The sequence below is a fragment of the Pseudomonas arabinosi genome, assembly GCF_047758675.1.
Lineage (GTDB): Bacteria > Pseudomonadota > Gammaproteobacteria > Pseudomonadales > Pseudomonadaceae > Aquipseudomonas > Aquipseudomonas arabinosi.
Window position 1 is genome coordinate 2163592 of the sequence record NZ_CP180480.1, and the last position, 56426, is coordinate 2220017.

Genomic DNA, 56426 nt, shown 5'->3' on the forward strand with positions numbered 1-56426 from the left:
GGACTGATGCAAAGGACCAAGTCTTTGAGTACCAAGGCAGTGAATCTGTCTGCCGGCCGTAGGGCCAGTCTTTGGCAGCGAGGTTTTCATGATCGAGCACTGCCTCGTGAAGAGGACTTGGTAAAGGTTGCCCGGTATGTTGTGGCTAACCCGTTGCGGGCCGGATTGGCAGGGCGGCTTGGCGACTATCAGCTGTGGGATGCGATCTGGGTTTGATCCAAAAACCGAGTCGTCCCCATCGCCAGCAGGCTGGCTCCCACAGTGGATCTTCAGTGATCACTAAATTTGCATTCAACACCAAACCCTGTGGGAGCCAGCCTGCTGGCGATAGGGGCGCCGCGGTCTACCGATCAGGCTCACACCCCTTGAGCACCAACCGGATAATCGTCTGCGCCGCCGCTTCATAGTCGGCCTCATCGAGCTTGGCCTTTCCGGTCACCGCGGAAATCTGCCAGTCGAAGTCTGCATAGGTCTGGGTCGCGGCCCAGATGCTGAACATCAGGTGGTTGGGGTCTATCGGGGCGATCTGGCCGCGGTCGATCCAGGTCTGGATGCAGTCGATGTTGTGCTTGGCCTGGCCGTTAAGCCGTTCAACCAGATCGGCACTCAGGTGCGGCGCCCCGTGCATGATTTCGCTGGCGAACACCTTGGAGGCGAAGGGCAGGTCGCGGGAAATGCGGATTTTCGAGCGGATGTAGCCGCTCAGCACCTCGCTGGGCACGCCGTCGGCGTTGAACGGTGTCGAGGCCTGCAGAATCGGTTCGATGATGCTTTCCAGGACCTCGCGGTAGAGGTTTTCCTTGGATTTGAAATAGTAATAGACGTTGGGTTTGGGCAATCCCGCCTTGGCTGCGATGTCACTGGTTTTGGTCGCAGCGAAGCCCTTGTCGGCAAATTCTTCACTGGCGGCACGCAGGATCAGTTCTTTGTTGCGCTCGCGGATGGTGCTCATAAACCAGGGGGTTCCTTGCCTGTTCTGGCGGTTGCGCATGGTAGCACCGGCCTCGCGCGGCGCTCAAGAATGCCCCGTACGCCACCCGGCCGCGTTATGCTGCGTGGCATTCATTCAAGAAGGAAGCCTGATTCATGGCAGGAAGCAGTTTGCTGTTGCTGATCGACGACATTGCCGCGGTACTCGACGATGTGGCGTTGATGACCAAAATGGCGGCCAAGAAGACCGCCGGCGTGCTCGGCGACGATCTGGCGCTCAATGCCCAACAGGTTTCCGGTGTGCGCGCCGAGCGGGAAATCCCGGTGGTGTGGGCGGTGGCCAAGGGCTCGTTTCTCAACAAACTGATCCTGGTGCCCTCGGCCCTGGCCATCAGCGCGTTCATTCCCTGGCTGGTCACACCGTTGTTGATGATCGGCGGCGCTTACCTGTGTTTCGAAGGTTTCGAAAAACTGGCCCATAAATTCCTGCACAGCAAGGCTGAAGACCAGGCCGAGCATGCAGAGCTGGTCGAAGCCGTGGCCAATCCGGCGGTCGATCTGGTGGCGTTCGAGCAGGACAAGATCAAAGGTGCCATCCGCACCGACTTCATTCTCTCGGCAGAAATCATCGCCATCACTCTCGGCACCGTGGCAGATGCTCCGCTGACCCAGCAAGTCATCGTCCTCTCGGGTATTGCCATCGTCATGACCATCGGCGTGTATGGCCTGGTGGCCGGCATCGTCAAACTCGACGACCTCGGCCTGTGGCTGACTCAGAAGCCTGGGCAGATGGCCAAAAGCATCGGTGGCGGGATCCTGCGTGCGGCTCCGTACATGATGAAAAGCCTGTCGGTGATCGGCACGGCGGCGATGTTCCTGGTGGGTGGCGGAATTCTCACCCACGGCGTGCCGGTGGTTCATCACTGGATTGAAAGCGTCAGCGCAGGGGCGGGCGGTGCCGGGTTTGTCGTGCCGACGTTGCTGAATGCGGTGGCGGGGATTGTGGCGGGGGCGGTGGTGTTGGCGGGTGTGATGATTGCCGGCAAACTCTGGAAAGCAGTGAAAGGCTAAACCTGTGGGAGCGAGCTTGCTCGCGATAGCGGCCTGTCAGTCAGCATAGATGTTGAATGTTATGGCCTCATCGCGAGCAAGCTCGCTCCCACAGTTGATTTGTGACAGACATGAAAAAGGCCATTCGATTCGCATCGAATGGCCTTTTTTGTTGCCGATGTTTTACTCGGCGATCTGCAACTTGCGCGACTCGGTGTACACGTAGCGCACTTTCTCGTACTCGAACGGCGAGTTCAGCTGGCCATAGCGGAAGCTGTTCTGGTAACGCTTGTCGACGCCGCGCAGCAGCCAGACCTCAGGATGGTTGGAGCTGACCTCGGAAACGTTCAGGAAGTTGATCGCCGACTCTGCGGTGAAATCGACCGCCAGGCCGCCGGTGTCGCGGATGTTGGAAGGTCCGAGGATCGGCAGCACGAAGTAAGCGCCGCCCGGTACACCGTAGAAGCCCAGTGTCTGGCCGAAATCTTCGCTCTGGCGCGGCAGCCCCATGGCGGTGGCCGGATCCCACAGGCCGGCGATGCCAATGGTGGTGTTGAGCAGCAGCCGCCCGGTAATTTCCATCGAGCGCTGGCCTTTGAACTGCAGCAGGCTGTTCAACAGGTTCGGCACATCACCGAGGTTGTTGAAGAAGTTGCTGACGCCAGTGCGTAGGAAACTCGGCGTGATGTAGCGATAGCCATCGACCACTGGCAGGAACACCCATTGGTCGAAGCGGTAGTTGAAGTGGTAGACGCGGCGGTTCCACTCTTCCAGCGGGTCGTAGACGTTCAGCGCATTGAGCGTCGAACGTTCGAACTCGCGCTGATCCAGTCCCGGGTTGAATTTGAGTTTGCTCAGCGGCTCCTTGAAGCCGTCACTGTCAATCACAACCGGTGCGTTGGCTTTGCTGTTGTCGGCATTGGCGACGCCTGCACAGAGTAACGCTGCGATAAGCAGGAGGTATTTAGCCACGGAAGAACTCCAGCATGGCGTCGCTGTTGACGCGGTAATTAAGGTTGCCGCAATGGCCGCCCAGTGGATAAACGGTCAAGCGATCGCCAAAGGTCTTGCGCAGGAAACCAAGGTCGCCAGGGCCGAGAATCACGTCGTCGGCGTTGTGCATGACGGCGATTTTCGGGCTGTCGTGCAGGTAATCCTTGAGTGCATACAAACTGACCTGGTCGATCAGTTGCAGCAGGCTGCCGCCGTCGGTGCGGGCGCGCCACATCGGAATGACCTGTTCGGTGATGTAGCAGTCGAAGTCGCACTGCAGCGCGCGTTTGAGGAACGGCGTGAGGGTGGTGCCTTCGGTGATCGGGTATTTCGGTGGAGTGATCAGACCGCGACGGTTGATCAGGTCCGAGGTAAAGGCAATGTCGGCAGCCGAGAAGCGGAACGAAGTACCGATCAGCATGGCCATCTGTTCGTTGCTCAGGTGCTGCTTGGACTGCTGGAAGTCGTAGAGCAGGGCATCGTTGAGGTCGATGTAGCCTTTCTGCTGGAAGTACCGGGTCAGTTTGTTCAGCACCAGTTCATAGAACGTTGTGCTGTTGTTGATGCCCTTGACCTCGGTCTGGACCAGTTTGTCCAGGTTGGTAATCGAGGTGTAGAGGTTGACCGGCGGGTTAAGCAGCAAGACTTTCTTGAAGTTGAAGCTGCGGCGGGTTTCATCCAGGTGCGCGACGAACGCCGCATCCAGGGCGCCCAGGCTGTAGCCGGTCAGGTAGTAATCGGTAACGTCCACATGCGGGTTTTGTGCTCGCACGGCCTGCATCACCCGGTACATGTCTTCGGCGTCTTCCTTGGTGATGCCGGGCGTTGCAAAACGTGAGGCGGCGCTCATGAAGTCGAAGCTGGTAGGCGACGACAATTGCACCACGTGGTAGCCGGCCTTGTAGTAGAGCTTCTTCAGGTATTCGTTATGGCTGCTGTCATAGCGCGCGCCGGTGCCGGCGATCAGGAAAATCAGCGGAGCGGCTTTATCCTGGGTGGCGATGCGGTAGGTGAGTTTCTTCACCGGCCAGAAGTTGTCCGGCAAATCGAACTCACGCTCCGGGCGTAACCTGACGCTGCGGGTTTGCTGATTGATGTCGTCGTCCAGCGGCAACTCCGGACGCAGGTCCGGCGGTGTCGTCGCGATGGTCGCCTCGAACGGGTTGGTCAAGGGGTAGCCATAACTGGCAGCGTCGATATCGACGGCCAGTGCGGACGCACTCAAAATAAGGCCGCCAAACAGGGCGGCGAAGCGCAAGGAACGGAGCATGACTAGATCCCTTAGAGAAAGGTGCCGAATGAAGTTCGCAGGCTATGACCACGGGGTTTGCGCCAAAGTGCCATGGGGCGGCACCAATCAGGCCTAATTTCGAAGTAATAGTAGCTGGACGATACACTTTGCAGCGATTTCGTGACCAATTATCTGTCACACGCGTTTGCTTACCACTGCCGGGGGATTAAGCTGGCCGCCGTTTTCGTTTATTGGAGTGCTTCATGTCCCGTCGTCTGCCTGTGGTTCTGCTGCTCGTTCTCCTGCCGTTATGGCTGGCCGCCAGTTATGGCGCGCGTTATGGCTTTATGGAGGATGCTCAATGGGTCGGCATCTGCGTGGACGAAGCGAGCCGCTGGGAATGCCAGGTTCGTTCGAGCCTGGGCCTGATGATTCACTTCAACGTATTGGGCTTCGCGGCATTGGCGGCAGCTGTTATCGGTTTTGTGCTCCCGGGCCGGGCCGGGTGGTGGTTGGCCGTGCTGGCGCTGGTGTTCGGGTTTCCGGCGTTGGCGTTGTACAACACGACTTTGGCTGTTTTTGCGGTGGTGATTGCTGCTTTGCGTCTAGTGAGAAAGGCCGCCACTCGCTAAATTTTGCTGCGTTACCTGTTATTTCTGACAGTTGACGCTTTCGACAGTACGGGTCCAAATAGCCGCGTTGCTGCTGAAAAGCGTTGATCCTGTCAGGAGAAACTACCAATGCACGCTCGTACTCCCACGTTGACGGTTATTGACCCTCGTGCACTGACGGTGCGAACCGTGGCCTATTACCGAGAGACTGTCCTGATTCCTCTCGAAAGTCGCGTCACTCATCAGGCCTATGATGGCGCTGGGCGTGCAACTAAGCGGTATGACCCTCGTTTGTTCGAACTTCTCGGAACAGAACCCAATATATCGGCAAACCTCAGAACGGTATTCAATCTCTCGGGAGAGGAACTACTTACCGATAGCGTTGACGCCGGTTATCGCTTGCATTTGCCAGGTCCTGCCGGCCAGCACTGTTATAGTTGGGACAGTAAGCTCACACGTACCCATATTGAATACGATGACCTCATTCGTCCGATCAAAGAATCTGTGTGGGTGAGTGGTGAAGAGGAACGGGTCAGTGCTTATTTCTCCTACGGCGGCAACGGCGCACCGTTTGTAGAACGAAATCAATGCGGAGAATTGATCCGTCACGATGATAGTGCCGGGACGATGTTTTTTGGTTCATTTTCGTTGAAGGGCGAACTGCTTGAGAGTACCCGGCATTTTCTCGATAGCATGGAGCAACCGGATTGGCCACCTCAAGAGGCTGATCGTGATGTTCTTCGTGAAGAAGGGAGTGGCGCCACTACTTTTTCTCGTTACAGCGCGACATCCCAGTTGCTCTGCCAAACCGATGCCGAGAGTAATATCCAGATTTTTAATTACACGGTTGACGGACAGGTCGCCGGAATAAAAGTGAAAATAGGGGCAGATGGACCAGTAAAAGACCTGATAACCAACATCCGGTACAGCGCGTTCAACAAAGTTGAGCAGCAAACATTTGCCAATGGACTCATTTGCTCTGCCCTTCGTTCTCCCGTTGATGGAAGATTGGAAGAGTTGAAGTCGCAGCTCTCGGGACATCCACTTCTGCAGCATCTGATTTACCGCTATGACCTCGTCGGTAATATCGTGTCTATTGAGGATAAAGCGCTGCCGGTTCGCTACTTCCGTAACCAGAAGATTGAGCCAGTTAGAAAATTCTGGTACGACACTCTTTATCAATTGATTCGCGCCACTGGCTGGCAAATGGTCGGTGGCAGCGTAGGCCCGTATTTACCTGAGTTCCAATCGCCAGCGGATCCGGGGCAACTGGAAAAATACACTGAGACCTTTAGCTACGATTGTAGTGGGAATCTGATCAAACAGGTCCATTGCGCTGCGCTTGGAAATCGCACTCAGCGTATGAGGGTGTCGAAATACAGTAATCGTGCTCTCGTGCAAAAAAATAATGGAGATTTGCCTACGGAGGCTGAGATTGCTGCGGGGTATGACCCTAATGGTAATAAACGGCTATTGCTGCCCGGACAGGCCCTGTCTTGGGACGAGCGGAATCAGCTACAGCGAGTCGAGCAGGTAGTACGCATTGACTTGCCAAACGATGCCGAAAACTACATTTATGACCATGCTGGACAGAGGCAGCGAAAAATTCGCACGACTCTGGCCAGTCGCTCTGTGCGTAGCCATGAAGTTCGTTATTTGCGAGGACTGGAAATCCGGACTGATAATGAGAAAGTACTGCATGTTATTAATGTGCAAACAGAGCTGTGCGATGTCCGTGTGCTGCACCGGATAGATCAGCGGCGAGGTACCAGCACTGTCAATTACCGTTATGCGTTAACAGACCAAATAGGCTCATGCAACCTGGAGCTTGATGATGTAGGAATGCTTATAAATGAAGAGGTCTTTTATTCTTACGGCTGTACGGCGTGGTGGGCGGGAAGCGATAGAGCTAAGGCGAATGACAAGACTATGCGCTATTCAGGTAAGGAACTGGATGCGACCGGATTATATTATTACGGTTTGAGATATTACGTTCCTTGGTGGAATCGATGGCTGAGTCCGGATCCCGCGGGTGTAGTAGATGGCTTGAATTTGTATTGTATGGTTGGCAATAGCCCTGTCACATTTTTTGATAAGGTAGGGCTTAATAATACGAATATTAATAATGTCAGTCAAAACGATTACGCCAGTCTGGTATCTGCTTTTGAAAGCGGAGATATTTTGTTTGGGTTACGTGAGCCTCGGGACTTCGCACTGCAAGCTTTGGACAAAGTAGGGTTCAAAGAGTTTTCAATGGTGCCATTTTGGAAGGAAGGCATTCCCAGGTTGTTATGGTTGAAGAAACGGAATGTGTTGAAGCAGAATGATCTAACCGATGCAGCATTTGGCCCGACCGTCACGGCAGGAATATACAATACGGGCGAACAAATAGAGGCGGAGTTAGTGGATGCAGCGCGTGGAGTTGCCTACAAGGAATTCGCAATGACTAACAGGTATTTTCAAAAAGATGAAAAAGGAACAGGGAATTTTTTCGAGATAAACGTTCCGATGTGGCGGCGTTCGAGTAAAGCGGGGTTGGAGTTTCAGATTTTTGAGCGTAACAAAAAGGTACTCTTCGCTATTGATAGTTTGATGGGAACGCTGGGTGATATTGTTTCGAAAAAACCTGGTGCTGGTACCAGTGTTACTGCTTCTGAAATCAGGTATGTGTACAGACGAAAAGAAACGCCGGAAGTAAAGAATAATGTGAGGTTTTTTGTGGCGGATCGAGAGGTGCCGCAGTCCGAGTTTTTTAACCTGCCAGCCTGGAAGGCTTACCATCCCAAAAAAACGTACAGTAAGGTCACTGTGCCGCGTCGTTCACAGGTGAGCAAACATTAATTGCGGTCGTTTGCTAGTTGGGGCGGTGTCGAGTTGGTGTAGTACGACATCGCGCGGTTCCTGCTCTCCAGCCCGGAGAGCAGGATTTGTGCATCGTGCTACAGATCAGCCCTTGCGAACCCGCAAACTGCGCCACAACGCTGCAACCATCAACACACTCACCAGCGCCCAACCCCAGGCTTGCTGATTCTGCAACCCTTCACGATAAAGCTGCGGCGCAATGCCAGCACCGATGATGAAGGTCAGCAGGGCAATCTCCCGACGCGGCACGCTCACCGGGCGGCACAGGTAGACCAGCGCCGGCAGGATGAATGCAACACTCGGGAAGCTGCGATAACGCGGATCGAACACCAGCTCCAGCATCGTCACCGCAGCGGCAAACCCGGCTACAGCGAGCAACCAGCCCGCCCGACGTTCCAGCGCATTGAACGCCCGTTCACGCCAGCCAGTGCGAGCGCTCAGGGTCAGTGCCGCATGGGCCAGCACCAACACGTTCAACGCCGTCAGCAAAGCGACCCACAACCATTCACTGGTAAACCGCGTGGTGACGCGGGCCAGGTCGCCCCAGGCGCCAATCGAGCAAGCGGCCAGCGCACCCAGCAGCGGTAGAACCAATGCTGCGCGAGTGCTGCGCACACGGCCGCCGAGGATCAGCGTGCCAAGGAAGATCAAGCCACCGACCGCCAGCCACTGCGACCAGTACGGTACGTTCGACACTGGACCGGCGAGCACGCCCTTGTCCTGGCGATCGGCATCGAACAGCCCCCAGTAACCACCGACCGCACCTTCGCTGGCGCGTTTCCACGGCTGGTCGAAGGCTTCGATCAGGTTGTAATGCCAGCCTTGCTGCTCCGCCATGATGACAAAAGCGCGAATGAACTTGGCTTCATTGACCCTGCTCGGCAGGGCGGTTTCACGCTGACGGCCTTCGCTGGGCCAGCCGGTTTCGCCAATCATCACGTCCTTGGGTGCGAACTTGTTGCCGAACACCTGACGTACTTCGGCCACATGCTGCAGGGCGGCATCGATATTCGACGGGTCATCTTCCCAGTACGGCAACAAATGGATGGTCAGGAAATCCACCGCCGGGGCGATTTCCGGGTGCTTGAGCCAGAACTCCCAGACGTCGGCGTAAGTGACAGGCTGCTTGACCTGGCTTTTGACTTTATCAATGAGCTTGGCCAACTGCGCACCGGTGATTTCCTTGCGCAACAGGGTTTCGTTGCCGACGATCACCGAGGTCACCACGTCCGCGTTGGCGTTGGCCGAGGCGATCAGCAGGTCGACTTCCTTGGCAGTGTCCACCGGGTTGCTGTTGACCCAGGCGCCGATCATCAGCTTCAGCCCGTGCTTGCGCGCCAGGTCGGGCAGAGCCTCGAGGCCGGTCATGGAATAGGTGCGGATACATTCGAAGCTTTTGGCCAGCAGCGCGAGGTCGGCGTCCATGCGCTCGGGGCGCAGCTTGAACGGCTGATCGAACGGCGATTGGTCCTTGTCGAACGGGGTGTAGGAGGCGCATTGCAGCTTGTGCGTCGCGCTGGCCACGTCCGGCAGCAGCACCGGTTTACCAAGGCCGTACCAGAAACCACCAAGGGCAAAAAGCCCCAGCAGGCAGGCGAACAGATAAGCAAAAAAAGGAAAGCGTGATGTCGCGGGCATGGTCAGGCCGTCTGGGAGCAAAGCCGCGCATGTTACCTTCATTTGCCGCGTGCTTGGTGGCCTGCATACTTTTGACATGCAAAGTTTGGGCGGATTGGCCGGCGGTCTTCCTGTGGTCTAGATTAATGGCGTTCTGATGTCGTTTCTCGATGCCTTGAGGTCGCTGGCAGAGAAGGTCGCCATTGTCTTGGGGTTGATTATCGAGGCGTCAGTACTCCGCTGATGTTCGGACGAGTTTGCGGTGGGCGTGATGGGGGCGCTGGGCACCATAACAATACGTTGACGCGACTCGGCATCCGTCGAGCGCAGCACTTTCGGGGAAGTAACGATGAAGATGCGACGACTCTTGGGCGCAGGTGCCGCTTTGGTGCTGGCGATCAGTTCTACTGTAGCCAGCGCCGAAGGCAAGGCAGTGACTATCGGTTATGTCGACGGCTGGTCGGACAGTGTCGCCACGACCAACGTGGCCGCTGAAGTGATCAGGCAGAAACTCGGTTATGACGTGAAACTGCAAGCAGTCGCCACCGGGATCATGTGGCAGGGCGTGGCCACTGGCAAGCTCGATGCCATGATGTCTGCGTGGCTGCCTGTGACTCATGGTGAATACTGGACCAAGAACAAGGATCAAGTCGTCGATTACGGTCCGAACTTCAAGGACGCAAGAATTGGCCTGATCGTGCCGGAGTATGTCAAAGCCAAAAGTATTGCCGATCTGAAAACCGACGACAGCTTCAAAGGTCGTATCGTCGGCATCGACGCCGGTTCGGGCGTAATGATCAAGTCCGAGCAGGCGATCAAGGACTACGATCTGACCGGCTATCAACTCAAGGCCAGTTCCGGCGCCGGCATGATTGCCGAGCTGACCCGTGCCGAGAAGAAAAACGAATCCATTGCTGTCACCGGCTGGGTGCCGCACTGGATGTTCGCCAAGTGGAAACTGCGCTTCCTGGACGACCCGAAAGGCGTTTATGGCGCGGCTGAAACCGTAAACAACATCGGCAGCAAAGAACTGGCAACCAAGGCTCCGGAAGTTGCCAAGTTCCTGAAGAACTTCCAGTGGGCGTCGAAAGACGAAATCGGCGAAGTCATGTTGGCGATTCAGGATGGTGCCAAACCTGAAGCCGCCGCCAAGGATTGGGTGGCCAAACACCCGGAACGTGTTGCAGATTGGACCAAATGATTTGAGCTGACGCCTCTAGTCAGCACCTTACAGGGCCGCTTGGTATCACTGCCAAGCGGCCTTTTGCATTCCCGAATTCTTGTGGATAGAAGATGGGTGCAAAGCAGGCTAATTATTATGTGCTGAAAAAAGGCAAAACCGTCATGTCGTTCTAATACTAAGGTCGTCTGGAACCAGTTCCGTAGCCGCATAGAGTGGATAACGTTCCAACTTCATCTGTGCTGCGAGGATAAAAACAATGAACGACAGCATTTACCTCTCGATTCAAAACAGCCCGCGCTTCAAGGAGCTGGTTAGTAAGCGAGAAAAGTTCGCCTGGATTCTTTCGGCGATCATGCTTGGGCTTTACTCCGGATTCATCCTTTTGATTGCTTACGGGCCGCATATTCTGGGGGCGAAAATCAGCCCAGAGTCTTCGATTACCTGGGGGATACCGATTGGTGTCGGGCTGATTCTCTCGGCCTTTATCCTGACTGCAATCTACGTACGACGCGCTAATGGCGAATTCGACGACCTGAACAATCTGATTCTCAAGGAGGCTCAGCAATGATCCGGCGTCTAATGGCTCTATTGAGCATCGCAGCCTTTGCACCTGGCGCCTGGGCAGGTGAAGCCCTGACCGGCGAAGTGCATAAGCAACCGCTCAACGTTTCCGCGATCCTGATGTTCGTCGCGTTCGTTGGTCTGACCCTGTGCATCACCTACTGGGCCTCCAAGCGCAACAATTCGGCGGCTGACTACTATGCGGCGGGTGGCAAGATCACCGGCTTCCAGAACGGTCTGGCGATTGCCGGTGACTACATGTCGGCGGCGTCCTTCCTGGGTATTTCCGCCCTGGTGTTCACCTCCGGTTACGACGGCCTGATCTACTCGATCGGCTTCCTGGTGGGCTGGCCGATCATTCTGTTCCTGATCGCCGAGCGCCTGCGTAACCTGGGTAAATACACCTTTGCCGACGTGGCGTCCTACCGCCTTGGGCAAACCCAGATCCGCACGCTGTCCGCTTGCGGTTCGCTGGTGGTGGTGGCGTTCTACCTGATCGCGCAAATGGTTGGTGCCGGCAAGCTGATCCAGCTGCTGTTCGGTCTCGACTACTACGTTGCCGTGATCCTGGTCGGTATTCTGATGTGCATGTACGTGTTGTTCGGCGGCATGTTGGCGACTACTTGGGTGCAGATCATCAAGGCAGTGTTGCTGCTGTCCGGTGCTTCGTTCATGGCGCTGATGGTCATGAAGCATGTCAACTTCGACTTCAGCTTGCTGTTTTCCGAGGCGATCAAGGTTCACCCTAAAGGTGAAGCGATCATGAGCCCGGGCGGTTTGGTGAAAGATCCGGTTTCGGCATTCTCGCTTGGCCTGGCACTGATGTTCGGTACCGCTGGCCTGCCGCACATTCTGATGCGCTTCTTCACCGTGAGTGACGCGAAGGAAGCTCGCAAGAGCGTGCTGTATGCAACCGGCTTCATTGGTTACTTCTACATCCTGACGTTCATCATCGGCTTCGGCGCGATCCTGCTGGTCAGCACCAACCCTGCCTTTAAAGATGCTGCTGGCGCGCTGTTGGGCGGCAACAACATGGCGGCGGTGCACCTGGCTAACGCGGTCGGTGGCAGTATCTTCCTGGGCTTCATCTCGGCGGTGGCGTTCGCGACCATTCTGGCAGTTGTTGCCGGTCTGACTCTTGCGGGTGCTACAGCGGTGTCCCACGACCTTTACGCCAGCGTGATCAAGAAGGGCAAGGCCAACGACAAGGATGAGATCCGCGTCTCTAAGATCACCACTGTCTGTTTGGGTGTGTTGGCGATCGGTCTGGGCATTCTGTTCGAAAGCCAGAACATCGCGTTCATGGTAGGCCTGGCGTTCTCCATCGCGGCGAGCTGTAACTTCCCGGTGCTGCTGCTTTCCATGTACTGGAAGAAGCTGACCACACGTGGTGCGATGATCGGTGGCTGGTTGGGTCTGATCAGTGCCGTTGGTTTGATGGTCCTTGGGCCAACCATTTGGGTGCAGATCCTGCATCACGAGAAGGCTATCTTCCCGTATGAGTACCCGGCGCTGTTCTCCATGGCCATTGCGTTTGTCGGGATCTGGTTCTTCTCGATCACTGACAAGTCGACGGCTGGCGCTAACGAGCGGGCGCTGTTCTTCCCTCAGTTTGTTCGTTCGCAGACTGGCTTGGGGGCGAGTGGGGCGGTTTCGCACTAAGGCTTCAGGTTTGTTTATATAAGCTGCGTTAAACAGAAATGCCCCGGTCGAGAGATTGGGGCATTTTTTTGTTGGGCGGTTTGGCGGGCGGTTTGATTGGCGAGCTAACGCTCGGCCTGTTGAGTGGTGAAGGGCGGGTGTACACCCATCCCCTGTAGGAGTTGTCGAGTGAAACGAGGCTGCGATCTTTTGATCTTGCTGTGGCTGTGGCGTTAGATCTTGATTCTGCTTTTGATCTCTCGCCCCTTCGGCAGGCCGAGCGTAGGTGTTCATCAGGGGGTTAGGCGCGTAGCGCCGTGCGGCGAAGCCGCACACATCGAGAGGAGGTCGTCGCGAAGCAGACCGTAGGCGATGCCCCCTGATGGGCACCGTAGCGAGGGAACACTGAGCTTTAGCGAAGTGCCGTACGCCGGGGCGAAGCCTTTTGGTTACTTTTTGGCGTTTGAAAAAGGGACTCGCTGTAAAAGCGAAACCAAATCCGCCGTTACCGCAGCAATGGATATGTACACGACCAAAGACCCAGTCGGCCCCAAGGCCGCTGAGACCGCACAAACAAAAACGGCCTCTATATAAATAGAGGCCGTTCCCGGTGCAACTCAAGACGTTATCGCAAGACAGGTCTTATTTGCGGTCTTCCAGCTTGGTGATATCACGCGACTCGTAGCCAGTGTACAGCTGGCGCGGACGGCCAATCTTGTACGGGCTGGAGAGCATTTCTTTCCAGTGAGAGATCCAGCCGACAGTCCGCGCCAGGGCGAAGATCACGGTGAACATGCTGGTTGGAATGCCGATCGCCTTGAGGATGATCCCCGAGTAGAAGTCGACGTTCGGGTACAACGAGCGTTCGATGAAGTACGGGTCGGTCAGGGCGATCTCTTCCAGGCGCATGGCCAGTTCGAGTTGCGGATCGTTGGTGATGCCCAGTTCCTTCAGCACTTCGTCGCAGGTCTGCTTCATGACTGTTGCGCGTGGGTCGCGGTTTTTGTAAACCCGGTGACCGAAGCCCATCAGTTTGAACGGATCGTTCTTGTCCTTGGCCTTGGCGATGTACTTGTCGATGTTCGAAACATCGCCAATTTCGTCAAGCATGGTCAGAACAGCTTCGTTCGCGCCGCCGTGGGCAGGGCCCCACAGTGCAGCGATGCCGGCGGCGATACAGGCGAACGGGTTGGCACCCGAAGAGCCGGCCAGGCGTACGGTGGAAGTCGATGCGTTCTGCTCGTGGTCGGCATGGAGGATGAAGATCTTGTCCATGGCGTTGGCGAGCACCGGGCTGATCGGTTTGATCTCGCACGGGGTGTTGAACATCATGTGCAGGAAGTTTTCCGCGTACGTCAGGTCGTTGCGCGGGTACATCATGGGTTGGCCCATGGAGTACTTGTAAACCATCGCTGCCAGGGTCGGCATCTTGGCAACCAGACGGATCGCGGAGATTTCGCGATGCTGCGGGTTATTGATGTCCAGGGAGTCGTGGTAGAAGGCCGAGAGGGCGCCGACTACGCCGCACATGACGGCCATCGGGTGGGCGTCGCGACGGAAACCGTTGAAGAACGTCTTCAACTGCTCGTGAACCATGGTGTGGTTCTTTACGGTGCTGACGAACTGGGCCTTCTGTTCTGCGGTCGGCAATTCGCCGTTGAGCAGCAGATAGCAGGTTTCCAGGTAGTCCGACTTTTCAGCCAGCTGTTCGATCGGGTAGCCGCGGTGCAGCAAAATGCCGTTGTCGCCGTCGATATAGGTGATCTTCGACTCGCAGGAAGCTGTCGACATGAAACCAGGGTCAAAGGTGAAACGGCCCGTGGCCGTCAGGCCCCGAACATCGATAACATCGGGACCAACGGTGCCGGTTAAAATGGGCAGCTCGACGGGGGCTGCGCCCTCGATGATCAACTGCGCTTTTTTGTCAGCCATGTGGCCTCCTATTTATGCTTGAAATCATCAGACAGACCCCCCACGCAGGGCCCGCACCACTATAGTGAGATAAATTCGAATGTCAATTTGCCTAAAGTCTTGCTCCAGAAGGCTTTAACCGGACTTTTTCCTCGAAATTGACTGCCATTTACGCCTTTTATACGACTTGCGCAATGAGCTATTAGGGGAAGGCGATTGCGTTGTCATTAGTAGCCTAACTGTCTATACTCGGCCACCGACCGCCAGGGGCTTTTGGGCCTGCTTTATTGGGGGTCGCATCCCTGGGTGGTGGTTACCTGACCAGTGCACTCCCCAACAACTTTGCCCTGATTGTTAGGGGCTCTTCAGTGTGAAAAAAAAGCCGTGAAAAGCCAACGACCTGTAAACCTAGACCTAAGGACCATCAAACTCCCCATCACCGGCGTTACGTCGTTTCTTCACCGTGTTTCCGGCATCATTCTCTTCCTGGGCCTTGGCTTCATGCTTTATGCATTGGGCAAGTCTTTGGGTTCCGAGGAAGGTTTTGCCGAGGTGAAGGCATGCTTGACCAGCCCGCTGGCCAAGTTCGTAGCATGGGGCCTCCTGTCCGCTCTGCTGTATCACCTGGTAGCCGGTGTGCGCCACTTGATCATGGACATGGGCATCGGTGAGACGCTGGAAGGCGGCCGCCTGGGCTCGAAAATTATCATCGCCGTTTCCGTGGTGTTGATCGTTCTGGCAGGAGTTTGGATATGGTAACCAGCGTTACGAACCTTTCGCGTTCCGGTCTTTATGACTGGATGGCGCAACGTGTGTCTGCGGTCGTTCTCGCGGCTTATTTCATCTTCCTGATCGGATACCTTGCAGCGAACCCGGGCATTGGCTATGACCAATGGCATGGCCTGTTCGCCCACAACGGGATGCGTATCTTCAGTCTGCTGGCCCTTGTGGCCCTGGGCGCTCACGCCTGGGTCGGCATGTGGACCATCGCGACCGACTACCTGACGCCAATGGCGCTGGGCAAGTCCGCGACTGCAGTACGTTTCCTTTTCCAGGCAGTATGCGGCGTTGCGATGTTCGCTTACTTCGTCTGGGGTGTGCAGATTCTCTGGGGTATCTGATTCATGGCTAACATTCCAACGATTTCTTTCGACGCCATCATTATTGGTGGTGGCGGTGCCGGCATGCGCGCAGCGCTGCAACTGGCACAGGGCGGTCACAAGACTGCCGTAATCACCAAGGTTTTCCCGACCCGTTCGCACACTGTGTCCGCTCAGGGTGGCATTACCTGCGCGATCGCTTCGGCTGATCCGAACGATGACTGGCGCTGGCACATGTACGATACCGTCAAGGGTTCCGACTACATCGGTGACCAGGACGCTATCGAATACATGTGTCAGGAAGGCCCGGCTGCGGTATTTGAACTGGACCACATGGGTCTGCCGTTCTCCCGTACCGAACAAGGTCGTATCTACCAGCGTCCATTCGGCGGTCAGTCGAAGGATTACGGTAAAGGTGGCCAGGCTGCCCGTACCTGCGCCGCCTCCGACCGTACCGGTCACGCGCTGCTGCACACGCTTTATCAGGGCAACCTGAAAGCCGGCACCACGTTCCTGAACGAGTACTACGCTGTTGATCTGGTGAAAAACCAGGACGGCGCATTCGTCGGCGTGATCGCCATCTGCATCGAAACCGGTGAAACCAGCTACATCCGCGCCAAGGCCACCGTTCTGGCCACTGGCGGTGCCGGTCGTATCTACTCGTCCACCACCAACGCCTTGATCAACACCGGTGACGGCGTCGGCATGGCTCTGCGTGCTGGCGTGCCGGTGCAAGACATCGAAATGTGGCAGTTCCACCCGACCGGCATCGCCGGCGCTGGTGTACTGGTTACTGAAGGCTGCCGTGGTGAAGGTGGTTACCTCATCAACAAGCACGGCGAGCGTTTCATGGAGCGCTACGCTCCGAACGCCAAAGACCTTGCCGGTCGTGACGTTGTTGCCCGCTCGATGGTTAAAGAAATCATCGCCGGTAACGGTTGCGGTCCGAATGGCGACCACGTACTGCTCAAGCTCGACCACCTGGGCGAGGAAGTGCTGCACAGCCGTCTGCCAGGCATCTGCGAACTGTCCAAGACGTTTGCTCACGTTGACCCGGTGGTTGCTCCGGTTCCGGTCGTTCCGACTTGCCACTATATGATGGGCGGCGTTCCGACCAACATTCATGGCCAGGCGATCACCCAGGATGCCGAAGGCGTCGACACCATCATCCCTGGCCTGTTCGCAGTGGGTGAAGTGGCTTGCGTATCGGTTCACGGTGCCAACCGTCTGGGCGGCAACTCGTTGCTCGACCTGGTTGTGTTCGGTCGTGCGGCTGGTCTGCACCTGGAAAAAGCGCTGACTGAAGGCATCGAATACGATGACGCCACCGACGCCAACATTGAAACGGCCCTGGCCCGTCTGTCCGCTCTGAACGAGCGTACCGATGGCGAAGACGTGGCAACCCTGCGTCGCGAGCTGCAAAACTGCATGCAGAACTACTTCGGTGTATTCCGTACTGGCGAATACATGCAGAAGGGTATTGCCCAGCTGGCTGACCTGCGCGTGCGTATCGCCAACGTCAAGATCAACGATAAGTCGCAGGCGTTCAACACTGCGCGTATCGAAGCGCTGGAACTGCAGAACCTGCTGGAAGTGGCCGAAGCCACCGCCATCGCTGCAGAGATCCGCAAAGAGTCCCGCGGCGCTCACGCCCGTGAAGACTTCGAAGAACGCGACGACGAAAACTGGCTGTGCCACACACTGTTCTTCCCGGGTGACAAGCGCGTGACCAAGCGTGCTGTGAACTTCTCGCCGAAGACTGTTCCGACTTTTGAACCTAAGATTCGGACTTATTAAGGGTGGCCGCCATGTTGAAAGTCAGTGTTTATCGCTACAACCCTGATCAGGACGCTGCGCCGTTCATGCAGGAATTTTCGGTCGATACCGGTGGTAAAGACCTGATGGTGCTGGACGTGCTGGCCCTGATCAAAGAGCAGGACGAAGGTTTCTCCTATCGTCGCTCTTGCCGTGAAGGTGTTTGCGGTTCCGACGGCATGAACATCAACGGTAAAAACGGTCTGGCGTGCGTCACGCCGCTGTCTGCCGTCGTAAAAGGTAACAAGCTGATCGTTCGTCCTCTGCCAGGTTTGCCGGTTATCCGTGACCTGGTCGTCGATATGAGCATCTTCTACAAGCAATACGAAAAGGTTAAGCCATACCTGCAGAACGACACGCCGGCTCCGGCCATCGAACGTCTGCAGACCCCTGAAGAGCGTGAAAAGCTCGACGGTCTGTACGAGTGCATCCTGTGCGCTTGCTGCTCGACCTCTTGCCCGTCCTTCTGGTGGAACCCGGACAAGTTCCTGGGTCCAGCTGCTCTGCTGCAAGCGTATCGCTTCCTGGCAGACAGCCGTGACACCAAGACTGCCGAGCGTCTGGCTTCACTGGATGACCCGTTCAGCGTATTCCGCTGCCGCGGGATCATGAACTGCGTCAACGTCTGCCCGAAAGGCCTGAACCCGACTAAGGCCATCGGTCACATTCGTAACATGCTTCTGCAAAGCGGCGTGTGATTCAGCTGTAGTACCCGCAAGACCGCTGTACCCGTAGATGCTACGGCGCAGGCTTCAACCGGCGCCGTAGTCTTAACCTGAGCAGCAGCTTATAAGGCTGCGGCTCTTATTTTGAAGAAATGAGACAAGCAGGGGCATCCGGGCTGGTACCCGGACTATCAGCGTGATCCTAAGTGGCTTGTTTTAGTCGCTGCATTCGGACTTCTGCAAGCGTGCTCGGTGTCGACGCCGGTGGTGTTCCCCTAACCGAGGGTGACCAAGCATGCAAGAAAGCGTGATGCAGCGCATGTGGAACAGCGCCTACCTATCCGGTAGTAACGCTGCCTATGTGGAAGAGCTCTATGAGCTCTACCTGCACGACCCTAACGCTGTGCCAGAAGAGTGGCGCACCTACTTTCAGAAGTTGCCTGCTGACGGCAACACTGCCACCGATGTTTCGCACTCCACAATTCGCGATCATTTCGTCTTGCTGGCAAAGAACCAGCGCCGCGCCCAACCGGTTTCCGCCGGCAGCGTGAGCAGTGAGCACGAGAAGAAGCAAGTTGAAGTGCTGCGATTGATCCAGGCCTACCGTATGCGTGGCCACCAGGCAGCCCAGCTTGACCCGCTGGGGCTGTGGCAGCGTCCTGCACCTGCAGACCTGTCGATCAATCACTACGGCTTGACCAATGCCGATCTTGATACGACCTTCCGTGCCGGCGACCTGTTCATCGGCAAAGAGGAGGCGAGCCTACGCGAAATTCACGAAGCGTTGCAGCAGACATATTGCCGCACCATCGGCGCTGAATTTACGCATATCACCGATTCCGAGCAGCGCCAGTGGTTCCAGCAGCGTCTGGAAAGCGTGCGCGGCCGTCCTACGTACTCCGCCGACATCAAGAGCCACCTGCTCGAGCGCGTCACCGCCGGCGAAGGTCTGGAAAAATACCTGGGTACCAAATACCCGGGTACCAAGCGTTTCGGTCTGGAAGGCGGCGAGAGCCTGATTCCGATGCTCGACGAGCTGATCCAGCGTTCCGGTTCCTACGGCACCAAGGAAATCGTCATCGGCATGGCCCACCGTGGTCGTCTGAACGTGCTGGTCAACACCTTCGGCAAGAACCCGCGCGAGCTGTTCGACGAGTTTGAAGGCAAGAAGAAGGTCGAGCTGGGTTCCGGTGACGTTAAATATCACCAGGGCTTCTCGTCCAACGTCATGACCACTGGTGGTGAAGTTCACCTCGCGATGGCGTTCAACCCGTCCCACCTGGAAATCGTTTCCCCGGTGGTCGAAGGTTCGGTTCGCGCCCGTCAGGATCGTCGTAACGACCCTACCGGCGAGAAGGTTCTGCCGATTTCCATCCACGGTGACGCGGCATTCGCCGGTCAGGGTGTGGTCATGGAAACCTTCCAGATGTCGCAGACCCGCGGTTTCAAGACCGGCGGCACCGTGCACATCGTGATCAACAACCAGGTCGGTTTCACCATCAGCAACCCGCTGGACTCGCGTTCCACCGAGTACGCGACCGACGTTGCGAAGATGATCCAGGCGCCGATCCTCCATGTGAATGGTGATGATCCGGAAGCCGTGTTGTTCGTGACCCAGCTGGCCATCGACTACCGCATGCAGTTCAAGCGTGACGTGGTAATCGACCTGGTCTGCTACCGTCGTCGTGGCCACAACGAGGCCGACGAGCCAAGCGGCACCCAGCCGATCATGTATCAGCAGATCACCAAACAGCGCACCACCCGTGAGCTGTATGCCGATCGTCTGACTCAAGGCGGTGTGCTGGACGCAGAGCGTGTTCAGGCGAAAGTCGACGAATACCGCAATGCGCTGGACAACGGTCTGCATGTTGTAAAAAGCCTGGTCAAAGAGCCGAACAAAGAGTTGTTCGTGGACTGGCGTCCGTATCTGGGCCACGCCTGGACCGCGCGTCACGACACTCGCTTCGATCTGAAAACCTTGCAGGAACTGTCCGCCAAGCTGCTGGAAATTCCGGATGGCTTCGTGGTTCAGCGCCAGGTCTCGAAAATCTACGAAGACCGTCAGAAAATGCAAGCCGGCGGCCTGCCGATCAACTGGGGTTACGCCGAAACCATGGCGTACGCGACCCTGGCGTTCGAAGGTCACCCGATTCGCATGACGGGTCAGGACATCGGTCGCGGTACGTTCTCGCACCGTCACGCTGTCTTGCACAACCAGAAAGACGCGGGTACCTACGTCCCGCTGCAAAACCTGTACAAGGGCCAGCCACGTTTCGACCTGTACGATTCGTTCCTGTCCGAAGAAGCCGTGTTGGCGTTCGAATACGGTTACTCGACCACCACGCCTGAGGCGCTGGTGATCTGGGAAGCCCAGTTCGGCGACTTCGCCAACGGTGCCCAGGTGGTTATCGACCAGTTCATCACCAGTGGCGAGCACAAGTGGGGCCGTCTCTGCGGTCTGACCATGCTGCTGCCGCACGGTTATGAAGGTCAGGGGCCGGAGCACTCTTCGGCTCGTCTGGAGCGTTACCTGCAACTGTGCGCCGAGCACAACATTCAGGTAGCCGTACCGACTACGCCGGCTCAGATCTACCACTTGCTGCGTCGTCAGGTGATTCGCCCGCTGCGCAAGCCGTTGATCGTTCTGACTCCGAAGTCGCTGTTGCGTCACAAACTGGCCATCTCGACCCTGGAAGATCTGGCCGAAGGTTCGTTCCAGACCGTTATCCCGGAAATCGATGTTCAAGACCCGAAAAAGGTCGAGCGCATTGTTCTGTGTAGCGGCAAGGTCTACTACGACCTGCTGGAAAAACGCCGTGCCGAAGGTCGTGACGACATCGCCGTCGTGCGTATCGAGCAGCTGTACCCATTCCCTGAGGACGACTTGAACGAAGTCCTGGCTCCGTACACCAACCTCAAACATATCGTTTGGTGTCAGGAAGAGCCGATGAACCAGGGTGCCTGGTACTGCAGCCAACACCACATGCGCCGCATCGTTGGCAATCACAACAAGTCTCTCGTACTCGAGTACGCGGGCCGTGATGCTTCTGCTGCACCTGCTTGTGGTTATGCATCGATGCACGCTGAGCAGCAGGAAAAACTGCTGCAAGACGCCTTTACTGTTTAACGCCTTCGCGCACCTGAAACCGAATTTAAGGACCCACAGATAATGGCTATCGAAATCAAAGCCCCCACTTTCCCGGAATCGGTTGCCGATGGCACCGTTGCCACCTGGCACAAAAAGCCGGGCGACGCCGTCAAGCGCGATGACCTGATCGTCGACATCGAAACTGACAAAGTCGTATTGGAAGTGTTGGCCACCGCTGATGGCGTGCTGGGCGCGATCGTCAAGAACGAAGGCGACGTCGTTCTGTCCGACGAAGTCCTGGGCTCCATCGAAGCGGGCGGCGCTGCTGCCGCTCCAGCTGCTGCCGCTGCTCCGGCCGCTGCACAAGCTGCTGCTCCAGCCGCTGAAGGCGAAGATGATCCTGTTGCTGCACCGGCTGCTCGCAAGCTGGCTGAAGAAAACGGTATCAACATCGCTTCCGTTGCCGGCACTGGCAAAGGCGGTCGCGTGACCAAGGAAGACGTTGTTGCCGCTGTAGCTGCCAAGAAAGCCGCTCCGGCTGCCGCGCCTGCCAAGGCTGCTGCTCCTGCCGCTGCTGCTCCAGTGTTCGCTGCCGGCGATCGCATCGAGAAGCGCGTACCGATGACCCGCGTACGGGCCACCGTCGCCAAGCGTCTGGTTGAAGCTCAATCGAACATGGCAATGCTGACCACTTTCAACGAAGTCGACATGACCGAAGTCATGGCCCTGCGTTCGAAGTACAAGGACCTGTTCGAGAAGTCCCACAATGGCGTGCGCCTGGGCTTCATGTCGTTCTTCGTCAAGGCTGCCACCGAAGCGCTGAAACGCTACCCTGCGGTCAACGCTTCGATCGACGGTGCTGACATCGTTTACCACGGCTACGCTGACGTCGGTGTTGCTGTTTCCAGCGACCGCGGCCTGGTTGTTCCGGTTCTGCGTAACGCCGAACTGATGAGCCTGGCTGAAATCGAAGGCGGCATCGCCACCTTCGGCAAGAAGGCTCGTGACGGCAAACTGTCGATGGACGAGATGACCGGCGGTACGTTCACCATCACCAACGGTGGTACTTTCGGTTCGATGATGTCGACCCCGATCGTCAACCCGCCGCAAGCGGCCATCCTGGGCATGCACAACATTCTGCAGCGTCCTATGGCGATCAACGGTCAGGTTGTTATCCGTCCGATGATGTACCTCGCTCTGTCCTACGATCACCGTCTGATCGATGGCAAAGAAGCTGTGACCTTCCTGGTTACCATCAAGAACCTGCTGGAAGACCCGGCTCGTTTGCTGCTGGATATCTGATTTCGTTGCACGGGCCGTCCAGTGATGGACGGCCCTCCTGTAATGACCAGCTTCGTCCCACGACGGTCCTCAAAAGGGCCCGTCCGGTTTGATTCGAGAAGGAATGACACATGACTCAGAAATTCGACGTGGTAGTGATTGGCGCGGGCCCTGGCGGCTACGTGGCTGCCATTAAAGCAGCGCAACTGGGCCTCTCCACTGCCTGCATCGAGAAATACACCGACAAGGAAGGCAAACTGGCCCTCGGCGGTACTTGCCTGAACGTCGGCTGCATTCCATCCAAGGCGCTGCTGGACAGTTCCTGGAAATACAAGGAAGCCAAAGAAGGCTTCGCGATCCACGGTATCAATCACGCTGGCGTGACCATGGACGTGGCGGCAATGGTTGGCCGTAAAGCCAACATCGTCAAAGGCCTGACCTCTGGCGTTGCCACCCTGTTCAAGGCGAACGGCGTCACTTCCCTGCAAGGCCACGGCAAACTGCTGGCCGGCAAGAAAGTCGAGCTGACCAAGCCAGACGGCACCGTCGAAATCATCGAAGCCGAGAACGTGATTCTGGCTTCGGGCTCGCGTCCGATCGACATTCCACCAGCTCCGGTTGACCAGAACGTGATCGTCGATTCGACGGGCGCACTGGAATTCCAATCGGTACCTAAGCGTCTGGGCGTGATCGGCGCTGGCGTGATCGGTCTGGAACTGGGTTCGGTCTGGTCCCGTCTGGGTTCCGAAGTGGTTGTTCTGGAAGCGCTGGAGAAGTTCCTGCCAGCGGCTGACGACGCTGTTTCCAAAGAAGCCTACAAAACCCTGACCAAACAAGGTCTGGACATCAAGCTGGGCGCTCGCGTCACCGGTTCCAAAGTGAACGGCAACGAAGTTGTCGTGAACTACACCGATGCCAACGGCGAACAGAACATCACGTTCGACAAGCTGATCGTTGCCGTTGGTCGCCGTCCGGTGACCACCGAGCTGCTGGCAGCTGACAGCGGTGTGAACATCGACGAACGTGGCTTCGTTTTCGTTGACGACCAGTGCGCCACCAGCGTTCCGGGCGTTTTCGCGATCGGCGACGTGGTTCGCGGCATGATGCTGGCGCACAAGGCGTCCGAAGAAGGCATCATGGTGGTTGAGCGCATCAAGGGCCACAAAGCCCAAATCAACTATGACCTGATCCCGTCTGTTATTTATACTCACCCGGAAATCGCGTGGGTCGGCAAAACCGAGCAGGCCTTGAAGGCTGAAGGCGTTGAAGTTAACGTTGGCACCTTCCCGTTCGCAGCCAGTGGCCGTGCCATGGCAGCCAACGATACCGGCGGTTTTGTGAAAGTCATTGCTGACGCCAAGACTGACCGCGTATTGGGCGTCCACGTGATTGGCCCGAGCGCTGCAGAACTGGTTCAGCAGGGCGCGATCGGTATGGAATTCGGCACCAGCGCTGAAGACCTGGGCATGATGGTTTTCTCCCATCCGACCCTGTCCGAAGCCTTGCACGAAGCAGCTCTGGCTGTGAATGGCGGCGCCATCCACATTGCCAACCGCAAGAAGCGTTAAGACAAGACAATAAGAAACCACGGCGGAAGGCCCGTCGTGAGCCTTGCGTGCAAGACTCACCGCGGAATGTCCGCCGGACGCAGCCTTGCGTAGTCTCACCGGTTATCCGGAACACCTACGCAAGCAGCAGTCACAGGTGGTGCGGCACTTGAACAAGTGCAGCACCGAATGCGCAGTACCTAACGAAGACGGTAATAAGCATGAATCTTCACGAGTATCAGGGTAAGCAGCTGTTCGCTGAATACGGCCTGCCAGTATCCCAGGGTTTCGCCGTAGACACCCCGGAAGCAGCAGCAGAAGCGTGCGACAAAATCGGCGGGACCGAATGGGTTGTCAAAGCCCAGGTTCACGCAGGTGGTCGCGGTAAAGCGGGCGGCGTTAAGCTGGTTCGCAGCAAAGAAGACGCCAAAGCATTCGCTCAACAGTGGTTGGGCAAGCGTCTGGTGACTTACCAGACTGATGCCAATGGTCAGCCAGTCACCAAGATCCTGGTTGAATCGTGCACTGATATCGCTAAAGAGCTGTACCTGGGCGCTGTCGTTGACCGTTCGAGCCGTCGCATCGTGTTCATGGCTTCCACCGAAGGTGGCGTGGACATCGAGAAAATCGCTCACGACACCCCTGAGAAAATCCTCAAGGCCACTATCGATCCACTGGTTGGCGCTCAGCCATTCCAGGGTCGCGAGCTGGCATTCCAGCTGGGCCTGGAAGGCAAGCAAGTTGCTCAGTTCGCCAAGATCTTCGTAGGTCTGGCCAAGCTGTTCAAGGATCACGACCTGGCTCTGCTGGAAGTGAACCCGCTGGTGATCAAGGCTGACGGCGATCTGCATTGCCTCGACGCCAAGATCAACATCGACGCCAACGCCATGTACCGTCAGCCTAAGCTGAAGACTTTCCACGATCCGTCGCAAGACGATCCGCGCGAAGCGCACGCTGCCAAGTTCGAACTGAACTACGTAGCGCTGGAAGGCAACATCGGTTGCATGGTCAACGGTGCTGGCCTGGCCATGGGTACCATGGACATCGTCAACCTGCATGGCGGCAAACCAGCCAACTTCCTCGACGTGGGCGGCGGTGCTACCAAAGAACGCGTTACCGAAGCGTTCAAGATCATCCTGTCCGACACTAACGTCGCTGCAGTATTGGTCAACATCTTCGGCGGCATCGTTCGTTGCGACATGATTGCCGAAGGCATCATCGGCGCTGTGAAAGAAGTCGGCGTGAAAATCCCGGTTGTTGTTCGCCTTGAAGGCAACAACGCTGAGCTGGGCGCTAAAGTACTGGCAGAAAGCGGTTTGAACATCATCGCTGCTACCAGCCTGACCGACGCTGCTCAACAAGTTGTCAAAGCTGCGGAGGGCAAATAATGAGCGTCCTGATCAATAAAGACACCAAAGTTATCTGCCAGGGTATTACCGGTTCGCAAGGTAGTTTCCACACCCAGCAAGCCATCGAGTACGGCACCAAGATGGTTGGTGGTGTAACTCCAGGCAAAGGCGGCACCGAGCACCTGGGTCTGCCAGTGTTCAACACCGTGAAAGACGCTGTAGCTGCCACTGGCGCCACCGCCAGCGTGATCTACGTTCCAGCTCCTTTCTGCAAGGACTCCATCCTGGAGGCAGCATTCGGCGGCATCAAGCTGATCGTTTGCATCACTGAAGGCATTCCTACCCTGGACATGCTGGATGCCAAGGTCAAGTGCGACGAACTGGGCGTAGTCCTGATCGGTCCTAACTGCCCAGGCGTGATCACTCCAGGCGAATGCAAGATCGGCATCATGCCAGGTCACATTCACTTGCCAGGCAAGGTCGGTATCGTTTCCCGTTCCGGCACCCTGACCTACGAAGCTGTTAAGCAGACTACTGACGCCGGTTTCGGTCAGTCGACTTGCGTCGGCATCGGTGGTGACCCGATCCCGGGTTCGAACTTCATCGACATCCTTAAGCTGTTCCAGGAAGACCCGAAGACCGAAGCGATCGTGATGATCGGTGAGATCGGCGGTTCGGCTGAAGAAGAAGCGGCTGCCTACATCAAGGCACACGTGACCAAGCCGGTTGTTTCCTACATCGCTGGTGTGACTGCCCCTGCGGGCAAGCGCATGGGCCATGCTGGCGCAATCATCTCTGGCGGCAAAGGCACTGCAGACGAGAAGTTTGCTGCCCTGGAAGACGCAGGCGTTAAAACCGTGCGTTCGCTGGCAGACATCGGCAAGGCTTTGTCCGAGCTGACCGGTTGGGCGATCAAGTAAGCCTCGCGCTTATCTGACGCTTCACCAAACAAAGGCCACCTTCGGGTGGCCTTTGTCGTTTCTGGGGTTTGTACTGGGCCTTTGTGGCGAGGGGATTTATCCCCGTTCGGCTGCGCAGCAGTCGTAAAACCATCGCATGCGGTGCATCTGATACACCTCGGATGCAGGTTTTAGGATCGCTTCGCGACCCAACGGGGATAAATCCCCTCGCCACGGGGTTCTGTGCAAGTAAATTAGATATGTAAACGCGACACACAAATGTCGCGTATCGGATAGATCGCACCCTAACAGTGCGTTTGTCGGGCAAATTCGTTAGGCTAGCAGCCATTTTTGCGTCCGCGGCCCACAAGGTTGCTACGCGCTAAACGGGTCAGTCCTATACGGACCGACAGCATTTCCCTCACCCCTCAGGGAAATCCCTCTCTAAATTCCGATTCAGTAGTGTGGTATTTCCTTAATGAAAGTGTTGAAAGGCCAGGACATCCTGGCACTTGGTTTTATGACGTTTGCCCTGTTTGTCGGGGCTGGCAACATCATCTTCCCGCCTATCGTCGGTCTGCAGTCCGGTCCAAATGTCTGGATGGCGGCGCTGGGCTTTCTGATCACTGCGGTCGGTCTGCCGGTGATCACCGTTGTCGCGCTGGCCAAGGTCGGTGGCGCCATGGACGCCTTGAGTAGCCCGATCGGCAAAGTCGCCGGTGGCCTGCTGGCGGCCGCGTGCTACCTCGCTGTCGGCCCGCTGTTCGCGACACCGCGCACCGCCACCGTATCGTTTGAAGTCGGCTTGGCGCCGCTGACCGGCGAAAGCCCGCTGGCGCTGTTCCTCTACAGCTCGGTGTACTTCCTGCTGGTGTTCTTCATCTCGCTCTATCCGGGCCGGTTGCTGGATACCGTAGGACGTTTCCTCGCACCGCTGAAGATCATCGCCCTGGCCGCGCTCGGCATCGCCGCGTTTGCGTTGCCGGCCGGTGATGTCGGCGTGGCCACCCCGGAATACGTGGCGGCACCGTTCTCCCAAGGCTTCATCAATGGTTACCTGACCATGGATACCCTGGGTGCGCTGGTGTTTGGCATTGTCATTGTCAATGCGATCCGCTCCCGCGGCGTCGAGTCGCCGGTGTTGATTACCCGTTACGCGATCATCGCCGGGCTGATTGCCGGCGTGGGTCTGGCGCTGGTTTACGTCAGCCTGTTCCGTCTCGGTTCGGGCAGCCATGAAGTGGCCGCGGGTGCAGCCAACGGCGCCGCGGTGTTGCACGCTTACGTGCAGCACACCTTCGGCTCGCTGGGCAGCGGTTTTCTGGCGGTGCTGATTTCCTTGGCTTGTCTGGTGACGGCGGTGGGTCTGACTTGCGCCTGCGCCGAATACTTCAGCCGTGTGCTGCCGTTTTCCTACAAGACGTTGGTCATCATCCTGGCGGTGTTCTCTCTGTTTGTGTCCAACCTGGGCCTGACCAAGCTGATTGCGTTCTCGATCCCGGTGCTGACCGCGATCTACCCGCCGTGCATCGCCTTGGTCGCCCTGAGCTTCTGCAAGGACTTCTGGCATGAGCAGGGCCGCATCGTCGGTCCGGTGATGCTGGTGTCGTTCATCTTCGGTTTGATCGACGCCCTCAAGGGCGCGGGTCTGGCGGACTGGATGCCGACTCAGTTGTCCCACCTGCCGCTGAGCGAGCAAGGCCTGGCCTGGCTGGTGCCGTCGGTCATGACCCTGGTCGTCGCGGTGGTTTGCGATCGCCTGCTGGGCAAGCGCGAAGAAGCACTGGCTTAAGCCGCTTCATGGCCCGTCACAAGCGGGCTGTGAACACACATGGAAATGCCCCGTATCAATCGATACGGGGCATTTTTTTTGGAGGTGGTGCAGTGTCTTTTTCCTTGAGCTAACGTCGAAGCACTACATTGCTTTTACCAAACACATCACAAGGACCTGCATGTCGTTCATCCACGCCAACATGATCCACATCCTCGCCGCGCTCTGGTTCGCCATCTGCTGGGGCGGCTACACCCGTTATGCGACGTGGAAGGGCCGTGACACCGCGTGCCTGGCCAGTGTGCTGCACCTGTATCGCGAAGACTGGATGCGCCGCATGCTGTTGCGCGACAACCGCATCGCTGACGCCAGCGTGATCGGTAACCTGGAGCGCAACGCCTCGTTCTTCGCCTCCAGCACACTGATTATCCTGGCCGGCATTCTCACGGTGCTCGGAGCCTCCGAACGGGCAGTGTCGTTGCTGGCGGATATCCCGATGGTGCAACAGGCCTCCCAGGGGATGTCGGAGATCAAGTTGCTGTGCCTGGCGCTGGTCTTTGTCTATGCGTTCTTTACGTTCAGCTGGTGCATGCGCCAGTACAACTTTGCGGCCATTCTGGTGGGCTCGGCACCTATGGTCGGTGAGCGTCACGTTTCCGAACAAGAGCGCAAAGCCTTTGCAGCCCGGGCGGCCCGCGTCATTTCCATGGCCGCCAACCAGTTCAACTTGGGACTGCGCTCCTACTACTTCGGCATGACCATGCTGGCCTGGTTCGTCAGCCCGTGGTTGTTCATGTTGATGAGTGCCGGGGTGGTGCTGGTGTTGTATCGCCGGGAGTTTCATTCCGACGTTCTCGACGTGATGGTCTATACACCTACAGAGGCGCCATTGCCCGAGGCGATTAAAGAGGCTGTTTGATGAGTATTCCGTTCTGGTGTGTGTTTATCAGTGCCTTGCTGATTTTTGTGGCAAAAATTCCCGTGGCCAAGGCGATGAATGACCAGGGCGGTTATGACAACCATCTGCCGCGTCAGCAACAGGCGCAATTGACTGGCTTTGGTGCCCGCGCGTTGGCGGCCCATCAAAACTGTTTTGAGGCGTTCATACTGTTCGCGGTGGGGGTGTTGATGGCTCACACCACGCAGACAGCGGGGTGGCTGATCGACTTGCTGGCAATCATCTTCGTGATTACGCGAATCATTTATTTGCTGTGCTATTGGGTTGATCTGGCCTGGCAGCGGAGCCTGGTATGGGGCGTTGGACTAGTGTGTTCGTTGTTGCTGATGATTAGTCCGACTTTTAAAACTATTTTGCTGTAACGCCTGCTTTGCAAAAAACAGGCAAAAGAAAACCCGCACTTGGCGGGTTTTCTTTATCACGCTAAAAACCGCTTTAGTTTTTAGGTGCTTCTTTTGCTGCAGCTTCGTTCGATTCAGCCTGAGCTTTGGCAGCTTCGGCGTTTTCTTTCGCAGCGTCGTTCACTTTATCCTGAGCTTTGCTCATGTCTTGCTGAGCTTGCTGAGCTTGCTCGGCATGTTGGTTAGCATCTTGAGCTTTGTCCTCGGATTTTTTATCGCAGGCTGCGAGACCGAGGGAAGCGGTCAACATCAAGGCAATAGCTAAAGTCTTACGCATGGGGTGTTTCTCCTTATGGAAAATATCTACTGGCATTAAGAGCACAGCCCATAGCGTTAAGTTCCTCAATTCATACAGATATATAAGATTATTCCGACGGGAACTTTTACTAAAAACGCGTAGTGCGTTGCCTGGACACTAAGAAGAGTTTTATCAAAATGGCCGAAAACCCCGTTTTTGAGCGCGCTACACGATTTCTATCGGCGCTGCGACATTGTCAGGTACTTGGGCTGCGGGTTCACAGCGCCAGCAGCGAAGGCCTGACGGTCATCTTGCCGTACAGTCCTCAAATTGTTGGCAACCCGCAAACCGGCGTGATTCATGGCGGGGCGCTGACCTCGTTGATGGACACGGCTTGCGGCATGTCCACCCTTTGCGTGCTGCCCGAGTTCGAAGTTTGTCCGACCCTCGACCTGCGCATCGACTACATGCACGCCGCCGAGCCGCATAAAGATGTCTACGGTTTTGCCCAGTGCTACCGGGTGACCACGGATGTGATCTTTGCTCGCGGTTTCGCCTATCAGGACGATCCCGAGCAGCCCATCGCTCATGTAGTAGGCACCTTCATGCGCATGGGCAAAGCCATCAAGGGCACCAAAGGCTTTGGCGGCGTCATCGCCGGAGGTGCGAAATGACCGATTCCTTCAAGGAACAACTTCAGCAGGCACATGAGCAGGGCGACTACGCCTCGCTGCTGCACCTGATCCCTTACGCCAAACTGATTGGCGTCGAATGTTCGCGGGTGGGGGATGATCTGCTGTTTCGCTTGCCGGCCAACAAGGACAACATTGGTAACCCTTTATTGCCGGCGATTCATGGTGGCGTGATTGCCGGGTTCATGGAGCTGTCCGCAGCGCTGCACCTGCTGATTTTCACCGGTTCGCCGGGTGTGCCGAAGATCATCGATTTCTCCCTCGACTATCTGCGCACCGGCCAGTTTCGCGACACCTGGGCCAGATGCCAGGTTTGCCGGCAGGGTCGCCGGGTCGCCAACGTTGCGATTACGGCCTGGCAAAGCACTGAAGCCGAACCGATTGCCACGGCCCGTGCCCATTTCAAAATTGAAGAGCCCTTGAAATCCTGAACTCAGCCCCCAACTTTGATGACAACCCGCCGCCGACCCTTCAGGTCGCGGCCACTGCCATCTGATTGGAGTTTGATGACCATGAGTGTGGAAACTCAAAAGGAAACCCTGGGCTTCCAGACCGAGGTGAAGCAGCTGCTGCACCTCATGATCCATTCGCTGTATTCCAACAAGGAAATTTTCCTTCGCGAATTGATCTCGAATGCCTCTGACGCTGTCGACAAATTACGTTTCGAAGCCCTGTCCAAGCCTGAATTGCTGGAAGGTGGCGCCGAACTGAAAATCCGTGTGAGCTTCGACAAGGACGCTAAAACCGTCACCCTCGAAGACAACGGTATCGGCATGAGCCGTGAAGATGCGATCACCCACCTGGGTACCATCGCCAAATCCGGTACTGCCGACTTCATGAAACATCTCTCCGGCGATCAGAAAAAAGACTCGCACCTGATTGGTCAATTCGGTGTGGGTTTCTACTCTGCATTCATCGTCGCCGATAAAGTCGACGTGTTCAGCCGTCGTGCCGGTGCTGCTGCCAGCGAAGGCGTGCACTGGTCGTCCAAGGGCGAAGGCGATTTTGAAGTTGCCACCGTTGATAAAACCGAGCGCGGCACTCGCATCGTCCTGCACCTGAAGTCCGGTGAAGACGAGTTCGCCGATGGCTGGCGTCTGCGCAACATCATCAAGAAGTACTCCGACCACATCGCTCTGCCGATCGAGTTGCCGAAAGAAGTGGCCGCCGTTGAAGGTGAAGAGCAACCGGCCGTTGAATGGGAAACCGTCAACCGCGCCAGCGCCTTGTGGACTCGCCCTCGTACTGAAGTGAAAGACGAGGAATACCAGGAGTTCTACAAGCACGTCGCTCACGATTTCGAGAACCCGCTGAGCTGGAGCCACAACAAGGTCGAAGGCAAGCTCGAATACAGCTCGCTGCTCTACGTGCCGGCCCGTGCTCCATTCGATCTGTACCAGCGTGAAGCGCCGAAAGGCCTGAAGCTGTACGTGCAGCGCGTGTTCGTGATGGATCAGGCCGAGTCGTTCCTGCCGCTGTACCTGCGCTTCATCAAAGGCGTGGTCGATTCCAACGACCTGTCGCTGAACGTGTCGCGGGAAATCCTGCAGAAAGACCCGATCATTGATTCCATGAAGTCGGCGCTGACCAAGCGCGTTCTCGACATGCTGGAAAAGCTGGCGAAGAACGAGCCTGAGCAATACAAGAGCTTTTGGAAAAACTTTGGCCAGGTCATGAAAGAAGGCCCGGCAGAAGACTTCGCCAACAAAGAGAAAATCGCTGGCCTGCTGCGCTTCGCATCGACCAACGGTGATGAAGGCGAGCAAGTGGTGGGTCTGGCCGAATACCTGGCTCGCGCCAAGGAAGGTCAGGACAAGATCTACTACCTGACCGGCGAAACCTACGCGCAAGTCAAAAACAGCCCGCACCTGGAAGTCTTCCGCAAGAAAGGCATCGAAGTGCTGCTGCTGACCGACCGCATCGACGAGTGGCTGATGAGCTACCTCAGCGACTTCGACGGCAAGAGCTTTGTCGACGTGGCGCGCGGTGACCTGGACCTGGGCAACCTGGATTCGGAAGAAGACAAGAAAGCTGCGGAAGAAGTCGCCAAGTCCAAAGAAGGTCTGGTTGAGCGTCTGAAAACTGCACTGGGCGATTCCGTCGCTGAAGTGCGGGTTTCCCATCGTCTGACCGACTCCCCGGCGATTCTGGCCATCGGCGAGCAGGACCTGGGCATGCAGATGCGTCAGATCCTCGAAGCCAGCGGTCAGAAGGTTCCGGAATCGAAGCCGATCTTCGAATTCAACCCGGCTCACCCGCTGATCGAGAAGCTCGACAACGAGCAGAGCGACGAGCGCTTCGGCGACCTGTCGCACATCCTCTTCGATCAGGCGGCCCTGGCCGCCGGCGACAGCTTGAAAGACCCGGCCGCCTACGTGCGCCGTCTCAACAAGCTGCTGGTTGAACTGTCGGTTTAACTGCGTTGTACAAAAACCCGCTTCGGCGGGTTTTTTTATTCTGGTGTCTTTTACTGGGAGTTAGTCATGAGCCAAATCACTGTTCGTTCCGTCGCTTATCAGATTGATGGCCAGTCGTATGAAAGCCGTCTGGCGTTCGATGCCGACCACAAGGGCCCACGTCCCGGTCTGTTGATGGCGCCGAACTGGATGGGCGTCAGCGCCAGTGCCGAGGAGATCGCCAAGTCCGTGGCGTCCAAGGGTTATGTGGTGCTGATCGCGGATCTCTACGGTCAGTCGGTCCGTCCGCAGAACGGCGACGAGGCGGGGGCAGCCATGATGCCGCTCAAGCATGATCGGCCGTTGTTGCGCAAACGCATGCAAGCAGCGTTCGATCAGCTGCAAATCCAGGACGAAGCGGCGGTTGATAGCTCGAAACTGGCGACCTTTGGTTTCTGCTTCGGCGGCTGCTGCGCGCTGGACCTGGCGCGTATCGGCGCGCCAGTGAAGGCTGCGGTGTCGTTCCACGGAACGCTGGATTCGCCGAACCCGGCGGACGCCAAAAACATCAAAGGCTCGGTGTTGGTGCTGCACGGCGCATCCGACCCATTGGTGCCGAAAGAGCAACTGCCGGCGTTTGAAGCTGAAATGAATGCGGCGGGTGTGGATTGGCAGCTGCTGAGCTACGGCGGCGCGGTGCATTCCTTCACCGATCCGCACGCCAATGTGCCGGGCATGATGATGTATGACGCGAAGACGGCGGGGCGTGCGTTTGCGTCGATGCACAACTTGCTGGATGAAGTGTTTAAAGGCTAAAAGCAAAAAGCCCTCACCCTAACCCTCTCCCGGAGGGAGAGGGGACTGATCGAGGTGCTTTTTAGATATTCTGCGACCGGGGAAATAGAGTCGAACTCAGGAACTAAAAGCCATGGAGATCGGCTCCCTTTCCCCTCTCCCCCATGGGGAGAGGGCTGGGGTGAGGGGTCGATTTTCAGCCTGACGCTACCTACCGCGGCAACTCAATCCTCTCACTTTCCCCAGGCACCGTCGGCCAATCCCCGGCCGCCCAGCGTCGCCGCGCTTCATCGATCAACGCCGGATCGCTCGCCACGAAGTTCCAGTTTATCCGCCGCGGCCCATCCAGCGGCGCCCCGCCAAACAGCACGGCATGACAGTCGCTTTCAGCGAACAGCGTCATCTCTTCCCCGACCGGCAACACCACCAGCGAATGCGGTTCTATCAACTCGCCATCCAGTTGCACCTCGCCGTCCAGCACATACAACGCCCGCTCTTCATGCTCGGTTGGAATCAGCAAGGTGGTCGCCGTTTGCAGGTTCAATTCGGCATACAGCGTCGGAGAAAGCACCGGGACCGGTGATTCCAGACAAAAGCCTGACCCGGCAATCATCCGGATCTTCACTCCCAGGTTATCGCTGACCGGCAGCGTGGCCGCCGGATGGTGGCTGTAGTGTCCGGGACCGTGCTCTTTATCTTTGGGTGAGGCCAGCCAAATCTGCAAGCCGTGCATCGTGAAGCCGCTGTCCTTCAACGCCTCAGGCGTGCGCTCGACGTGGGCAATCGCGCTGCCCGCCGTCATCCAGCTGACATCACCGGCGTTCACCACTTGGTCGGAGCCAAGGCTGTCCTTGTGCTGGATTTTTCCTTCGAACAAGTACGTGAGGGTCGACAGACCAATGTGCGGATGCTGACGGATGTTCATGCCTTTTCCCGCTTCATAGCGGGTTTCGAGCATGTGGTCGAAAAACACGAAGGGCCCGACGCTGCGGCATTTGGCTGACGGCAGCGGGCGAAGAATGGGCTGGCCTTCGACATCTTCGGCGCGGGGACGGATCACGAGCGGAGTGTTCATGCTGCATTCCAGGCTGAGCGGGTAATGCGTGGAGCATAACCCGCTTGCGCAGCCCTTGCCGCTATTGGCTGAAGGCACCTTCAGACAGGTGTGTTTCGATGCTGACATCGGTGGTGGTCATCAACTTGTGGACCGGGCAACGGTCGGCCACGCGGTGCAGCTCATCGCGCTGGGCGTCTGTGAGCACACCTTTGAGGGTCAGTTTGACGTGCAGGGCATATTTACCTTTCTGCTCTTCGCTGTTGTCACGTTTGACCTCGACCGTGACACCGGTCAGCGGGATGTCTTTCTTCTTCGCGTACATCTTCAGGGTCAGGGCCTTGCAGGCACCCAGGGCCGCGTCGAAGTAATCGTGTGGCTCGGGCGCCGAGCCTTCGCCGCCGGCGAGTGTCGGTACGTCGGCAAAGAGTTGATGGTCATCGATCTGTACGCTGTGACGAAAACCTTCGGTGGAGACGGTGTTGACGGTGACAGTCATGGGAAACCTCGTAGGCAACAGGAAAAGTCATTCGATCAAAAAAGACCTTGAAGGTATAGAGCACTCCTCCAGTGACGCGTTCCACTTTCTTGCGCGCCCATTCCCGAGCGCTGAATCGTTACTGCCTGACGATCGAAGTAGCAAGGCGTTTTGATATCACTTTTTCGTCTTACGCAAAATCTCTCAGGGCCGATACCTTCTAAGGCAACCCGCTGCAGGGTTGATGCAGCGCTTTTGGAAGGAACCAGAGCAATGAGTATCAGAAGTCTCAATATTGCGCCGCGCGCGGGCCTGGGTTTTGGCCTGCTGGCGTTGATGGTGTTTGGATTGGGGGCGTTCGCCCTGCTGCAAATGTCGAACATGCGAGCGCAGTCCGATCAGGTCGATGACAACTGGCTGCCCAGCGTGATGGCGGTCGGGGAGATGAATCAGGACATGCTGCGGCTGCGGGCATTGACTATGCGCCTGTTGCTCAACCGGGACCCGCAGGTGCTGGCGCAAAACCTCAGCAAACTCAACGAGCTCAAAGGTCTCCTGGATGAGCCTCAACAGCGCTATGAGGTGCTGATCGTGTTGCCCGAAGAGCGTGTGCTGTTCGACCGCTTCAAAACCTCGGAGCAACACTACCTGCAGTTCCAGACTCAGGTGATGACGCTGTCTGCTCAGGGACGGGTGGAAGAGGCGGCTGCCATCCTCAATGGCGAGATGAGTCCGTTGGCCGATGAAATCGCCGTCACCCTCAAGGCATTGGTCGAACTGAACAAGCACAACGCTAACCTGGCGACAGAGGCGGGGCGTCGGGTGTTCAGCCAATCGCGGGTCTGGGTCGGGGTGATGATTGGTCTGACAGCGCTGATGACCATCGGCCTGGCGCTGCTGCTGACCCGCAGCATCGTCGTGCCACTTTCCCAATCGTTGAAGGTGGCTGAAGGCGTGGCTGGCGGCGATCTCACCGGCGATATCAACATCAGCGGCAAGGACGAGCCGGCGCGGCTGTTGCACGCCCTCAAGAGCATGCAGGGGAATTTGCGCGAAACCCTGCGGCGTATTTCCGACTCGTCGAGCCAATTGGCCTCGGCCTCGGAAGAACTCAGTTGCGTGACCGAAGAGGCCACCCGAGGCCTGCATCAGCAGAGCCTGGAAATCGACCAAGCCGCCACGGCGGTGAATCAGATGACTGCGGCGGTGGAAGAGGTGGCGAGTAATGCGGTGGCCACATCCGAAGCGTCTCGGGAATCCGACCGGATCGCCCAGCACGGTCGCGCGCAGGTGCATCAGACCGTGTTGTCCATCGAATCCCTGGCCGACGATGTCACGGCCAATGCGACCCAGGTCGAGGACCTGGCGCAGAAAGTTTATGGCATCAGCAAAGTCCTGGATGTGATTCGCTCGATTGCCGAGCAGACGAACTTGCTGGCCCTGAACGCGGCCATCGAAGCGGCGCGGGCCGGGAGTGCCGGGCGCGGTTTTGCGGTGGTGGCCGATGAAGTGCGGGCGCTGGCGCACCGGACTCAGCAATCAACCCAGGAAATCGAACAGATGATCTCCGGCATCCAGCATGGCACCGATGCGGCGGTCAGCTCGATGCAGCAGAGCAACACGCGCGCGCGTTCGACCCTGGAAGTGGCGAAAGCCGCCGGCACGGCGCTGGAAGAAATCGCCACGGCGTTTACTCTGATCAATGAGCGCAACCTGGTGATCGCCAGCGCCTCAGAGGAACAAGCGGCTGTCGCGCGCGAGGTGGATCGCAACCTGATGAACATTCGCGATCTGGCGTTGCAGACGTCTGCCGGGGCGAATCAAACCAGTGCCGCGAGCCAGGAGCTGTCTCGGTTGGCGGTCGATCTGAATACGATGGTGGCGCGGTTTTCGGTCTGAGCGTCGACCGGTTTTGTCGTTCCGGCGACGCTACCGGCTGGCTGTGCAAGGTTGCGGGTGGCGCCATCCCGGCCTATGGTCCAAGCGATACTTTGCCGCGACTGGCGCGCGATGACTCGCCGTCGGTTGCTGTCCATCCAGTGCTGATTTCTGTAGCGAGGTGACGACATGCCCACCGACTCCCGACCCGCCGTACTCGAACTGATCGGCAATACGCCGCTGGTGCGCGTCAGCCGTTTCGATACCGGCCCGTGCACGCTGTTCCTCAAGCTTGAATCGCAAAACCCCGGTGGTTCGATCAAGGATCGCATCGGCCTGGCGATGATCGACGCCGCCGAGCGCGATGGCAGCCTGCGCCCCGGCGGCACCATCGTCGAAGCCACCGCCGGCAACACCGGCCTTGGCCTGGCTCTGGTCGGCCGAGCCAAGGGCTACCGAGTGGTGTTGGTGGTGCCGGACAAGATGTCCACCGAGAAGGTCTTGCACCTCAAGGCGATGGGCGCCGAGGTGCATATCACCCGCTCCGACGTCGGCAAGGGCCATCCCGATTACTACCAGGACGTTGCGGCGCGACTGGCGCTGGAAATCCCCGACGCTTTCTTCGCCGATCAATTCAACAACCCGGCCAACCCGCTGGCCCACGAATGCAGCACTGCGCCGGAGATCTGGGCGCAGACTCAGCATGACCTGGACGCCATCGTCGTTGGCGTCGGCTCGGCCGGTACGCTGACCGGGCTGACCCGTTTCTTTCGCCGCGTGCAACCGGACCTGGTCATGGTGCTGGCCGACCCGGTCGGCTCGGTGATGGCCGAATACAGCCGCAGCGGCACCATGAGCACGCCCGGCTCCTGGGCGGTGGAGGGCATCGGCGAGGACTTCATTCCGTCGATTGCCGACTTATCGAGCGTGCGCCACGCCTACTCGATCAGCGACGAGGAAAGCTTCGATCATGCCCGCCAACTGCTGCGGGCCGAAGGCATACTCGGCGGCTCTTCGACCGGCACACTGCTGGCAGCGGCGCTGCGTTACTGCCGCGAGCAGACCGAGCCGAAGCGGGTCGTCAGCTTCGTCTGCGACACCGGGACACGCTACCTGTCGAAGGTCTACAACGACCAGTGGATGAACGATCAGGGCCTGCTGCAATACAAACATTACGGCGATCTGCGCGACCTGATCTCACGGCGCTTCGAGGATGGCCGGGTGATCAGCGTGGGCCCGGATGACACGCTGCTCACCGCGTTCCAGCGCATGCGCCTGGCGGATGTCTCGCAACTGCCGGTGCTGGAGGGCGGACAGCGGCTGGTCGGCGTGATCGACGAATCCGACATTCTGCTGGGCATGCAAGAAGATGCTTCGCACTTTCGCGCAAGTGTGGCCAGCGCGATGACCGATAAGCTGCAAACCCTGCCTCCAAGCGCCAGTCTGGCTGAACTACGCGCGGAACTCGACCGTGGGCTGGTGGCGATCATCGCCGACGCTTCGGGCTTCTACGGCTTGATTACACGAGTCGACATGCTCATTCACCTACGGAGATCCCTTACATGAGTCAACACGATGAAAACGCTGTGCCACGTGCCTTCGCCACCCGTGTGATCCATGCCGGGCAAGCACCCGACCCTTCCACCGGCGCGCTGATGCCGCCGATTTACGCCAACTCCACCTATTTGCAGCAGAGCCCCGGTGTACACAAGGGCTTCGACTACGGGCGCTCGCACAACCCGACGCGCTTTGCGCTGGAGCGTTGCGTTGCGGACCTCGAAGGCGGCACCCAGGCCTTCGCGTTCGCCTCCGGGCTGGCGACGATTTCCACCGTGCTCGAATTGCTCGATGCTGATTCGCACATCGTCTCCGGCAACGACCTGTACGGCGGTACTTTTCGCCTGTTCGACAAAGTGCGCCGGCGCAGCGCCGGGCATCGCTTCAGCTTCGTCGACCTGACTGATGTGTCGGCCTTCGAAGCGGCGCTGCAGGACGACACGCGGATGGTCATGGTCGAGACGCCGAGCAACCCTTTGCTGCGCCTCACCGACCTCGTGGCCATCGCGCGCATCTGCCGCCAGCGCGGCATCATTTGTGTCGCCGACAACACCTTTGCCAGTCCCTGGATACAACGCCCGCTGGAGCAGGGCTTCGACATCGTGCTGCACTCGACCACCAAGTACCTGAACGGCCACTCCGACGTGATCGGCGGCATCGCGGTGGTCGGACAAAACGCAGAACTGGCGGAGCGTCTGGGTTTCCTGCAGAACGCGGTGGGCGCGATCGCCGGGCCGTTCGACGCTTTCCTCACTCTGCGCGGCGTTAAGACCCTGGCGCTGCGCATGGAACGCCACTGCAACAACGCGCTGGACCTGGCGCAATGGCTGGAGCGTCAGCCGCAGGTGGCGCGCGTCTATTATCCGGGCCTGCCGTCGCACCCGCAGCACAACCTGGCGCAGCGGCAGATGCGCGGTTTCGGCGGAATGATTTCCCTCGACCTGAACAGCGACCTGGCCGGTGCCACGCGCTTCCTCGAGAGTGTGCGGATCTTTGCCTTGGCCGAGAGCCTGGGCGGGGTGGAAAGCCTGATCGAGCACCCGGCGATCATGACCCACGCCACCATCCCCGCAGACACCCGTGCGCAACTCGGCATCGGCGATGCGTTGGTGCGTTTGTCCGTGGGGGTCGAGGATGTCGAAGACTTGCGCGCCGACCTGGCACAGGCGCTGGCGCGGATCTGAATTTCAGCAGGCAAAAAAAATCCGGAACCCTTATCGGATTCCGGATTTTTGTGTCAGGCCGGATCAGCTGCCTTTGACAGCCTTGCCGTTGACCGTACCGTCGAGGAGCATGATGTTGTACTCCTTGCCGTCGGTTTCAACCTGTTGCAGACGCACCAGCAGGTAATCCCAGTCCTTGGCGAACCACAGGACGGTGATGCGCTTGCTTTGCGTCGGGTCGCGCACGCGCTCGACCTTGATTGCTTCGATCTGGCCAGCCTTGGTGTCGACCTTTTCCGAACCCAGCACGCGGAAATCATAGGTATCGACTTCACCATCGTCGACGACCTGATAGCTCATGCTTTTCTTGCCAGCGGCCACGTCGTGCTGCAGGGCCAGCTGATAAGTGGATTTGTCGACCATGCCGCGGTTGAGCGGGATCTTGACCGGGTCACCGCGATCAGTGCCGGTGACCATTTTGTTGGTCCAGTCGAAATCCAGGTCAGCCTTCTTGGCTTTACCCAGGCCGCCACGTTCGAAGTGGTAGGACTGTGGCAGCAAGGTGTCCTTGTCCAAAGTCAGGGTGCTTTCTTCGGTCAGGCTGGCGATCATCATCGAGGCCTTGAAGCTGAGCTTCCAGGCGCCATTGGCTTGCTTGGTCAGGCTGCGTTCAGCGGTGCCGCTCATGGGCAACTGCTTCCAGTCAGCGGTGTAGCTGGCGGAGAAAGGTTGAAGTTCTGCAGCCTGCGCAAAAGGCAGTGCGAGCAGAGCGCAAGCGAAGAGCAGGGCGCGACGCATAAAATCTCCTAGGTTCGAATCAAGTGGCCGCTGGCCGCGAGTAACTTTCCATCCAGTAAAGCACCTTGCTCGCCGAGTGATAAACGACCTTCGGCAAACCAGCGTACAGCCAACGGGTAGATCAGGTGTTCCTGGGTATGAACTCGCTGCGCCAGACTCTGCGGCGAATCGTGCAACTCTACCGGTATTACTGCCTGTACGACCAGTGGTCCGCCATCGAGTTCCTCGGTGACGAAGTGCACGGAGCAGCCGTGTTCGGTATCGCCGGCTTCCAGCGCGCGCTGATGGGTGTGTAACCCTTTGTATTTGGGTAGCAGCGAGGGATGGATGTTGAGCAGGCGACCCGCGTAGTGGCGCACGAAGTCAGCGCTGAGAATGCGCATGAAGCCGGCCAGTACCACGAGTTTGGGGTTGAACGCGTCGATCAATTCGATCAGCGCGGCATCGAAGGCCTCGCGGCCTTCGAAAGCCTTGTGATCCAGGGTGCGGGTGTCGATACCCGCGTCCCTGGCGCGTTGCAGGCCGTAGGCGTCGGCGCGGTTGGAAATCACCGCAGCGATGCGGGCCGGGCTGTCGCCGGTCCGCGTGCTGTCGATCAAGGCCTGCAAGTTACTGCCGGTGCCGGACAACAGCACCACCACATCACAGGTCTGGGACATCAATGAGCCTTGAGGTTCTTCAGTTCAACCTGAGCCGCGCCTTCGGCAGCGGTGGAGATCTGACCGATGACCCAAGGCTGCTCGCCGGCTTCGCGCAGCACATTCAGCGCGGTTTCAACGTGCTCTTGAGCGACGCAGATGACCATGCCCACGCCGCAGTTCAGCACGCGGTGCATTTCGTTTTCGTCAACGTTGCCTTTCTCTTGCAGCCAGTCGAACACGGCAGGACGGGTCCAGCTCGCGACGTCAACCACGGCTTGTGCGCCTTTTGGCAGAACGCGCGGGATGTTGTCCAGCAGGCCACCACCGGTGATGTGGGCCATGGCTTTCACAGCGCCGGTTTCCTTGATCAGCTTGAGCAGCGGCTTCACGTAGATACGGGTCGGGGCCATCAGCAGGTCGGTCAGGGGTTTGCCGTCGAGCTGGATGTTTTCGATATCGGCACCGGACACTTCGATGATCTTGCGGATCAGCGAGTAGCCGTTGGAGTGCGGGCCGGAAGACGGCAGGGCGAGCAGGGCATCGCCGGCAGCGACTTTGGAACCGTCGATGATTTCGGATTTTTCCACGACGCCGACGCAGAAACCGGCCAGGTCGTAGTCTTCGCCTTCGTACATGCCTGGCATTTCAGCGGTTTCGCCGCCAACCAGGGAGCAGCCGGACAATTCACAGCCAGCGCCAATGCCGGTCACGACCTGGGTCGCGGTTTCGACATTGAGTTTGCCGGTGGCATAGTAGTCGAGGAAGAACAGCGGCTCGGCGCCGCAGACCACCAGGTCGTTCACGCACATGGCAACCAGGTCGATGCCGATGCTGTCGTGCTTGTTCAGGTTCAGTGCCAGGCGCAGCTTGGTGCCGACGCCGTCAGTACCGGAAACCAGCACTGGCTGTTTGTAGCCGGCCGGGATTTCGCAGAGGGCGCCAAAACCGCCCAGGCCGCCCATGACTTCCGGGCGCGCAGTGCGCTTGGCGACGCTCTTGATGCGTTCGACCAATGCTTCACCGGCGTCGATGTCTACACCGGCGTCCTTGTAGCTCAGGGAGGGTTGCTTGCTCATGATCCAGGCCTTTAGGGGGGATTCAGGGGTAACGACCGAGTCCAGTGGGACCGCCGAAACTGACGAAGGCGATTGCCATCCGCGAATTTCAGGGTGCCCGGCTGTTGCCGGTCTGCGAAGGCGCGCGATTTTATCAGGCTTGAGGGGCAGCGGCCATCCTCAGGCCGACGGCAGGGGCATATCAGTTTAAAAAAACCTTCATTGCCCGTGTTGGTCGCCTCCTTCATGGCTGTATAAGGTATCGCTATTAACCGTCTATCGTTAGGACAGTGCAAAAACTTGCCGGGGTCGGGTGAATGTTTTGCTTGGGGGCGTGGTCACAGCCTTGCTCAATCCGGTTCACGCGGTCTGTTCCAGCCGCTCTTGTCGTCAGGAATCCTCCATGCGCTTTTTTTCCAGATTTTTGTTTGCGGGCTGTTTGTCATTGGTCAGCCTGGCGAGTCATGCCGAAACCGTCAAAAACCTGTATCAGGTGCGTCAGCCTGTCAGTGGTCAAACCCCTGAGGTGCGCGATCAGGCGACCCAGCAAGCGCTGGATACGTTGGTGTTGCGTCTGACCGGCGATCCCAAGGCTGCACAAAGTCCGGGGTTGGCGGCACTGCGCAAGGACCCGCAGCAAATCATCAGCCAGTACGGCTTTGACGCTGGCCCGCCGGAAGTGCTGAAGGTCGATTTCGATCCGGCCACCACTGAGCAAGCGTTGCGCCGTGCCGGGCTGTCGTTGTGGGGGGCAAACCGGCCTTCGATCCTCGGCTGGTGGTTGAACGATTCCACCGAGGGCTCGAGCCTCGTCGGCGATGGCCAGGCCAGTGCTGCACCGCTGCGCCGAGCGGCTCAACACCGAGGTCTGCCGCTGCGCCTGCCGCTGGCCGATCTGAGTGAGCAGATTGTCGCCACGGCACCGAATCTGGAAGGTACGGACGCGACGCCACTGCGCGGGGCGTCGGAGCGTTACAACGCTGACGCCTTGCTCGCGGTGCATGCCCGTGAAGAGGGCGGGCAGTGGCAGGCCAAGTGGCATTTGTGGCTCGGCGACAAGAAAGAGGCGGGCAGCGTGCAGGGCGCAGATCAGGCCGCGGTGGCCGATGCGGTGATGCTGGCAGTCAGCGAACGGCTGGCGCCTCGCTTTGTCGTCAAGCCGGGTGCTTCGGGCGAACAATTGCTCGAGGTGCAGGGCATGAATCTGGAACACTACGCGGCGCTTGGGCGCTTGCTTGAGCCGTTTGGTGCGCGACTGCAGAGTGTCGACGGCGACCGGATTCTTTACCGGGTCAATGGCAGCGCCGAACAGTTGAAGGCTCAATTGTCTCTGGCCAGGTTGCAGGAGGTTCCGGCCGGTGAAGCGCCGGCGCCAGTCGCGCCGGCTCAGCCGGCCGAGGGTTCGGCACCGGTAGTAGCGCCGACTCCGGCACCTGTGCCGCAGTTGCGATTCCGTTGGTAACGGTTTTCTTTCTTTATATAGATGCATATGGAGTTGTACATGGCCGATACGCGGCGTTGGTTCTGGTTGGGTGGGGTGGTTCTGCTCTGCGTGTTTGTCTGGTTGTTGCATCCGATTCTGACCCCGTTCCTGGTCGCGTTGCTGCTGGCCTATCTGTTTGACCCGCTGGTGGATCGGCTGGAGAAGGCCGGCCTGTCTCGGACCTGGGGCGTGGTGGCGGTGTTTGCGCTGTTTACCTTGATCTTCACGACACTGCTGTTGGTGTTGGTGCCGATGCTCGCCAAGCAGTTGTTTCGTTTGTACGAACTGACGCCGCAGATGCTCGATTGGTTGCAGCACACCGCACTGCCGTGGGCGCAATCGAAATTCGGACTGTCGGATAATTTCTGGAAGTTCGACAAGCTCAAGGCGGCGATCAGTGAGCACATGGGCCAAACCACTGACATTGTCGGTGTTGTGCTAAGTCAGGCAACGGCCTCCGGCCTTGCATTGATTGGCTTGCTGGCGAATCTGGTGCTGATCCCGGTAGTGGTCTTCTATTTGCTGCGGGACTGGGACCTGATGATGGCCAAGATCCGCGGCCTGCTGCCCCGTGATCGCGAAGAGCGCGTTGTGGTCCTGGCGGGTGAATGCCATGAAGTGCTGGGTGCATTCGTGCGCGGGCAGTTGCTGGTGATGGTGGCGCTGGGCGTGATCTACGCGGCCGGCCTGATGTTGGTAGGTCTGGAGCTGGGGCTGTTGATCGGGTTGATTGCCGGTCTGGCGGCGATCGTGCCGTACATGGGGTTCGTTATCGGGATCGGTGCGGCTTTGATTGCCGGGCTGTTCCAGTTCGGTGGCGATCTGTATCCCCTGTTCGGTATCGTTGCGGTGTTCATGGTGGGGCAGGCCTTGGAAGGCATGGTGCTGACGCCATTGCTGGTGGGGGACAAGATCGGTCTGCACCCGGTGGCGGTGATCTTCGCGATTCTGGCTGGGGGCGAGCTGTTCGGATTTACCGGCGTGCTGCTGGCGCTGCCGGTGGCGGCGGTGATCATGGTGCTGGTGCGCCATGTGCATGATTTGTATAAAGATTCGGATATGTACAGCGGTGTTGATGAGCCCGAGCTTTAAGTGGCTCTGATCACGCGTCGCGGGCAGCCTGGTGCGTCGCCAGGTTGACCCGAATCCCTTGCGCGGCTGTCACATGCGCCGCCAAAGAAACTGTCATAAAACCAGTGCGTTAACGCAAACCTTTGATTTTGCTTGTGGTCTGTCGCATTGTGCGACCCGCCTCACGGGTATAAACTTCGCAAACTTTACACAGAGGCCACTAACGGTTCCTTTGGAACTGTTCAGTCAGCATGAAACCGATTCAGCTGCCCCTAGGTGTGCGTCTGCGTGATGACGCTACCTTTATCAATTACTATCCAGGCGCCAATGCCGCTGCACTCGGCTATGTCGAGCGGCTATGCGAAGCCGACGCCGGCTGGACCGAAAGCCTGATTTATCTCTGGGGCAAGGACGGGGTAGGGCGTACGCACTTGTTGCAGGCGGCCTGCCTGCGCTTCGAGCAACTGGGGGAGCCGGCGGTGTATTTGCCGTTGGCCGAGCTGCTTGATCGCGGCATCGCCATCCTCGACAACCTCGAACAGTACGAACTGGTCTGCCTGGATGATTTGCAGGCGGTGGCCGGTCGGGCGGATTGGGAAGAGGCGCTGTTCCATCTGTTCAACCGTCTGCGTGACAGCGGCCGACGCCTGTTGATCGCCGCGTCGACATCCCCGCGTGAACTGCCGGTGAAGCTGGCGGACCTCAAATCCCGTCTGACCTTGGCGCTGATTTTTCAGATGCGTCCGCTCTCCGACGAAGACAAATTGCGAGCCTTGCAACTGCGCGCCTCTCGTCGCGGATTACACCTGACCGATGAAGTCGGGCATTTTATCCTGACCCGCGGTACGCGCAGCATGAGCGCACTTTTCGAGCTGCTTGAGCGTCTCGATCAGGCTTCCCTTCAAGCTCAACGCAAGCTGACCATTCCGTTCCTGAAAGAAACCCTGGGCTGGTAAAGCCAAGGCCTGTAGCGGGTTTTGGCATATTTCAGGCGTCAAGAATTCCGCTTTCCTGCAGGGTTGCAGGCCGCGCGAACGTCTAAAACGGGCTTAAGCGCTTAGATGTAAACGCGAAACCAAGAAGTCACATAAAGTTCGATTGAATTTGCAAATGAGGATGATAGTAGGCATAGTCTCGGCTTCTTTAGAACTATCAGCCACGGTCGTGCCCATGCTAAATCGCTTTGCACCCCTCGTGCCTCTCGCACTCGTCACCCTGTTGTTCGGTTGCGCTGCTCACTCTCCAGTGTCCCAGCAAGAGCAACAACAGCAGGTTAAAAATTCTGCTACCGCCCAATCCTCCGTTCTGTATCAGCAAGCGCTTGAACAGGAAGAAGCGGCCACCGAAAAAGAACTGGCAGACTTCGCCGGCGGCAAGTCGTACCAGCTTCCGGTTCTGGCTGACAGCATCCTCGAACGCGGCATGTCCCTGATCGGTACCCGTTACCGTTTCGGCGGCACCTCCGAAGCTGGCTTTGATTGCAGCGGCTTCATCGGTTACCTGTTTCGTGAAGAAGCCGGCCTGAACCTGCCACGTTCCACTCGCGAAATGATCAACGTCGACGCCCCGCTGGTTTCTCGCGGCAAACTGGAGCCGGGCGACTTGCTGTTTTTCGCCACCAATGGCCGTCGCGGCCGCGTCAGTCACGCCGGGATCTACCTGGGTGACAACCAGTTCATTCATTCCAGCAGCCGCCGCAGCGGTGGTGTCCGGATCGATAGCCTGGGCGACAGCTACTGGAGCAAAACCTTCATCGAAGCCAAGCGCGCACTTGCGATGGCACCGACTGCGTCCCCGGCGATCGTCACGGCGCGCAAGTAAGCGGACTTTTTGTAAGGTGAACTTAAAGTCTTACTTGAAGTTTGCCACGTAGCAGCTAGAATCCTGATCTATTATTGATGGCAAACCGCCTGCGTCCTGCGCAGGCGGTTTTCTTTTCTGCGCCCCCTGCAGAAAAAGCCGCAGCCAGATCAGGATGCTCTGCATATGTCGATGTCGGCCCGCCTCACAATCATGTTCTTCGCAGCGCTGCTCAGCGCCTGCGCCAGCCGTACACCGCCTCCTGCGCCGGTGGTTCGCGCTCCCATTATTTTCAGTTCCTCCCAAGCATTCTCCCCTGAGGCAGAAGACGTATTGTTCCGCGCGCTCGGCCTGGTGGGCACGCCGTATCGCTGGGGTGGCAACACGCCGGATTCGGGTTTCGATTGCAGCGGGCTGATCGGTTACGTCTACCGTGACGTCACCGGCATTTCTCTGCCGCGTACCACGCGCGAGATGATCAGCATGCAGGCGGCCAGTGTGGGCAAGGAAGGCCTGCAAACCGGTGACCTGATCTTCTTCGCCACCAATGGCGGTTCTCAGGTCAGTCACGCCGGGATCTACGTCGGCGAAGGTCGTTTCGTCCATGCGCCCGCCACCGGCGGCACGGTGAAGCTCGATAGCTTGTCCAAAGCTTACTGGCAGAAAGCCTATCTGAGCGCCAAGCGCGTCTTGCAACCTGAGCACTTGGCACGCAATCCCTAAATGGCAGAGGTTGTCATGACCGCTCGCACGCTCAATCTAGACGATTCCCTGTATCAATACCTGCTCGACGTTTCCCTGCGCGAAACGCCGTTGCTCAAGCGTTTGCGTGACGAAACGCAAGCGCTGCCCATGGCTCGCTGGCAGGTGGCACCCGAGCAAGGTCAGTTCCTCGCGCTATTGGTGAAGCTCACCGGCGCCAGGCGTCTGCTGGAAGTGGGCACCTTCACCGGTTACAGCGCCTTGTGCATGGCGGCTGCATTGCCAGATGACGGTTCGCTGACCTGCTGTGACATTCCCGGTGACTACAACGCCACCGCGCGCCGTTACTGGCAGGAGGCGGGGCTTGCCGAGCGGATCGATCTGCGTCTGGCACCCGCACTGGAAACCCTGGCTCAGCTGGACCAGCAAGCGTCATTCGACCTGATCTTCATCGATGCCGATAAAGCCAACTACCCGCGCTATCTGGAGCACGCATTGCGTCTGCTGCGCGTCGGCGGGCTGGCGGTGTTTGATAACACGCTGTGGAGCGGACGGGTGCTTGAGGACAATCCCGAGAGCGAAGACACCCGAGCCATCCAGGCGCTCAATCGCGCCTTGAAAGATGATTCGCGTGTCGACCTGTCGTTGTTGCCGATAGGCGATGGCCTCACACTCTGTCGCAAGCGCTAAACGCTGATCCCACATGGGTTATGTGCGGTTCGACATTTATTTAACCGCCGACACGCGCCACACCTTGTTGCCCACGTCATCGGCCACCAACAAATCACCCTGCTGATCAATTACCACACCTACCGGACGGCCCATGGCTTTTTCCTCGTTGTTGAGGAAGCCGGTGAGCACATCAATCGGCTGTCCAGCCGGTTTACCTGCGCTGAACGGTACGAAAATCACTTTGTAGCCGCTGTGCGGTTCACGGTTCCACGAGCCGTGCTGGCCGATGAATGCCCCTTCCTTGAACTGCGCCGGCAGCCTGTTGCCTTCAGCAAACGTCAGGCCCAACGAGGCGGTATGCGGGCCGACCGCGTAGTCCGGCGCGATGGCCTTGGCCACCAGGTCGGGGTTTTGCGGCTCCACGCGGATGTCGACGTGCTGACCGTAATAACTGTAAGGCCAGCCGTAGAACCCGCCGTCCTTCACAGAAGTGATGTAGTCCGGCACCAGATCACTGCCGATTTCGTCGCGCTCGTTTACTGCCGTCCACAGTGCGCCGCTCCGAGGCTCCCAGGCCAGGCCGTTTGGGTTACGAATCCCCGAGGCGAAGATGCGATGGTTGCCGGTGGCGCGATCCACTTCCCAGATCGCCGCGCGACCTTCTTCCTTGTCCATGCCGTTTTCGGCGACGTTGCTGTTGGAGCCCACCGTGACGTACAGCTTGCTGCCGTCCTTGCTGGCGATGACGTTTTTGGTCCAGTGATGATTCAGCGTACCGCCCGGCAGGTCGATCACCTTCATCGGCTGCGACTTGATCGCCGTCTCGCCGTTTTCATAGTGGAAGCGCAGCAAGCGGTCCGTGTCGGCGACGTACAGGTCATTGCCGACCAGAGTCATGCCGAAGGGTGAGTTGAGGTTTTCCAGAAACACCGTGCGGGCTTCGGCGATGCCGTCGTGGTCCTTGTCCCGCAGCAGCGTGATGCGGTTCGGGCTCGGTACGCCGGCACCGGCACGGCCCATGACTTTGCCCATGACCCAGCCACGAACGCCTTTGCCGTCATCGGGTTTGGGTGGTGCGTTGGTTTCGGCGACCAGCACGTCGCCGTTGGGCAGCACGTAGAGCCAGCGCGGGTGATCGAGACCTTCAGCAAAAGCCGCCACCTGAGTCCCTGTCGCGGCGATGGGTTTCGTGCCGTCCGGCCAGCCGATCGCCGGGGCGATGTTCACTGTCGGGATCAGGGTTTTATTCGGTTCTGGCAGCTTGGGTGATGGGCCGATGCCGTCGGAGACTTGCAGCCTGGCAGTTTCACCACAGGCCGCAAGCCCTCCGGCGAGCACGATGACGAGAACGAGCTGGGGCTTGCGCATGCTGATCTTCCCTATGAATGCATTGACTAATCAATAGAGAAGCGCAGATGCGCGATGGTTCAACGGGTCAGCCGCGGGCTTCCTTGAACAGCACGGCTATGCCGGGGTGATAGTTGCCGGCTTCGTTGCGCAACTTGCGATAGGCATAGGGGAAGTACCAGGCCACCGCGCAGGTGTGTTCCTTTTGCAGGTCATCGACCATGTCCTGGAGTTCTTCCGGGGTGGCGCTTTGTTGGGCTTTTTGCGGGGCGACGAACAGGCAGCCGAGTTTCAGGTCGCTGGCGTAGCTGATGCGTTTGGCGTCGCTGGTGATGTCCAGCAATGCTTGAGTCAGGTTCAGGCTGTTGACGCGGGGCCAGCGCTGGGTCGCCTGAAGGTAAGCGCGTTCTTCGCTGGTTGCGATAAACAGGTCGGCGCGGCCATTGCGTTCGCCTTCTTCGGTCTGTTTGCGGGTCGGTGTTTGTTGCAGCGTGACCATTTCCGCCATCCAGGCCGCGGCGGAAAGCAGGCTCAGGTTGGCTTTTTCGTCGAACCAGTAAGGCGTGTCGTTATCGCCGCGCACGGCGTTGTAGCGGTCGATACAGTCAAACCAGCGTTCCAGCACCGGGCGCAGGAATTCCAGCTTCGGATTGCTGATGATCATGCCTTGCATGTGGCTCACCCTTGTTATTGTATTGTGAGATTGTGGCTCTTTGATATCACTGCTGAGAGTGTGGCACAAGATTGGCGTCAGATAATTGATCGACGGCAGTTATTCGCTCGCAGGCCGCCCGTCTTCAATTGACGCTCCATCCCCAACCCTCTAACCTTCGCGGCTTGTTTCAGGTGCTCTGTGACCTTGGTCGACAGAGTGAAACAGGGAAGCCGGTGAGCGATCTCTTCAATTGATGAAGGCTCGCGATCCCGGCGCTGCCCCCGCAACGGTAAATGAGTGAAGACTGCGCCTTGAGCCACTGTGTCGTAGACATGGGAAGGCGCGCAGCCAGGCAAAATGCCGCTCATGAGCCCGGAGACCGGCCTGATCCATCCAGCGGCATCACGGTGGGCGATGCCAGGCTTTTTGCCGTCTATTCTTGTGCCTGCCCGCCGTTATCCAGCCTCAACGGAGAGCTCCCCCATGACTGATACCCCCGATCGTGACGAACGTCATCTGGCGCGCATGCTGCGCAAAAAAGCCGTGATCGACGAACGCATCGCCAATTCCCCGAATGAATGTGGCCTGCTGCTGGTGCTGACCGGCAACGGCAAAGGCAAAAGCAGCTCGGCCTTCGGCATGCTCGCCCGGTCCATGGGCCACGGCATGCAGTGTGGTGTGGTGCAGTTCATTAAAGGGCGCAGCAGCACCGGCGAAGAACTGTTCTTCCGGCGCTTCCCGGAACAGGTGCGTTTTCATGTGATGGGCGAGGGCTTCACCTGGGAAACCCAGGATCGCCAGCGTGATATCGCCGCCGCTGAAGCCGCGTGGGCGGTGTCCCGCGAATTGCTGCGTGACCCGTCGATCGGCCTGGTGGTGCTGGATGAATTGAACATTGCGCTCAAGCACGGTTATCTGGATCTCGATCAGGTGCTCAGCGACTTACAGGCCCGTCCGCCGATGCAGCACGTGGTGGTGACCGGTCGCGGCGCCAAGCCGGAGATGATCGAGCTGGCCGACACCGTCACCGAAATGGGCGTGATCAAGCACGCGTTCCAGGCCGGGATCAAAGCGCAAAAAGGCGTCGAGTTGTGAGCTGCACTTTATGAATAGCCATCGTCAATGCCCGGCGGTATTGATTGCCGCGCCGGCCTCCGGTCAGGGCAAGACCACCGTCACCGCCGCACTGGCCCGTTTGCATCGCAATCAGGGGCGCAAGGTGCGCGTGTTCAAATGCGGCCCGGACTTCCTCGACCCGATGATTCTCGAGCGCGCCAGCGGTGCACCGGTTTATCAACTGGACATGTGGATGGTCGGCGAGCAGGAAAGTCGTCGACTGTTGTGGGAAGCCGCCGGCGAAGCCGATCTGATCCTCATCGAAGGCGTCATGGGCCTGTTCGACGGCACGCCGTCCAGCGCTGATCTGGCGAGGCACTTCGGTGTGCCGGTGCTCGGTGTGATCGACGGCACCGCCATGGCCCAGACCTTTGGCGCACTGGCCCTGGGGCTGGCGCGCTATCAGCCGGACTTGCCGTTTGCTGGCGTGTTGGCCAACCGCGTCGGCACCCTGCGTCACGCGCAATTACTGGAAGGCAGCCTCACTGAAGGCTTGCGCTGGTACGGCGCCTTGTCCCGGGAAACCGGCATCGAATTGCCGAGTCGGCATCTCGGTCTGGTTCAGGCCAGTGAGTTGAACGATCTTGATCTGCGTCTCGATGCGGCGGCCGATGCGCTGGCCAGCAGTTGCGAGGTCGCGCTGCCACCCGCGGTGGAATTCGCCGCCCCCGATGTGATCGCTACAGAACCGTTGCTGGCCGGCGTGCGTATCGCCGTGGCCCGTGACGAAGCGTTTGCCTTCACCTATGGCGCGAGCCTGGATTTGCTGCGAGCCATGGGTGCCGAGTTGTCGTTTTTCTCGCCAATCCGTGACACGCAATTGCCGCAGGCAGACAGCCTCTATCTGCCGGGCGGTTATCCCGAATTGCACCATGTGGCGCTGTCACAGAACACCACGATGCTGGCCGCCATCCGTGCTCACCATGCGGCGGGCAAGCCGTTGTTGGCCGAGTGCGGCGGCATGCTGTATCTGCTCGACTCTCTGACCGATCTCGAGGGCACTCGCGCTGAATTGGTCGGCTTGCTGGCCGGTGATGCGGTGATGCAAAAGCGTCTGGCCGCGTTGGCGTTGCAGGCAGTCGAGTTGCCGGAAGGTTCGTTGCGCGGACACACCTATCACCATTCGCTGACCAGTACCGAGCTTGAGCCGATTGCTCGTGGATTGAGCCCGAACGGTGGGCGAGGGGCGGAGGCGGTTTATCGCGAAGGGCGGATGACTGCCTCGTATGTGCACTTTTATTTTCCGTCCAATCCATCGGCGATTGCCGCGCTGTTTGCGCCTGACCTTGAGGACGCCTTCGCGAGCAAGTCGAATCGTCGCACCGTCGCTCCCACATTAGAAAGTGTGTTGCCTGAAGAAACGCGGTCCACTGTGGGAGCGGGCTTGCTCGCGAAGAGGCCATGACTGACAACGCCTTCTCCGAAGCTGAGCGCGCGGCGGTCTACCGAGCCATCGGCGAACGTCGCGACATGCGTCATTTCAGCGGTGGCACCGTCGAGCCCGAGTTACTGCGGCGCCTGCTCGAAGCCGCGCATCAGGCACCGAGTGTCGGCCTGATGCAGCCCTGGCGGTTCATCCGCATCAGCGATCGAGCCCTGCGCGGCAAGATCCAGTTACTGGTGGAAGAAGAACGCATCCGCACCGCCGAAGCCCTCGGCGAGCGCTCCGATGAATTCATGAAGCTGAAAGTCGAAGGCATCAACGACTGCGCCGAGGTACTGGTCGCCGCGCTGATGGACGATCGCGAGCGTCACATCTTCGGCCGTCGCACCTTGCCGGAAATGGACATGGCCTCGTTGTCCTGCGCGATCCAGAACCTCTGGCTGGCCTCCCGCGCTGAAGGATTGGGCATGGGCTGGGTGTCGCTGTTCGAGCCGCAAGCACTGGCGGACTTGCTGGGTTTACCCGCCGGAGCCAAGCCGTTGGCCGTTCTTTGTCTAGGCCCGGTCAAGGAATTCTATCCGGCGCCGATGCTGGTACTCGAAGGCTGGGCGCAGGCGCGTCCGCTCAGCGAGTTGCTGTATGAAAATTATTGGGGAGTGAGTCAATGAGTGTGGCGTTGTTGAGTGTCGCTGCGGTTGCGCTGGATGCGCTGCTGGGTGAACCCAAACGCTGGCATCCGCTGGTGGCGTTCGGCCGTTTTGCCGACCGCATCGAGCAACGGTTCAATGGTGAGGGTCGCGGCTGGCGCAGCCATGGCGTGACTGCTTGGGTCATCGCCGTGTTGCCGCTGACCCTGCTGGCCACGGCGTTTTCCTGGGCGCCCTATGTCGGCTGGATTGTCGAGATTCTCGTGCTCTATTGCGCCCTTGGCATGCGCAGCCTCGGTGAACACGTCGAGCCGGTGGCCAAGGCACTGCGCAGCGATGATTTGGACGAGGCGCGCAAACGGGTCAGTTATCTGGTCAGCCGCCAGACTAGCGAACTGGATAAAACCGAAGTCGCCCGCGCCGCCACAGAGTCTGTCCTGGAGAACGGCAGCGACGCGGTATTCGCTGCGCTGTTCTGGTTTGCCGTGGCCGGTGCGCCTGGCGTGGTGCTCTACCGTTTGAGCAACACGCTGGATGCGATGTGGGGTTATCGCAATGAACGCTTCGAACGTTTCGGTTGGGCCGCGGCAAAGATCGACGATGTCCTCAACTACATTCCTGCACGCTTGGTGGCATTGACCTACGCGCTGCTGGGCAAAACCCGACTGGCGCTGAAATGCTGGCGTACCCAGGGTCCGACCTGGGACAGCCCGAATGCCGGTCCGGTGATGGCGGCCGGTGCCGGAGCGCTCGGTGTCGAGTTGGGCGGGGCGGCGATTTATCACGGTGAACTGCATCAGCGTCCGCCACTGGGCGAAGGCGTGCCGGCGGACGCCGACTCCATCGACCGCGGCTGGCAATTGGTCCAGCGCGGGGTATGGTTATGGTTGCTGATCCTCTGCGTGGGGGCTGAATTCTATGCTTGAGCACGGTGGTCGGTTACGCAAGGCGGCGCTCGATTACGGCATCGCCGAAGCCGATTGGCTCGACCTGTCCAGCGGCCTCGCGCCCTGGCCGTTTCCGATCCCGGAGGTTCCGTTGCGGGCCTGGGCGCGTTTGCCGGAAACCGATGACGGCCTGGAGCGGGCGGCCTGTGATTATTACGGCGCCGCTCAGGTGCTGCCGGTGGCCGGCTCGCAAATGGCGATCCAGTTGCTGCCGCGTTTGCGCCGGGCCGGCAAGGTCGGCGTGCTCTCGCCGTGTTACGCCGAACACGCCGAAGCGTGGCGCCGTAATGGCTACATCGTGCGTGAAGTGCTGGAGCAGGAAGTCGACTTCTTTATCGACAGTCTCGACGTGCTGGTGGTGGTCAACCCGAACAACCCAACCGGCCTGAGCCTGACACCAAGTCGTCTGCTCGACTGGCACTCGCGGCTGGCCCAGCGCGGTGGCTGGCTGGTGGTGGACGAGGCGTTCATGGACAACACACCGCAGCTGAGCCTGGCACCTTTTGCCAATCAGGTCGGGTTGATCGTGCTGCGTTCCTTCGGCAAGTTTTTCGGCCTGGCCGGTGTGCGTCTGGGTTTCGTGCTGGCTGAGCGCAAGTTACTCAAGTTGCTCGCCGAGCAAGTGGGGCCGTGGGCGGTCAGCGGGCCGACGCGGGTGCTGGGGCAGGCCTGTCTGCTGGATACCGAAGGGCATGTCCGGCAACGGGTTCGCACTGAAGAGGCCAGTGAACGTCTGGCGCTGCTGCTTGAACACCACGGCTTCAAACCCCAGGGTGGCTGCGCCTTGTTTCAATGGCTGATCACCGATCGCGCCGAAGCCCTGCATGAGTTCATGGCCCGGCGCGGCATTCTGCTGCGGTTGTTCATGCACAACAGCAGCGTGCGTTTCGGTTTGCCCGCCGATGAAACCGACTGGACACGTCTCGCGCAAGCGTTCGAAGCCTACGCCAAGGAAACCCAATGACTACGTTGATGGTGCAGGGCACCACTTCCGACGCCGGTAAAAGTACGCTGGTGACAGCATTGTGCCGCTGGGTTACGCGTCAGGGCGTCAGCGTCGTGCCGTTCAAGCCGCAGAACATGGCGCTCAACAGTGCCGTGACCGCCGACGGTGGCGAGATCGGTCGTGCGCAAGCGGTGCAGGCTCAGGCCGCCAACCTTGAGCCGCACACCGACATGAACCCGGTGCTGCTCAAACCCAACAGCGACACCGGCGCCCAAGTGATCATCCATGGTCGTGCGGTCACGACGATGAACGCGGTCGCGTATCACGACTACAAAGCCATCGCGATGCAAGCAGTGCTGGCCTCTCATGAACGGCTGAGCGCAGCGTATCCGGTAGTCATGGTCGAAGGCGCGGGATCGCCGGCCGAGATCAATCTGCGTGCCGGTGACATCGCCAACATGGGTTTTGCCGAAGCGGTGGATTGTCCGGTGGTGCTGATTGCCGACATCAATCGCGGCGGGGTTTTTGCGCATCTGGTGGGCACGCTGGAACTGCTGTCATCCAGCGAGCAGGCGCGAGTCAAAGGCTTCATCATCAACCGGTTTCGCGGCGATATCGCGTTGCTGCAACCGGGTCTCGACTGGCTGGAAGCGCGCACCGGCAAACCGGTGATCGGCGTTCTGCCTTACGTGATGGACCTGCACCTGGAAGCCGAGGACGGCATCGACCAGCGTCAGACCGACAAGGCCGATCAGGTGCTGAAAGTGCTGGTGCCGGTGCTGCCGCGCATCAGCAACCACACCGATTTTGATCCGCTGCGCCTGCATCCGCAGGTGGATCTGCAATTTGTCGGCCCCGGTCAGGCGATTCCACCAGCCGACCTGATTATTCTCCCCGGCTCAAAAAGCGTGCGCAGTGACCTCGCGTATCTGCGGGCCAATGGCTGGGACACCGCGATCAGTCGTCATCTGCGTTATGGCGGCAAAGTGCTGGGGATTTGCGGTGGTCTACAAATGCTCGGCGAGCAGGTCCACGACCCGCTGGGCCTTGAAGGCGCAGCGGGTTCCAGCGCCGGTTTGGGCTTGCTGGCGTTCGAAACCCAGCTCGAAGAAGAGAAGCAATTGCGCAATGTGCGCGGGCGTCTGGCGCTCGAAGACGCGCCGGTCAGCGGCTATGAAATTCATGCCGGGGTGACCACCGGGCCGGCGCTGGAAAACGCCGCGGTGCAGCTGGACGACGGTCGCTGCGACGGTGCGCAAAGTGTGGACGGGCAGATTTTCGGCACCTATCTGCATGGCCTGTTTGAATCGCCCGCAGCGTGCAGTGCACTGTTGCGCTGGGCAGGTTTGCAGGCGGTGCAGGACGTGGACTATCACGCGTTGCGTGAGCGCGATATCGAGCGGCTGGCGGATCTGGTGGAGAAGCATCTGGATACCCGACTGTTGCG

At 58.6% G+C, this 56426-nt stretch carries 50 protein-coding genes, 2 pseudogenes and 1 riboswitch (2 of these 53 only partly in view); of the genes and pseudogenes, 39 read left to right on the forward strand and 13 right to left on the reverse strand.

The features are described from left to right. Nucleotides 1-216, forward strand: the end of a protein-coding gene (locus ACMXYJ_RS10125) for an REP-associated tyrosine transposase (protein ID WP_415759691.1). The gene continues 243 nt to the left of window position 1, outside the view; only the last 216 of its 459 coding nucleotides appear in the window; its start codon lies off the left edge, out of view; its stop codon occupies nucleotides 214-216. A 127-nt stretch (nucleotides 217-343) separates the two neighbouring features. Here ACMXYJ_RS10125 and ACMXYJ_RS10130 read toward each other — a convergent pair whose 3' ends face one another. Then, the gene (locus ACMXYJ_RS10130; protein WP_046054318.1) at nucleotides 344-952 is read right to left on the reverse strand and encodes a TetR/AcrR family transcriptional regulator; all 609 of its coding nucleotides are present in this window, start codon (nucleotides 950-952) and stop codon (nucleotides 344-346) included. A 134-nt stretch (nucleotides 953-1086) separates the two neighbouring features. Here ACMXYJ_RS10130 and ACMXYJ_RS10135 point away from each other — a divergent pair, with 134 nt between their 5' ends. Beyond that, nucleotides 1087-2001 carry a DUF808 domain-containing protein gene (locus ACMXYJ_RS10135; protein WP_415759692.1) on the forward strand — a complete coding sequence of 305 codons (915 nt, stop codon included), beginning with the start codon at nucleotides 1087-1089 and terminating at the stop codon, nucleotides 1999-2001. 162 nt (nucleotides 2002-2163) lie between these two features. On the opposite strand, the gene ACMXYJ_RS10140 is transcribed toward ACMXYJ_RS10135, so the two are convergent. Beyond that, nucleotides 2164-2952 carry an MlaA family lipoprotein gene (locus tag ACMXYJ_RS10140; RefSeq protein ID WP_415759693.1) on the reverse strand — a complete coding sequence of 263 codons (789 nt, stop codon included), beginning with the start codon at nucleotides 2950-2952 and terminating at the stop codon, nucleotides 2164-2166. Beyond that, nucleotides 2945-4243: a serine/threonine protein kinase gene (locus tag ACMXYJ_RS10145; RefSeq protein WP_415759694.1), complete on the reverse strand. Its 1299-nt coding sequence runs from the start codon at nucleotides 4241-4243 to the stop codon at nucleotides 2945-2947. The genes ACMXYJ_RS10140 and ACMXYJ_RS10145 overlap by 8 nt, the downstream gene beginning before the upstream one ends. Before the next feature lie 224 nt (nucleotides 4244-4467). Here ACMXYJ_RS10145 and ACMXYJ_RS10150 point away from each other — a divergent pair, with 224 nt between their 5' ends. Both ACMXYJ_RS10150 and ACMXYJ_RS10155 read left to right on the forward strand, forming a co-directional pair. Then, a complete protein-coding gene (locus ACMXYJ_RS10150) occupies nucleotides 4468-4836 on the forward strand; it encodes a hypothetical protein (RefSeq protein WP_415759695.1) in 369 nt (122 codons plus the stop codon). Nucleotides 4837-4944: 108 nt separating this feature from the next. Then, complete coding sequence (locus ACMXYJ_RS10155) at nucleotides 4945-7656, forward strand: RHS repeat-associated core domain-containing protein (RefSeq protein WP_415759696.1); 2712 nt, start codon at nucleotides 4945-4947, stop codon at nucleotides 7654-7656. A gap of 105 nt (nucleotides 7657-7761) precedes the next feature. Here the strand turns inward: ACMXYJ_RS10155 and ACMXYJ_RS10160 are convergent, their stop codons facing one another. Next, a complete protein-coding gene (locus ACMXYJ_RS10160) occupies nucleotides 7762-9357 on the reverse strand; it encodes a beta (1-6) glucans synthase (RefSeq protein ID WP_415759697.1) in 1596 nt (531 codons plus the stop codon). A 286-nt stretch (nucleotides 9358-9643) separates the two neighbouring features. On the opposite strand from ACMXYJ_RS10160, the gene ACMXYJ_RS10165 reads away from it, so the two are divergent. The 3 genes from ACMXYJ_RS10165 (at nucleotide 9644) to ACMXYJ_RS10175 (ending at nucleotide 12700) form a co-directional block, all read left to right on the forward strand. Beyond that, complete coding sequence (locus tag ACMXYJ_RS10165) at nucleotides 9644-10495, forward strand: glycine betaine ABC transporter substrate-binding protein (RefSeq protein WP_415759698.1); 852 nt, start codon at nucleotides 9644-9646, stop codon at nucleotides 10493-10495. A 238-nt stretch (nucleotides 10496-10733) separates the two neighbouring features. After that, a complete protein-coding gene (locus tag ACMXYJ_RS10170) occupies nucleotides 10734-11045 on the forward strand; it encodes a DUF485 domain-containing protein (protein ID WP_059407499.1) in 312 nt (103 codons plus the stop codon). Continuing rightward, on the forward strand, nucleotides 11042-12700 hold the full coding sequence (locus tag ACMXYJ_RS10175; protein ID WP_415759699.1) for a cation acetate symporter: 1659 nt from the start codon (nucleotides 11042-11044) through the stop codon (nucleotides 12698-12700). The genes ACMXYJ_RS10170 and ACMXYJ_RS10175 overlap by 4 nt, the downstream gene beginning before the upstream one ends. 621 nt (nucleotides 12701-13321) lie before the next feature. Here ACMXYJ_RS10175 and gltA read toward each other — a convergent pair. Next, the gene (gene gltA / locus ACMXYJ_RS10180) at nucleotides 13322-14611 is read right to left on the reverse strand and encodes a citrate synthase (RefSeq protein WP_008148584.1); all 1290 of its coding nucleotides are present in this window, start codon (nucleotides 14609-14611) and stop codon (nucleotides 13322-13324) included. 363 nt (nucleotides 14612-14974) lie between these two features. Between gltA and sdhC the strand changes: the two genes are divergently transcribed. From sdhC to ACMXYJ_RS10240, 12 genes are all read left to right on the forward strand, one after another. After that, nucleotides 14975-15349 carry a succinate dehydrogenase, cytochrome b556 subunit gene (gene sdhC / locus ACMXYJ_RS10185; RefSeq protein ID WP_015096190.1) on the forward strand — a complete coding sequence of 125 codons (375 nt, stop codon included), beginning with the start codon at nucleotides 14975-14977 and terminating at the stop codon, nucleotides 15347-15349. Continuing rightward, the gene (gene sdhD, locus ACMXYJ_RS10190) at nucleotides 15343-15711 is read left to right on the forward strand and encodes a succinate dehydrogenase, hydrophobic membrane anchor protein (RefSeq protein ID WP_007977503.1); all 369 of its coding nucleotides are present in this window, start codon (nucleotides 15343-15345) and stop codon (nucleotides 15709-15711) included. The genes sdhC and sdhD overlap by 7 nt, the downstream gene beginning before the upstream one ends. Nucleotides 15712-15714: 3 nt before the next feature. After that, entirely contained in the window at nucleotides 15715-17487 is a 1773-nt protein-coding gene (gene sdhA / locus ACMXYJ_RS10195) for a succinate dehydrogenase flavoprotein subunit (RefSeq protein ID WP_415759700.1), read from the forward strand. A gap of 11 nt (nucleotides 17488-17498) precedes the next feature. Beyond that, nucleotides 17499-18203 carry a succinate dehydrogenase iron-sulfur subunit gene (locus ACMXYJ_RS10200; RefSeq protein WP_076031554.1) on the forward strand — a complete coding sequence of 235 codons (705 nt, stop codon included), beginning with the start codon at nucleotides 17499-17501 and terminating at the stop codon, nucleotides 18201-18203. A gap of 262 nt (nucleotides 18204-18465) precedes the next feature. Then, nucleotides 18466-21297 carry a 2-oxoglutarate dehydrogenase E1 component gene (locus ACMXYJ_RS10205; protein WP_415759701.1) on the forward strand — a complete coding sequence of 944 codons (2832 nt, stop codon included), beginning with the start codon at nucleotides 18466-18468 and terminating at the stop codon, nucleotides 21295-21297. A 42-nt stretch (nucleotides 21298-21339) separates the two neighbouring features. Next, nucleotides 21340-22560 (forward strand): 2-oxoglutarate dehydrogenase complex dihydrolipoyllysine-residue succinyltransferase, encoded by a 1221-nt coding sequence (odhB, locus tag ACMXYJ_RS10210; protein ID WP_046048039.1) that lies wholly within the window; start codon nucleotides 21340-21342, stop codon nucleotides 22558-22560. 110 nt (nucleotides 22561-22670) lie between these two features. Then, nucleotides 22671-24107, forward strand: coding sequence for a dihydrolipoyl dehydrogenase (gene lpdA, locus ACMXYJ_RS10215; RefSeq protein WP_415759702.1), 1437 nt, complete (start codon nucleotides 22671-22673; stop codon nucleotides 24105-24107). Between the two features lie 200 nt (nucleotides 24108-24307). After that, nucleotides 24308-25474, forward strand: coding sequence for an ADP-forming succinate--CoA ligase subunit beta (gene sucC / locus ACMXYJ_RS10220; RefSeq protein ID WP_008148602.1), 1167 nt, complete (start codon nucleotides 24308-24310; stop codon nucleotides 25472-25474). Beyond that, nucleotides 25474-26355 (forward strand): succinate--CoA ligase subunit alpha, encoded by an 882-nt coding sequence (gene sucD, locus ACMXYJ_RS10225; protein ID WP_008148605.1) that lies wholly within the window; start codon nucleotides 25474-25476, stop codon nucleotides 26353-26355. Before sucC ends, sucD begins: the two co-directional genes overlap by 1 nt. A 457-nt stretch (nucleotides 26356-26812) precedes the next feature. Continuing rightward, nucleotides 26813-28126: a branched-chain amino acid transport system II carrier protein gene (gene brnQ, locus ACMXYJ_RS10230; RefSeq protein ID WP_415759703.1), complete on the forward strand. Its 1314-nt coding sequence runs from the start codon at nucleotides 26813-26815 to the stop codon at nucleotides 28124-28126. A 160-nt stretch (nucleotides 28127-28286) separates the two neighbouring features. Beyond that, nucleotides 28287-29024: a DUF599 domain-containing protein gene (locus ACMXYJ_RS10235; RefSeq protein ID WP_415759704.1), complete on the forward strand. Its 738-nt coding sequence runs from the start codon at nucleotides 28287-28289 to the stop codon at nucleotides 29022-29024. Further along, on the forward strand, nucleotides 29024-29425 hold the full coding sequence (locus ACMXYJ_RS10240) for an MAPEG family protein (RefSeq protein WP_415759705.1): 402 nt from the start codon (nucleotides 29024-29026) through the stop codon (nucleotides 29423-29425). Before ACMXYJ_RS10235 ends, ACMXYJ_RS10240 begins: the two co-directional genes overlap by 1 nt. A 73-nt stretch (nucleotides 29426-29498) precedes the next feature. On the opposite strand, the gene ACMXYJ_RS10245 is transcribed toward ACMXYJ_RS10240, so the two are convergent. Continuing rightward, nucleotides 29499-29741 (reverse strand): hypothetical protein, encoded by a 243-nt coding sequence (locus ACMXYJ_RS10245; RefSeq protein WP_415759706.1) that lies wholly within the window; start codon nucleotides 29739-29741, stop codon nucleotides 29499-29501. Nucleotides 29742-29899: 158 nt separating this feature from the next. Between ACMXYJ_RS10245 and ACMXYJ_RS10250 the strand changes: the two genes are divergently transcribed. The 4 genes from ACMXYJ_RS10250 (at nucleotide 29900) to ACMXYJ_RS10265 (ending at nucleotide 33606) form a co-directional block, all read left to right on the forward strand. Further along, the gene (locus ACMXYJ_RS10250; protein WP_033055901.1) at nucleotides 29900-30376 is read left to right on the forward strand and encodes a PaaI family thioesterase; all 477 of its coding nucleotides are present in this window, start codon (nucleotides 29900-29902) and stop codon (nucleotides 30374-30376) included. Then, nucleotides 30373-30825, forward strand: a complete 453-nt coding sequence (locus ACMXYJ_RS10255; RefSeq protein WP_415759707.1) for a PaaI family thioesterase — start codon at nucleotides 30373-30375, stop codon at nucleotides 30823-30825. The genes ACMXYJ_RS10250 and ACMXYJ_RS10255 overlap by 4 nt, the downstream gene beginning before the upstream one ends. An 81-nt stretch (nucleotides 30826-30906) precedes the next feature. After that, nucleotides 30907-32811 carry a molecular chaperone HtpG gene (htpG, locus tag ACMXYJ_RS10260; protein ID WP_415759708.1) on the forward strand — a complete coding sequence of 635 codons (1905 nt, stop codon included), beginning with the start codon at nucleotides 30907-30909 and terminating at the stop codon, nucleotides 32809-32811. A 66-nt stretch (nucleotides 32812-32877) separates the two neighbouring features. After that, complete coding sequence (locus tag ACMXYJ_RS10265) at nucleotides 32878-33606, forward strand: dienelactone hydrolase family protein (protein ID WP_415759709.1); 729 nt, start codon at nucleotides 32878-32880, stop codon at nucleotides 33604-33606. A gap of 190 nt (nucleotides 33607-33796) precedes the next feature. On the opposite strand, the gene ACMXYJ_RS10270 is transcribed toward ACMXYJ_RS10265, so the two are convergent. Continuing rightward, on the reverse strand, nucleotides 33797-34660 hold the full coding sequence (locus ACMXYJ_RS10270; RefSeq protein ID WP_415759711.1) for a pirin family protein: 864 nt from the start codon (nucleotides 34658-34660) through the stop codon (nucleotides 33797-33799). A 61-nt stretch (nucleotides 34661-34721) separates the two neighbouring features. Further along, complete coding sequence (locus ACMXYJ_RS10275) at nucleotides 34722-35138, reverse strand: OsmC family protein (RefSeq protein ID WP_223430794.1); 417 nt, start codon at nucleotides 35136-35138, stop codon at nucleotides 34722-34724. A 315-nt stretch (nucleotides 35139-35453) separates the two neighbouring features. Between ACMXYJ_RS10275 and ACMXYJ_RS10280 the strand changes: the two are divergent. The 4 genes and pseudogenes from ACMXYJ_RS10280 to ACMXYJ_RS10295 form a co-directional block, all read left to right on the forward strand. Continuing rightward, nucleotides 35454-36113 (forward strand): annotated as a pseudogene (locus ACMXYJ_RS10280) (MCP four helix bundle domain-containing protein); the annotation flags it as partial. A 303-nt stretch (nucleotides 36114-36416) separates the two neighbouring features. Beyond that, a pseudogene (locus ACMXYJ_RS10285) lies at nucleotides 36417-37016 on the forward strand (methyl-accepting chemotaxis protein); the annotation flags it as partial. A gap of 168 nt (nucleotides 37017-37184) precedes the next feature. Next, on the forward strand, nucleotides 37185-38561 hold the full coding sequence (locus ACMXYJ_RS10290) for a pyridoxal-phosphate dependent enzyme (protein ID WP_415759712.1): 1377 nt from the start codon (nucleotides 37185-37187) through the stop codon (nucleotides 38559-38561). Beyond that, nucleotides 38558-39736: a trans-sulfuration enzyme family protein gene (locus ACMXYJ_RS10295; RefSeq protein ID WP_415759714.1), complete on the forward strand. Its 1179-nt coding sequence runs from the start codon at nucleotides 38558-38560 to the stop codon at nucleotides 39734-39736. Before ACMXYJ_RS10290 ends, ACMXYJ_RS10295 begins: the two co-directional genes overlap by 4 nt. Nucleotides 39737-39799: 63 nt before the next feature. Here the strand turns inward: ACMXYJ_RS10295 and ACMXYJ_RS10300 are convergent, their stop codons facing one another. Genes ACMXYJ_RS10300 through purM form a run of 3 tightly spaced genes read right to left on the reverse strand, consistent with a single transcriptional unit; the run spans nucleotide 39800 to nucleotide 42230 of the window. Next, nucleotides 39800-40513, reverse strand: a complete 714-nt coding sequence (locus ACMXYJ_RS10300) for a DUF3108 domain-containing protein (RefSeq protein ID WP_102614662.1) — start codon at nucleotides 40511-40513, stop codon at nucleotides 39800-39802. An 8-nt stretch (nucleotides 40514-40521) separates the two neighbouring features. Then, entirely contained in the window at nucleotides 40522-41172 is a 651-nt protein-coding gene (gene purN, locus ACMXYJ_RS10305; protein WP_074880550.1) for a phosphoribosylglycinamide formyltransferase, read from the reverse strand. Beyond that, nucleotides 41172-42230, reverse strand: coding sequence for a phosphoribosylformylglycinamidine cyclo-ligase (gene purM / locus ACMXYJ_RS10310; protein WP_008148639.1), 1059 nt, complete (start codon nucleotides 42228-42230; stop codon nucleotides 41172-41174). Before purM ends, purN begins: the two co-directional genes overlap by 1 nt. Before the next feature lie 382 nt (nucleotides 42231-42612). Between purM and ACMXYJ_RS10315 the strand changes: the two genes are divergently transcribed. The 6 genes from ACMXYJ_RS10315 to ACMXYJ_RS10340 all read left to right on the forward strand — a co-directional run bounded on the left by ACMXYJ_RS10315 (nucleotide 42613) and on the right by ACMXYJ_RS10340 (nucleotide 47955). Further along, nucleotides 42613-43671: a DUF2066 domain-containing protein gene (locus tag ACMXYJ_RS10315; protein ID WP_415759716.1), complete on the forward strand. Its 1059-nt coding sequence runs from the start codon at nucleotides 42613-42615 to the stop codon at nucleotides 43669-43671. Nucleotides 43672-43710: 39 nt separating this feature from the next. Then, nucleotides 43711-44784, forward strand: a complete 1074-nt coding sequence (locus ACMXYJ_RS10320) for an AI-2E family transporter (protein WP_415759717.1) — start codon at nucleotides 43711-43713, stop codon at nucleotides 44782-44784. Nucleotides 44785-45014: 230 nt separating this feature from the next. Beyond that, nucleotides 45015-45719, forward strand: coding sequence for a DnaA regulatory inactivator Hda (gene hda / locus ACMXYJ_RS10325; protein WP_008148645.1), 705 nt, complete (start codon nucleotides 45015-45017; stop codon nucleotides 45717-45719). 214 nt (nucleotides 45720-45933) lie between these two features. Further along, on the forward strand, nucleotides 45934-46584 hold the full coding sequence (locus tag ACMXYJ_RS10330) for a C40 family peptidase (protein WP_415759718.1): 651 nt from the start codon (nucleotides 45934-45936) through the stop codon (nucleotides 46582-46584). A 165-nt stretch (nucleotides 46585-46749) separates the two neighbouring features. After that, the gene (locus tag ACMXYJ_RS10335; protein WP_415759720.1) at nucleotides 46750-47286 is read left to right on the forward strand and encodes a C40 family peptidase; all 537 of its coding nucleotides are present in this window, start codon (nucleotides 46750-46752) and stop codon (nucleotides 47284-47286) included. A gap of 15 nt (nucleotides 47287-47301) precedes the next feature. Beyond that, a complete protein-coding gene (locus ACMXYJ_RS10340) occupies nucleotides 47302-47955 on the forward strand; it encodes an O-methyltransferase (RefSeq protein WP_415759721.1) in 654 nt (217 codons plus the stop codon). 36 nt (nucleotides 47956-47991) lie between these two features. On the opposite strand, the gene ACMXYJ_RS10345 is transcribed toward ACMXYJ_RS10340, so the two are convergent. Continuing rightward, nucleotides 47992-49305, reverse strand: a complete 1314-nt coding sequence (locus ACMXYJ_RS10345) for a PQQ-dependent sugar dehydrogenase (RefSeq protein WP_415759722.1) — start codon at nucleotides 49303-49305, stop codon at nucleotides 47992-47994. 67 nt (nucleotides 49306-49372) lie between these two features. After that, the gene (locus ACMXYJ_RS10350; RefSeq protein WP_415759723.1) at nucleotides 49373-49957 is read right to left on the reverse strand and encodes a hypothetical protein; all 585 of its coding nucleotides are present in this window, start codon (nucleotides 49955-49957) and stop codon (nucleotides 49373-49375) included. A 154-nt stretch (nucleotides 49958-50111) separates the two neighbouring features. Continuing rightward, nucleotides 50112-50341: riboswitch (cobalamin riboswitch) on the forward strand. 81 nt (nucleotides 50342-50422) lie between these two features. On the opposite strand from ACMXYJ_RS10350, the gene cobO reads away from it, so the two are divergent. The 6 genes in view from cobO to ACMXYJ_RS10380 are tightly spaced (at most 10 nt apart) and all read left to right on the forward strand, a layout consistent with a single transcriptional unit that may run on beyond the window. Then, on the forward strand, nucleotides 50423-51034 hold the full coding sequence (cobO, locus tag ACMXYJ_RS10355) for a cob(I)yrinic acid a,c-diamide adenosyltransferase (RefSeq protein WP_046048017.1): 612 nt from the start codon (nucleotides 50423-50425) through the stop codon (nucleotides 51032-51034). Between the two features lie 10 nt (nucleotides 51035-51044). Continuing rightward, nucleotides 51045-52460 carry a cobyrinate a,c-diamide synthase gene (locus ACMXYJ_RS10360; RefSeq protein ID WP_415759724.1) on the forward strand — a complete coding sequence of 472 codons (1416 nt, stop codon included), beginning with the start codon at nucleotides 51045-51047 and terminating at the stop codon, nucleotides 52458-52460. Continuing rightward, nucleotides 52457-53107 (forward strand): 5,6-dimethylbenzimidazole synthase, encoded by a 651-nt coding sequence (bluB, locus tag ACMXYJ_RS10365; protein WP_415759725.1) that lies wholly within the window; start codon nucleotides 52457-52459, stop codon nucleotides 53105-53107. The genes ACMXYJ_RS10360 and bluB overlap by 4 nt, the downstream gene beginning before the upstream one ends. Continuing rightward, nucleotides 53104-54012, forward strand: coding sequence for an adenosylcobinamide-phosphate synthase CbiB (gene cbiB / locus ACMXYJ_RS10370; protein ID WP_095130118.1), 909 nt, complete (start codon nucleotides 53104-53106; stop codon nucleotides 54010-54012). The genes bluB and cbiB overlap by 4 nt, the downstream gene beginning before the upstream one ends. Further along, entirely contained in the window at nucleotides 54005-54997 is a 993-nt protein-coding gene (gene cobD / locus ACMXYJ_RS10375) for a threonine-phosphate decarboxylase CobD (protein WP_415759726.1), read from the forward strand. The genes cbiB and cobD overlap by 8 nt, the downstream gene beginning before the upstream one ends. After that, on the forward strand, nucleotides 54994-56426 hold the 5' portion of the coding sequence (locus ACMXYJ_RS10380; protein ID WP_415759727.1) for a cobyric acid synthase. 19 nt of this gene lie beyond the right edge of the window; the window shows 1433 of its 1452 coding nt (coding positions 1-1433); it begins with the start codon at nucleotides 54994-54996; the stop codon falls past the right edge of the window. Before cobD ends, ACMXYJ_RS10380 begins: the two co-directional genes overlap by 4 nt.

Bases quoted from the DNA above. Each gene is read 5' to 3' on its own strand.
- ACMXYJ_RS10130 (WP_046054318.1), bottom strand. From the start codon at position 952: ATGAGCACCATCCGCGAGCGCAACAAAGAACTGATCCTGCGTGCCGCC.
- ACMXYJ_RS10135 (WP_415759692.1), top strand. From the start codon at position 1,087: ATGGCAGGAAGCAGTTTGCTGTTGCTGATCGACGACATTGCCGCGGTA.
- ACMXYJ_RS10145 (WP_415759694.1), bottom strand. From the start codon at position 4,243: ATGCTCCGTTCCTTGCGCTTCGCCGCCCTGTTTGGCGGCCTTATTTTG.
- ACMXYJ_RS10150 (WP_415759695.1), top strand. From the start codon at position 4,468: ATGTCCCGTCGTCTGCCTGTGGTTCTGCTGCTCGTTCTCCTGCCGTTA.
- ACMXYJ_RS10155 (WP_415759696.1), top strand. From the start codon at position 4,945: ATGCACGCTCGTACTCCCACGTTGACGGTTATTGACCCTCGTGCACTG.
- ACMXYJ_RS10160 (WP_415759697.1), bottom strand. From the start codon at position 9,357: ATGAAGGTAACATGCGCGGCTTTGCTCCCAGACGGCCTGACCATGCCC.
- ACMXYJ_RS10165 (WP_415759698.1), top strand. From the start codon at position 9,644: ATGAAGATGCGACGACTCTTGGGCGCAGGTGCCGCTTTGGTGCTGGCG.
- ACMXYJ_RS10170 (WP_059407499.1), top strand. From the start codon at position 10,734: ATGAACGACAGCATTTACCTCTCGATTCAAAACAGCCCGCGCTTCAAG.
- ACMXYJ_RS10175 (WP_415759699.1), top strand. From the start codon at position 11,042: ATGATCCGGCGTCTAATGGCTCTATTGAGCATCGCAGCCTTTGCACCT.
- gltA (WP_008148584.1), bottom strand. From the start codon at position 14,611: ATGGCTGACAAAAAAGCGCAGTTGATCATCGAGGGCGCAGCCCCCGTC.
- sdhD (WP_007977503.1), top strand. From the start codon at position 15,343: ATGGTAACCAGCGTTACGAACCTTTCGCGTTCCGGTCTTTATGACTGG.
- sdhA (WP_415759700.1), top strand. From the start codon at position 15,715: ATGGCTAACATTCCAACGATTTCTTTCGACGCCATCATTATTGGTGGT.
- ACMXYJ_RS10200 (WP_076031554.1), top strand. From the start codon at position 17,499: ATGTTGAAAGTCAGTGTTTATCGCTACAACCCTGATCAGGACGCTGCG.
- ACMXYJ_RS10205 (WP_415759701.1), top strand. From the start codon at position 18,466: ATGCAAGAAAGCGTGATGCAGCGCATGTGGAACAGCGCCTACCTATCC.
- odhB (WP_046048039.1), top strand. From the start codon at position 21,340: ATGGCTATCGAAATCAAAGCCCCCACTTTCCCGGAATCGGTTGCCGAT.
- lpdA (WP_415759702.1), top strand. From the start codon at position 22,671: ATGACTCAGAAATTCGACGTGGTAGTGATTGGCGCGGGCCCTGGCGGC.
- sucC (WP_008148602.1), top strand. From the start codon at position 24,308: ATGAATCTTCACGAGTATCAGGGTAAGCAGCTGTTCGCTGAATACGGC.
- sucD (WP_008148605.1), top strand. From the start codon at position 25,474: ATGAGCGTCCTGATCAATAAAGACACCAAAGTTATCTGCCAGGGTATT.
- brnQ (WP_415759703.1), top strand. From the start codon at position 26,813: ATGAAAGTGTTGAAAGGCCAGGACATCCTGGCACTTGGTTTTATGACG.
- ACMXYJ_RS10235 (WP_415759704.1), top strand. From the start codon at position 28,287: ATGTCGTTCATCCACGCCAACATGATCCACATCCTCGCCGCGCTCTGG.
- ACMXYJ_RS10240 (WP_415759705.1), top strand. From the start codon at position 29,024: ATGAGTATTCCGTTCTGGTGTGTGTTTATCAGTGCCTTGCTGATTTTT.
- ACMXYJ_RS10245 (WP_415759706.1), bottom strand. From the start codon at position 29,741: ATGCGTAAGACTTTAGCTATTGCCTTGATGTTGACCGCTTCCCTCGGT.
- ACMXYJ_RS10250 (WP_033055901.1), top strand. From the start codon at position 29,900: ATGGCCGAAAACCCCGTTTTTGAGCGCGCTACACGATTTCTATCGGCG.
- ACMXYJ_RS10255 (WP_415759707.1), top strand. From the start codon at position 30,373: ATGACCGATTCCTTCAAGGAACAACTTCAGCAGGCACATGAGCAGGGC.
- htpG (WP_415759708.1), top strand. From the start codon at position 30,907: ATGAGTGTGGAAACTCAAAAGGAAACCCTGGGCTTCCAGACCGAGGTG.
- ACMXYJ_RS10265 (WP_415759709.1), top strand. From the start codon at position 32,878: ATGAGCCAAATCACTGTTCGTTCCGTCGCTTATCAGATTGATGGCCAG.
- ACMXYJ_RS10270 (WP_415759711.1), bottom strand. From the start codon at position 34,660: ATGAACACTCCGCTCGTGATCCGTCCCCGCGCCGAAGATGTCGAAGGC.
- ACMXYJ_RS10275 (WP_223430794.1), bottom strand. From the start codon at position 35,138: ATGACTGTCACCGTCAACACCGTCTCCACCGAAGGTTTTCGTCACAGC.
- ACMXYJ_RS10290 (WP_415759712.1), top strand. From the start codon at position 37,185: ATGCCCACCGACTCCCGACCCGCCGTACTCGAACTGATCGGCAATACG.
- ACMXYJ_RS10295 (WP_415759714.1), top strand. From the start codon at position 38,558: ATGAGTCAACACGATGAAAACGCTGTGCCACGTGCCTTCGCCACCCGT.
- ACMXYJ_RS10300 (WP_102614662.1), bottom strand. From the start codon at position 40,513: ATGCGTCGCGCCCTGCTCTTCGCTTGCGCTCTGCTCGCACTGCCTTTT.
- purN (WP_074880550.1), bottom strand. From the start codon at position 41,172: ATGTCCCAGACCTGTGATGTGGTGGTGCTGTTGTCCGGCACCGGCAGT.
- purM (WP_008148639.1), bottom strand. From the start codon at position 42,230: ATGAGCAAGCAACCCTCCCTGAGCTACAAGGACGCCGGTGTAGACATC.
- ACMXYJ_RS10315 (WP_415759716.1), top strand. From the start codon at position 42,613: ATGCGCTTTTTTTCCAGATTTTTGTTTGCGGGCTGTTTGTCATTGGTC.
- ACMXYJ_RS10320 (WP_415759717.1), top strand. From the start codon at position 43,711: ATGGCCGATACGCGGCGTTGGTTCTGGTTGGGTGGGGTGGTTCTGCTC.
- hda (WP_008148645.1), top strand. From the start codon at position 45,015: ATGAAACCGATTCAGCTGCCCCTAGGTGTGCGTCTGCGTGATGACGCT.
- ACMXYJ_RS10330 (WP_415759718.1), top strand. From the start codon at position 45,934: ATGCTAAATCGCTTTGCACCCCTCGTGCCTCTCGCACTCGTCACCCTG.
- ACMXYJ_RS10335 (WP_415759720.1), top strand. From the start codon at position 46,750: ATGTCGATGTCGGCCCGCCTCACAATCATGTTCTTCGCAGCGCTGCTC.
- ACMXYJ_RS10340 (WP_415759721.1), top strand. From the start codon at position 47,302: ATGACCGCTCGCACGCTCAATCTAGACGATTCCCTGTATCAATACCTG.
- ACMXYJ_RS10345 (WP_415759722.1), bottom strand. From the start codon at position 49,305: ATGCGCAAGCCCCAGCTCGTTCTCGTCATCGTGCTCGCCGGAGGGCTT.
- ACMXYJ_RS10350 (WP_415759723.1), bottom strand. From the start codon at position 49,957: ATGCAAGGCATGATCATCAGCAATCCGAAGCTGGAATTCCTGCGCCCG.
- cobO (WP_046048017.1), top strand. From the start codon at position 50,423: ATGACTGATACCCCCGATCGTGACGAACGTCATCTGGCGCGCATGCTG.
- ACMXYJ_RS10360 (WP_415759724.1), top strand. From the start codon at position 51,045: ATGAATAGCCATCGTCAATGCCCGGCGGTATTGATTGCCGCGCCGGCC.
- bluB (WP_415759725.1), top strand. From the start codon at position 52,457: ATGACTGACAACGCCTTCTCCGAAGCTGAGCGCGCGGCGGTCTACCGA.
- cbiB (WP_095130118.1), top strand. From the start codon at position 53,104: ATGAGTGTGGCGTTGTTGAGTGTCGCTGCGGTTGCGCTGGATGCGCTG.
- cobD (WP_415759726.1), top strand. From the start codon at position 54,005: ATGCTTGAGCACGGTGGTCGGTTACGCAAGGCGGCGCTCGATTACGGC.